The following is a 56,210-nucleotide window of genomic DNA, read 5'->3' as shown; positions in this document are numbered from 1 at the left end:
CTGAATGTCCACGGCTGCCTTGGCGTAGTGGGCCAGCTCATCGGGGCCGTGTTCGTGTAGGCGCAGCCGTTCGGATCGGATGCCCAGGCTGAGGTGCCATCGGTAGCGCTCTTCGATCCAGTAGCGGAACCAGGCCTCATCGGTACCCGGCCGCACGAAGAACTGCATCTCCATCTGTTCGAATTCCCGCATGCGAAAGATGAACTGCCGGGCCACGATCTCGTTGCGGAAGGCCTTTCCGATCTGCGCGATGCCGAAGGGGATCTTTTGGCGGGTCGTATCCTTGACGTTGTGGAAGTTCACGTAGATCCCTTGGGCCGTTTCGGGGCGCAGGTAGAGCAGGCTGGCCGAATCCTCCACGGGGCCCAAGAAGGTCTTGAACATGAGGTTGAACTGCCGCACATCGGTCCAATCGCGCGCCCCGCAGGTGGGGCAGGGCACGGCGTACCGGGCGATAAGCGCGCCCAACGGGGCGTCTTTCTGGTGCAGCTCATGTAGCAGGGCCTCGGCCTCCCGGCGTTTGTGTTTGCGCTCCAAGCGCTCGGCGAACTCCTCCAGAAGCTTATCGGCCCGAAAGCGGCCCTTGCACTGTCGGCAGTCCACAAGGGGGTCGTGAAAGCCCTCTACGTGCCCGGAGGCTTCCCAGACGCGCGGGTGCATGAGAATGGCCGCATCCAGGCCCTCGATATCGTCCCGCAGCTGGGTCATGGCCGTCCACCAAGCATCGCGGATGTGACGCTTAAGCTCCACGCCCAGGGGGCCGTAATCGTAGACCCCGCCTACGCCACCGTAGATCTCGCTGGATTGGAACACGAAGCCCCGGCGCTTACAGAGGGAGACGAGCTTTTCGAACAGGTCGGTTGCCATAGGCCGTTTACGTGCGTTTTGAGACGGGCAAAGCTACGGAGTGAGTTTGCACAATCGCCATGGCTATCTTCGCAACCGAAACGCCGTGCAGAACGTAAAAGCGCCCAGTGCGCACAGGAGGCCTTCTGCGGATGCCTGTTTTGGAGCTCGTCGAGGTCTGCAAAAGCTTTGGCCGCACGCGGGCTGTGGATCGGGTGACGTTCGCTGTTGAACCCGGCCGCGTCTTCGGCCTCTTGGGCCCCAACGGGGCGGGCAAGACGACCACAATTCGCATGATCACCTACATCCTGATTCCTGATTCGGGTCGGATCAGCCTGCTGGGCCAACCCGTGGGCCCCGAACAGCAGCGGCGCATCGGATATATGCCCGAAGAGCGCGGACTATACAAAAAGATGCGCGTACTGGAGCAGCTCATTTACTTCGGCCGCCTCAAGGGGCTCAGCCGACAAGAGGCCGAGGGCGCCGCACGCCGCTGGCTGGAGCGGTTACAAGCGCGGGGCTGGGAGCAGAAGCGCATCGAGGAGCTCTCCAAAGGCATGCAGCAAAAGGTGCAGTTTATCGCGAGCGTGCTCCATGAGCCGGAGCTGTTGATTCTGGATGAGCCCTACACGGGACTAGATCCCGTCAACACGGAGCTGCTGACCCAGGTTATTCTGGAACTTAAAAGCCAGGGACGCACGATTCTGTTCTCCACGCACCGCATGGAGCAGGTCGAGGCCCTTTGCGACGACATCGTGTTGATCCATCAGGGACGGGTTGTGCTTCAGGGATCGATGCGGGCGATAAAAGCACGCTATCGCAAGGATACTATCCGTGTGGCCTTCTCCGGTCCGGATGGAATTTTGGATCGCCTGCCCGGGGTGCAGATCCTCAGCCGCAGCCAGCATGCGGCGCAGCTGCGCCTGCTTGACGGGCGTCTGCGCCCCCAGGATGTGCTCATGGCCATAGCCGCGGAGGCGGAAATCGAGCGTTTCGAGGTGTTCGAGCCCAGCCTGCAGCAGATCTTTATCGAGGTCGTAACGGGCTCTATGCCGGAGGCTGCCTCATGAACTGGAATAAAGTCGGCATCATCCTGCTGCGCGAGTATACCGTGCGGGTGCGCTCTCGTGGCTTTCTGGTGGGCACCTTGCTGGGGCCGCTGGGGCTGCTGCTTATCCTCGTGGTGCCCGTGCTCGTGACCCTATGGACGCAGGATACCAGCCGACGTCGGCTCGCCGTCCTGGACGCTACAGGTAGACTGGGCCCGGAGCTTGTATCACGAGATACGGCCCGTTACTATGTGAGCCACGAGCCCGAATCCGCTCTGCGCGAAGCGGTCCGATCGGGGCGCGTGGACGGATATCTGCTTTTGCCCCCCGATGTACTGCAAGGCGGACGAGCGCACCTCTACACCCGCGGCGGTGGGGGGCTAGCGTTTCGGGAGAGGCTAGAGGCGGACGTAAGCGAGGTCGTGCGCTTGGAGCGGTTGCGCCAGGCGGGGCTGGATACGAGCGTGATCCGGCTGGCGCGTGAGCGCGTACCGCTGGAAACACACCGCATTACCGAAACGGGCGTGGAACGCGACCAAGGCCTCATCCTGGCGGGCCTCGGCTACGTGCTCGGATTTCTTATCTACGTGATGATGCTTATTTACGGGGCGCTCGTCATGCGTGGGGTGATCGAGGAGAAGACGAATCGCATTATCGAAGTCTTGGCCTCCTCGGCTCGGCCTTTCGAGATCATGATGGGCAAGGTGCTGGGGATCGGGGCGGTGGGGCTAACGCAGATCCTGATTTGGATCCTACTGGGGATGGGCATTCTCGTCGGGCTGGGCCCCTTTTGGGCCGCCCTAATGTCCGTGTTTGGCGCCAATACTGGTCAGGAGGCTACCGCCCTGCCCGTCGGTCTTGCTCCCTCCGGCATCCCCGCCAGCCTGCTGATGGCGTTTGTGTTCTACTTTCTAGCCGGGTATTTTCTGTACGCCACCCTCTTTGCCGCTATCGGCTCGGCCGTTGATCAGGAATCCGACGCCCAAAATCTGCAATGGCCCATCACGCTGCCCATTATCGTCCCGATTTTTTTCATCACCAATGTCATAGCCGATCCGGATGGCGTATTGGCCGTGGTGCTGTCTTTGGTGCCCTTCTTTGCTCCTATCCTGATGGTCGTGCGTCTGGCCGCTACGACCGTGCCCCTCTGGCAAGTGGGGCTTTCGGTCTTGCTGCTTGCGCTTGCTTTCTGGGCCGGGGTTTGGATATCCGCTCGAATCTACCGGGTCGGCATCCTGATTTATGGAAAGAAGCCTACCTTAAGGGAAATCTTACGCTGGGCCCGGCAAGGCTAGCCATGCGACCGGAGGCGTTTAGTCGGCCCATCGTGCTGGTAGGCGACGAATGGATTGCGGGGCTAGATGTGGTGCGCTATCTGCCCGCATGGCCCGTGCTGAATAAAGGTCTGCCCGGGGCGGATCTGGGCGCGCTTTCGGCCCGCTTGTTTCAAGACGCGCTGCGGCTTTTTCCGGATTTGGTCGTGCTTTGCGCCGGCGCCCACGATTTGCGCAAGGGCAGAACCGAAGAGGCCATCACGGGGGATCTGGAGGCGATCATAGGGCGCCTCTTAGGCGCGAGCCGGCCGATTCGAACCTGGCTTTGCGCGGTGCCCCCGCTTCCGGCCTCTTGGAGTCCTCCGGAACGCGTAAGGGCGCTCAACCGCCGCCTGCAAGGGCTTGCGGAGGCCTACGGGCTCGTTTTCTTGGATCTCCACAAGCTTTGGGCCGATCCGAAGGGCGCCCTCCGGGAGGCTTACAGGGGAGATCCCATAAGCCCGGCCGCCTACCGGGTGTGGGGCGAGCTATTGGAGGCCCATCTGCGCGCCCTGTAAAGCTTGTCTTGCGCCCTCGGCCGCCCCTATCTTGACCCGCAAGGATCGACCGCGCCTATGTGGGAGCGACTACAGGCGATTCGCGAACGCTTCGAGACCCTAACCCAACAGCTCTACGATCCGGCCACGGCGGCCAATCCGGCCGCGCTAGCTCGGATCGCGCGCGAGCACCGCGAGCTAGAACCCATCGTGCGCGCTCTGACCGAGTATGAGCGCATCAGAGGCGATCTAGAGGAATACCGTAAGCTACTTCGAGAAGGCGGCGACGCCGAGCTCGTCGAATGGGCCAAAAGCGAGATCCGAGTCCTCGAGCCCGAGCTTGAGGCGCACGAGGAGCGCCTTAGGCAGCTGCTTATCCCTAAAGACCCCGCAGACCGACGAAACGCCATCGTGGAGATCCGGGCCGGGACCGGGGGCGAGGAGGCGGCCCTGTTCGCTCGAGATCTGTTCCGCATGTACACCCGGTATGCGGAGCGCAAGGGCTGGACCTGGGAGCTCCTGGATGCCCATCCCTCGGATCTGGGGGGGTTTAAAGAGGTCGTCCTCCTGGTTAACGGCCCAGACGCCTATGGGCATCTGAAGTATGAGTCCGGCGTACATCGGGTGCAGCGCGTGCCCGAGACGGAATCCAGCGGCCGCATTCATACCTCGGCTGCCACGGTGGCGGTCTTGCCGGAGGCCGAAGAGGTGGATGTCGAGATCCGGCCCGAAGAGCTGCGTATCGACGTCTTTCGCGCGGGAGGTCCGGGCGGACAAAACGTAAACAAGGTCGAAACGGCCGTGCGCATCACGCATCTGCCGACGGGCCTTGTGGTGAGCTGCCAAGATGAGCGCTCTCAGCACCAGAATCGAGAGAAGGCCATGCGCCTGCTGCGCGCTAAGCTCTATGAAATAGAGCGCCAGCGCCAAGAACAGGAGCGGGCGCAGATGCGGCGTTCAATGGTCTCAACAGGTGATCGGAGCGCAAAGGTCCGCACCTACAACTTTCCCCAAAGCCGGGTTACGGATCACCGGGTGGGTCTTACGCTTTACCAACTGTCCGAGGTGCTCGACGGAGCGCTGGATCCCCTGATCGAAGCTCTGCGCATCGCAGACGTGGCCGAAAAAATCAAAACTGGCTCCTTATGAGGCGCCCCTGGGTGCTGCTGTTGGGCCCGCATCAGGCCGGGGATCGGATCTTCATAAGCACGCTGGCCCGGAGCCTACGGGCGTTCTCCGGGCCCCTGGTGTTCGTGCACGGGCCAAGCGAGCAGGCCGATGTGCTTTTTGCGCAAACGCAGATCGCGGCGCAGCGCACAGGAAGCCTGTACCAAACCGCGACCAGGGAGGCCGAAGAGGCCGTCCTGCGCAGCGTGCGGGAATGGAATCGGCGCCTGGTGGCCCTGATGACGGAAAGCGGGCTTCCGGCCGTGGGTATTCAGGGAACCGACCGGCGCTTGCTTGTGCGCGAGCGCGAGCTACAGGTCCGCGACGCGAGCTGGTTTTGGCAAATCGCCGCTTCGGGGGCCAGGCCGGTCCTCTCCTCGCTGGCCTGGCAAGGGGAGGCGGTCTACCTGGAGCACCCCCTTGAGGCCGCGCTGGCTATAGCGGAGGCGCATCCGGAGGCCGAGGTTGTGCTCTGCGATCAGGTGCTTGCCCACAAGCTGGAACAGGAGCCCGATTGGGCCCACTTGCGGGAGCTCGCATACCTGCGCGACTGGCGGCCTGTGCGCTTCCGAGCCCCGTTGCGCGTCGTGGCCAATTGGCAAAGCGGAATCGACGCCAGCGGGGTCGTGCTCCGATGGTGAGCGTGGCGGCCTTGTGGGGGGATCGGGCCCGACGCATTGCAGGGCTCATGAGCGGCACCTCCTTAGACGGCGTGGACGTGGCCATAGCCGATTTCTCGGGATCCGGATCCAACCTGCGCATGCGGCTTTTGGCTTTTCACAGCGAGCCGTATCCGGAGTCCCTGCGCAGGGCCCTGTTTGTCGTACAAGATCCTAGACGCGGCCGCCTGCGCGAACTGGCGCAGCTGCACATGGAGTTGGCCGTTTTCTACGCCGAGGCCGTGCGCCGAGGCGCCGAGCGGGCCGCCATCCCGGTCGAATCGCTAGACGCCGTCGGCTGTCACGGCCAGACGGTCTACCACATCGGCTTTCCAGACCCGGCCCTAAAGCACCGAGTTCCGGCCACCTGCCAGATCGGTTCCGGTCCCGTGCTGGCGCAGCTATTAGGCCGGCCGGTTGTTTACGACTTCCGCTCAGCCGACATCGCCGCAGGCGGGCAGGGAGCCCCGCTTGTGCCGTATTTCGACTGGGTGATGTTTCGCCATGAGCGCGAAAACCGCCTGTTGCTCAATATCGGCGGGATCGCCAACGTGACCGTCTTGCCCGCCGGTGGGGCGCTTGAGGAGGTCTGGGGCTTTGACACGGGCCCGGGCAACATGCTCATCGATGCGCTCGCCCGTCGGCTCTTCGGGCTCGACTACGATCCAGACGGAAGGGGGGCTTTGGCCGGTCGCGTCGATGAGGAGCTCCTAAAGCGCTGGCTAGGCCAGAGGAGGTTTCGCCGCCCCCCGCCGCGCTCTTTTGGGCGGGAGCAATTTGGGGCGCGTTACCTAGAGGGCCTGCTGCGGACGATGCGCCGCCGAGGCCTCAGCCCGGAGGATATGATGGCCACCGTATCAGCCCTCACGGTCGAGGCCATATGGCGCGCTTATGGCGATTTTGTCGCTTCCGAGTGCCCGGCGCATCGTGTGCTTGTGGGCGGCGGCGGGGCCCACAACCGTTTCCTGATGCAGCGGCTCAAGTGGCGTTTTGCGCCCGTTCCGGTGGAGACGACCTGGATCTGTGGCGTTGACCCCGATGCGCGCGAGGCCCTCTGCTTTGCCCTGCTGGCTCACGAGTTCTTCCAGCGCACCCCCACGAACCTGCCTCGCGTAACCGGCGCGCGCCGTCGAGTCGTGTTGGGAGCCTTGGCGCTGCCTTAGAGTGCGGAGGGGATATGATCGACCTGTCCGGCAAGGTTGTGCTGGTCACAGGGGCCTCCCGCGGCATAGGAGCGGGCATTGCGCGCGTGCTGGCGCGCGCCGGAGCCGAACTTGTGCTGCATTACGGACGGTCGCATGATCAGGCCCAAGCCCTGGCCCGCGAGATCGGCCCGGAGCGCGTCCGCCTGGTCTCGGCCGACCTGGCTCAGCCAAAGGCCGCGCTTCGGCTATGGCGGCGGGCCTTAAGCTGGCGCGGGCGCATAGACGTGCTCGTCAACAACGCCGGCGTGGCGCTGGCCGCCAGCCCGCAGGCGGACTGGGAGCGTTGGAGGCGCGTCTGGGAGGAGACGCTGCGCGTAAACCTGCTCGCCTCGGCCCATCTGTGCCGGGAAGCGATCGCACATTTTCGAACCCGCGGCGGGGGCGTGATCATCAACATCGCCAGCCGGGCCGCTTTCCGAGGAGACACCCCAGAGTATCTGGCCTACGCCGCCTCCAAGGCCGGCTTGGTCGCGCTTACGCGCTCGATCGCCCGAGGGTACGGCCGCGACAACATCACGGCCTTCGTCGTGGCCCCGGGCTTCGTACGCACGGACATGGCCGAGGCCTTCATCCAGCGCTACGGCATGGACTACGTCACCCACGACATCCCCCTGGGGCAGATGGCCGAACCCGAGGACATCGGCTACGTGGTGGCGTTTCTGGCCTCTGGGCTGGCCCGGCACGCCACCGGGGCCACGATCGACGTAAACGGCGCCTCCTACGTGCGCTGAGACCCCACCCGATCTGATCTTGACGGCACCGTTCAGGGCCGCGCACGCAAAGCCCCAAGGGCCTCCTCGGGAGCCTATTCCTATGGGAAAAGCGGCCCCTCTCTTTGCGGAGCCTGCCTGCGAAATAGCCAAAAAAGCCGGGGCACGGGGCCTGACCCCTGCGGCTGAACTCTGGGATGCGCCGCACCGCAGGCGCCCTCGCTCGAAAAGGGAGGGTACGTTTCTGGATCACGTAGAGGGCATTTTCGTAGCCCGACTAGGTAAAATCGTGTTGGCAGGAAAGGGATATATCCCGAAAACGCGCTTGTGCATCCGTCGGCAATTTTTTTGCGTGCCCGCCTTAGGCAACAGCCGAGCAGAGGGCGGCTATGGAGAAGATACAGCCGAACGGCGCAGGCCATGGGGGGCGCGCTCCGGTCTCTGGACTGCTCTGGGAGGAGGCGGCGCCCTTCGTGCTAGAGGGGCTTCCGGATGCTCTGCTGGTGCTGAGCCCTCAAGGGGACCTAGCCTACGAAAATCCCGCTCTGAGAAGCCTGCTTGGGGGGCTTTCCGCAGACGAAATCTGGGTCCGAATGTCCCCTTTGGAGCGCACGCGTCTGCTGCGCGCCTTTGTGCGGGCCCGTCGGGGGGAGCGCGTTGAGCTTACGCTTGCAGGCCTCGGCCGAGGCTGGGCGGTGACCGTCTTCCCCTGGGGGCTTTCCGGGCAAAGGCTAGGGGTGGCTATCTGCGCTCGGCCTAAATCGGAGGTCCCGTCGCATCACTTCTATGAGGTCATTGCCAGCCTCAGCGCGGCCATCTATAGCGCCCTTCCGGATCCCGATGTTCGGGCGCGCTACCTTCTGCTTTCTCCGGCCATCGCGCGTATCACCGGCTACGAACCAGAGCGTTTTCAGCGCGGGAGCTCCCTTTGGTTGGAGATCACGCATCCAGAAGATCGGCCCAGCGTGCGCAAGGCCTGGGAGGACTTTTTGCATCACCCTCAGCCGGGCCGGATATTGCGCCTGGAGCATCGGATCTTGCATGCGGACGGCGGGATTCGTTGGGTGCTGGATGAGGCCCGTTGGGTGGCCACCTCTGAAGATGGACTGCGGATCGATGGGATGGTGGTAGATATAACGGAGCGCAAGCTATCGGAGCAGGTGCTCATACGCGCCCGAGAACAGGCCGAAGAGGCCAGCCGGATGAAGTCCGCCTTTTTGGCGAACATGAGTCATGAGATCCGCACGCCTCTAGCCTCCATTTTGGGCTTTGCGGAGCTACTGCGAGACGAGCTGCGCGCCATGCCGGAGGTGCCGGCGCATTTCCTTGAGTTCTTGGAGGCCATCCGCTCCAACGGCCGGCGCTTGCTCAACTTGCTCAACGACATTCTGGATTTCTCCAAGATCGAGGCCGGGCGCATGGAGCTGCGCTACGAGCCCGTCGAAGTGCCCGCGCTCATCGATGAGGTTGTCGCCGGATTGCGCGCGCTGGCCGACGAAAAAAGCCTCTACTTGACCAGCGAACACGCCGATCCGGCTCTTACCGTCATGGCCGACCCCGTGCGCTTGTCTCAGGTGCTTGTCAACCTGATCGGCAACGGCATCCGCTTTACCGAGCGCGGGGGGGTTCGGGTGCGCTCCTATCGGGCTGAGCAGCAGGCTGTTATCGAGGTGCAGGATACGGGAATCGGGATCTCGGAGCAGGCGCTGCCTAAGCTCTTTAGGGAGTTTTTCCAGGAGCACGCCGACCCCAATCGGCCCCGCGAGGGCACAGGGCTGGGGCTGGCCATCTCTATGCGGCTGGTGCGCATGATGGGGGGTACGATCACCGTACAGAGCAAAAAGGGGGAGGGCTCCACCTTCACGGTCCTCATCCCCCTTCGAGAGCGCACCGCAGCCGCAAGACATGAGCGCCGGCCCCGGGTGCTTGTCGTGGAAGATGCGCCGGAAAACGGGCAGATCCTGGCCTACTATCTGCGGGAGGAATTCGACGTGCAGGTGCTCGGCTCGGCTGAGGAGGCTCTGGATTGGCTGGAAGAGCACCACGTCGATGCGCTACTGGTGGACATCTACCTAGGGCAGGGAATGGATGGCGTGGAGTTGGTGCGCCGGCTGCGGCAGCGGCCGGGCTGGGCGGAGATCCCCATCATCGCGCAAACGGCCTACGCGGCTGCGGCCGAAGAGATCAAGTTTTTACAGAGCGGCTTCAACGCCCTGCTCATCAAGCCCATCTCCAAAGAGGAGTTGCTGGCCTGCCTGCGCCGACACGTAGGGCCTCGGCATCGGTTCCCTGAGGAGCTGGTATAATGGCCGTCGGCCGTTGTACCTTGGGCCGCCGCTCGTTCTTAGCGAGGGCGTTGGTCCGCATCAAATCGGCCTTTAGCTGAGCGACCCATGGCGGTGGAGTCCATTCGTTGTATTGGGGTTTTTACCAGCGGAGGCGATGCCCCTGGCATGAACGCCTGCATCCGGGCTGTTGTCCGAACCGCGCTGCAACACGGCCTGGAGGTCATCGGCATCCGGCGCGGCTACGCCGGCATGATCGAGGGCGATTTTGTGGAGATGGACGGCACAAGTGTCTCGAACATTATCCAGCTTGGGGGCACTATTCTGAAGTCCGCTCGCAGCGAGGAATTCAAAACCCCCGAAGGTCGGGCTCGGGCGGCCGAACAGCTCAGGCGCGCCCAGATCGATGCTTTGGTCGCCATAGGCGGAGATGGCACTTTCCGAGGGGCCTCGATCTTTCATGAGGAGTACGGATTCCCCATCGTCGGCTGTCCCGGCACGATCGACAACGATCTTTTTGGCACCGACGAGACGATCGGCTACGACACGGCCGTCAATACGGCCCTACAGGCCATCGACAAGATCCGCGACACGGCCGACGCGCACGATCGGCTCTTTTTTATCGAGGTTATGGGTCGGGATTCGGGCTTCATCGCTTTGGCCTGCGCCATCGGGGGCGGGGCGGAGCTTGTGCTGGTGCCGGAGGCCTTCGTGGACCTGGAGGAGATCAAGGAGTCCCTGCATCGGGTCCTGGCGCACCAACGCCGCAGCAGCATCGTGGTTGTGGCCGAGGGTGACGAGTTGGGCGGCGCGCCGGAGCTGGCGGAGAAGTTGCGCTCGGTCTTTCCCCATTACGAGCTCCGCGTGACCGTTTTGGGCCACATCCAGCGCGGGGGCAGTCCCACGGCCCGAGACCGAGTACTGGCCACCCGGCTCGGCGTAGCCGCTGTTGAGGCCCTCCTCGATGGCCATACGAACGTCATGGTGGGCGTGGTCAACAACGAGATCCATCTGACGCCCTTGCGCAACACCTGGTCTAAGAAGAAGACGATCGACTACGACCTGCTCCGCCTGGTGCAGCTGCTGTCCTAATATGGGTCTCAATATGAGACGAAGACCCCGTCGGAGGACGCCTCAGATGGGTTTTTTGCGGCGACTCCGGGATCGGAACAGGGCTTGAGCGGTGCCGGAAATTGGGACGTTGGGCACACGTCCCGGGGTGATGGAGTCTCTTCCCAAGTTCGGTGGAGGGTATGGTGCGGATTTACATGTTATCTGGGCAGCCGGCTCAGCCAAGACGCACGACCGATGGGCTGCCCCCCCAGAGGGCCAACTGGCCTAGAAGCGGTCGGATAAATCGACCGAGAGCTTCTGGTCTGGTCCTGGGGCTTAAGGAGCAGATCCTGCTTATGCTGGCCTTCGGGATCGCCTCTTTCTTACTGGGCGTGGCCTCTACGCTGTAGGGCCAAAGCCTAGCCAATCGCGGTGTGCGATCAGCCGGTTGCGCAGGCCATCTGAGCGGGTCTGTCCCGGATAGCCGGCCGCTTGATAGGCGGCCAGGACTTGCTCTTTTGTGGGGCGTCGCAGCGTATCCAGAGCGCGGCCGACTTCCCGGTAGGCGGTTCGGAACGGCACTCCAGCGCGTACCCGCTCCAACGCGGCGGCTGTGGCGAAGAGCTCCGGAGTGCAGGCCGCCTCAAGCCGGTCGCGACGGAAACGAGCCCCCTCGAGCGTGCGGCGCACGGCCTCCAGCAGCTCCGGCGCAAGAAGCAGGGCGCGCAGGAGCGCCTCTTTCGTCAGCTGCAAGTCCCGATGGTAGCCGGAGGGCAGATTCGCGGGCAGGCTGAGCAGCAGGCTGAGCTCGGCCGTAAGACGATGATAGGAGGCGCGCACCAGTTCCAGGACGTCGGGGTTGCGTTTCTGCGGCATGAGGCTTGAGCCCGTCGTATAGGCGGCCGGCAGCTCCACGAAACCGAACTCCTGGCTGGAGAAAAGCACAAGGTCCGAGGCGAGCCGATTGAGCGTGGCCCCGAGCTGCACCAAGGCGTGCACGACCCAAGCCTCCAGCTTGCCCCGGCTCAGCTGAACGCTGGTGACGGCCTCGGGCACACGCCGAAATCCCAGCCGCTCGGCCACGGCGTCTCGGGGCATCGCCAGATACGGCACGCCATAACCTGCTGCGCTGCCCCACGGGGAGCTGTTGATTCGGTCGTGGGCTTGCCGAAGCCCCTCTAGGTCGTCGAGCAAAAGCTCAGCATACCCCAGCGCCCACAGCCCTAACGTGGAGGGCATGGCCCGCTGCAGGTGCGTGTAGCCGGGCATGAGCCAGTCGGCGTGCTTGTCGCCTAACTCGAGGAGCGGTTCGATAAGCGAGACCAGAAGCCGGCCGATCCGGACTAGGTGTTCGCGCGCGAAGAGCCGAATCGCCACCAGCACCTGATCGTTTCGGGATCGGCCCGCCTGGATTTTCTCCCCCACCGGCCCGAGGGCCTTTACCAGAGCCCGTTCGATGACGGTGTGCGCATCCTCGTCTTCAGGACGCACCACCAGCGCCCCCGATATGGCCTGTTGGGCCAGCTCCTCAAGCACGCGCTCTATGGAGGCCCGCTCCTCGGCGCTGAGCACCCCCATCTGTTCAAGGGCCCAGGCGTGGGCCCGGGTGCCCTCGATGTCGTAGGGCAACAGCCAAGTATCCCACCGGTGGTCTTCGCCCACCGTAAAGCGCTGCACCCACTCGGCGGGCGGCACGTCCTTTTCCCAGAGAAGCTTCATGGCAGCTCAAAGTAGCTTCGGATGATGGCCTTGTAGACGGCGACGGCGCGCCGCAGCTCCGCGATCGGCACATGCTCCTGGGCTGTGTGCGAAAGCTCGCTGGAACCCGGGCCGAGCTTCACCACGGGCAGATCGCGCAGAAAAACCCAATCCGAGGCCGTAGGGGACCCGAAGGGCTTCGCCCCGGGCAGCGCCCGCAGACAGGCCCGCACGATGCGCGCCTCAAGGGGAGTGCGCACGGGCACGATGCGCTGGCTATATACGGAGACCTCCGAGGAGACCTGCTCCTGAATCAGCGCCACCAGCTCCTCGTGCTCGTAGGCGGGGGTGGAGCGGATGTCGACCGTAAAGACGCATTGCTCGGGGATCACGTTGCGAGCCGTGCCGCCCGAGATGGTCGTAACCGCTACGGTCGGATAGCCCAAAAAAGGATCCTCTCGGTCAAAGCGCAGCGCCTGCAGCCGCAGGATGTCTTGCGCGGCCTTCAGGATGGCGTTTTCGCCCAGATGCCCGCGCGCCGCGTGCGCGCTTCGGCCCCGCGCCGTAAGCGTAAGAATCAGCACGCCTTTTTGCGCCACGCACGGCTGTAGGCTTGTGGGCTCTCCGATTATGGCGGCGTGTAGAGGTTCCAGCGCCGGACGGATCTGCTCCAGGCCGTTATAGCCGCCGCCCAGTTCTTCGCAAGCCGTCAGCGCCACGATAACGCGTCCGGGCGGGCGATAGCCCTCTGAGGCCAATTCGGCCAAGGCGACGATCATGGCCGCCACGCTGGCCTTGGCGTCCACGGCGCCGCGGCCGTAAACGGCCCCATTTTGCACAACGGCTGCAAAAGGAGGAAAGGGATGTCCCTCGCTGGGGGGCACGACGTCCAGGTGGGAGTTTAAGAGCAGCGTGTCTGAGGGATCCTCCCCAAGCCAGGCGTAGACGTTGTCGGCGATACGCCCTGTCGGCAAGCCCTGTCGGCGCAAGAAATCCTCCACCCAGTCCGCTATCGGCCCCTCCTCATGGCTTAAAGAGGGGATCTGTACCAAGGCCTGATGCACAGCCAACACATCGTACATGGCAGGAGCAAAGGTACGTCATCTGGCCGCAGGGGAAAAGCCTCAGCACGCCTTGCGCCTCAGGAGCGGGGAACCGTATGTTCCTGACGCTGGCTTATCGGCAAGGAGGCCCAAGGTATGAAACCCACAAGACAGGCCCCCGATCGAGACGCTCCGGATGAACTAGCCGTTCTGGAGGAGGACTTGCGTCTGCTCAAGGAGCGTCTTACAGATCTAGGCCGGGAAGCCCTCCGGACTGCGCGCGAGGCCCTGAACGCACCCGTAAAGCATTTAGAGGCCTCGGAGGCCTATCGGCATGCTCAACAATGGGTCGAGCAGGGCCGTATGTGGGTGCGTCGGCACCCCGAGCGCGCCCTGCTGGGGGCGCTGTTGGTGGGCTTTCTGGTGGGACTTCTTTGGCCACGTCGATGATGGAAACCCCGGTGACCCTGCTCGAGCGGGTCCTGCTGCGTCTGCAGGAGCTGGTGCGCGATCTTGTGGATCTGATGGAGGCCCGCCTTGAGCTCTTTCGGTTGGACCTGGCCGAGCAACTGGCCGAGCTCATCGGACGCCTATTGGCTTGGCTGCTGCTGCTTGGGCTCCTGGCCTTGGGGCTTAGCTTTGGGCTTTTGGCTTTGGCCTTGTGGCTGGGGGGACTACTGGGGCACGCCGCTTGGGGGTTTGCGCTCGTCGGAGCTGGGCTGCTTTTGCTAGGAGGGCTAGGGGGTCGGTTGGCCTTTTCCGTGATCGGCCGGGCGGTTCGCCGGGGCATCCTGCGCGCCCTGCTTGCGGAGACGATAGGAGAGGACTCTCGTGGACCCCATCGAAGCGCAGCTGATGCTGCGCCGCCAGGCGCTGCAACAAGAACTAACGCGCGCCCGTGAGGACGTATCCGCCTCCCTGGAGGCGCTAAGCGAGGAGCTGCGCTACAGCCTCGATTGGCGCCGGTGGGCCCGTCGCTGGCCTATCGCCAGCCTGTTGCTTTTGGGCGCGGTGGGCTTCGGGCTAGCCCGCCGTCTAGGCGGCCGCGCCGGACCCAGAGCAGAGGGCTGGGGGCGCGCCCTGGGTAGGGGGTTTCTGAACAGCTTCGCCGGGGCCCTGGCCTCCGCCCTCATACGGGGGATCCTATCCCGCTGGGGCTCCTCAAGCAAGTCCGAACCGCGGTAGGCTGTTTCCGTATACTTGATTTGCCCTCGAGTTGGGCGTATTTTCCTTTCCACCATCCGCATCGCTTTCACCTCGCGCGGCGCCGGAAAGGGGGAGAACTTAAGCGTATGTCCCATCGTATTCGCAAGGCAGCCGTTATTGGGGCGGGCACCATGGGGGCCCAGATCGCGGCGCATCTGGCCAACGCCGGGGTGCCCACGCTGCTGCTCGATCTTCCGGCATCAGAGGGGTCCGATCGCAACGCCGTCGCACGGGCCGGCTTGCAACGCGCTCTGCAGCTTAAGCCCGCCGCGTTCATGCATGCGGATCGGCAGCGTCTTGTCGCGATCGGCAACACCGAGGATGACCTTGAGCGCATCCGAGAGGCCGACTGGATCGTGGAGGCGATCGTGGAGGATCTGGAGGCCAAGCGCGCGTTGTGGGCGCGCCTGGAGCCTTTTGTGGGATCCCAAGCGATCGTCTCCAGCAACTCCAGCGGTATCCCCATGCATCGGCAGCTGGAGGGGCGCTCCGAAGCGTTTCGGAGGCGCTTTCTGGGCACGCATTTCTTCAATCCGCCTCGGTACCTGTACCTGCTTGAGCTGATCCCAACCCCGGATACGGATCCGGAGGCGCTGCGACGCATGCGTCTTTTCGGGGAGCGTATCCTGGGCAAAGGGGTCGTGATCGCCAAGGACGTACCCGGTTTCATCGCCAACCGCATCGGGGTCTACGGCCTAGCGCAGGCTATGCGCGCGATGTTGGAGCTGGGCTTAAGCCCGGATGTGGTGGATTTCCTGACGGGGCCTCTTATCGGGCGCCCGAAAAGCGCCACCTTCCGCACGGCGGATCTTACGGGGCTGGATGTGCTTTACCGGGTGGCCCGGGATCTTGAGCAGGCTACGGGCGATCCAGGCTTTGCCCTGCCGGAGGTGGTGCAAAGGCTTCTGGAGCGCGGCTGGCTGGGAGAGAAGACGACTCAGGGCTTCTACAAGCGCGTGCAAGATGAGTCTGGCAAGCGGCGCATCCTGACGCTCAACCTCCAGACCCTGGAGTACGAGGACCGCGGCAAGGTTCGGCTTCCGGAGCTGGAGCCGATTCAGCAGCTTGCGGATACCGCCGCGCGCATTCGGGCCCTGCTTCGCCTAGAAGGCCCTTTAGGGGAGTTCATGCGCCGCACCACGTACGGGCTTCTGCATTACGCGGCTCGGCAATACGGGGTGGTCTCCGACGCGATAGAGGACATCGACAACGCCCTCAAATGGGGCTTCGGATGGGAGTATGGACCCTTTGAGCTATACGATCTGCTGGGCCTTGATGCCGTAGCGGAGGTCTTCGCCGCCTTGGGCTGGGAGGTTCCGCCGATCGTGCAAGAGCACCTGCGCGCCTCTCGGCCCTTCTATGCCCCCGCAGGCCCTTCGCCAAGGCCGCGGGAGCTGATCCTGCTTGGTGCGCTTAAGCGCAACGGTGCGGCCATAGTGCGCCAATCCGCCGGGGCCAGTCTGCTGGACATCGGCGATGGGGTGGCGCTTTTGGAGTTCCACTCCAAGGCCAACGCCATCGGCGAAGACGCCCTGCGCATGGTGCAGGTTGCCTTGGAGGTGGTGCCGCAGCACTTTCTGGGCCTTGTGATCGGCAATCAGGGAGAGCACTTCTCCGCGGGCGCGAATTTGGCCCTGATCCTCATGATGGCGCAGGAGGGAGACTGGGACGAGCTGGAGCTGGCCGTGCGCCAGTTTCAACGCGCCTCCATGAGTCTGCGTTACGCGCCCTTTCCCGTGGTGGCTGCGCCTTTTGGGCTTACGCTCGGAGGTGGAGCAGAAGTTGTGCTGCACGCCGATCGCGTACAGGCCCACGCGGAGCTCTACATGGGGCTTGTGGAGACCGGTGTGGGGCTTATCCCGGCTGGTGGCGGCACAAAGGAGCTGCTTTTCCGGTTCTCTGAGGAGCTAGCCGCCTATCCGGAGGCGGATCCCTTTGAGGCCGTTCGACGCGCGTTTCAGTTGATCGCCCTGGCGCAAACCTCCGGTAGCGCCCTAGAGGCGCGCGCGATGGGGTTTTTGCGCGACGGCGATCGGATCACGATGAACCGATACCGGCTTATAACTGACGCCAAAGCGCGCGTGCTCGAGTTGGCTCCGGATTACATGCCCCCCGCGCCCAATCGAACGATCCGCGCCCTGGGCGCGGAGGCCCTGGGCAACCTGTACTACGGCGCCTGGCAGCTGCGGCAGGCGGGTCGCATCACGGAACACGAGCTGTTGCTTGCGCGCACGCTCGCCTATGTGCTCTGCGGCGGCGACGGGTCCCCGCGCACGGTCACGGAACAGGACATCTTGGATCTGGAGCGCGAGGCATTCCTGAAGCTTTTGGGCACGCGCAAAACCCAGGAGCGGATCGCGTATACGCTTAAGACAGGCAAGCCGTTGCGCAATTAAGGGGATGAAGACATGCGAGAAGCCGTTATCGTGAGCGCCGTGCGCACCCCTGTTGGGCGCGGCAAGCCCGATGGGGCGCTGGTCGCGGTGCATCCGGTGACGCTGTCGGCCCTTGTGATGCGCGCGGCCGTAGAGCGCGTAGGGCTTGAACCGGCCCATCTTGACGACGTGCTCTGGGGCTGTGCCATGCCGGAGGCCGCTCAGGGGCTCAACATCGCGCGGTTGGCCTTGATCAAGGCCGGTTTTCCCGTGGAGGTGCCCGGGGCCACGGTGAACCGCTTCTGCTCTTCGGGTCTGGAGGTGATCGCCCGTGGGGCGCAGGCCATTATGACGGGCATGGCCGATGTGGTCCTGGCCGGTGGGGTGGAGATGATGAGCCAGGTGCCCATGTCGGGCTATCACACCCGCCTGCATCCGGAGCTCACGGAGGCCTACATCAGCATGGGGCTTACGGCTGAGCGCGTGGCCGAACGCTACGGAATCTCGCGCCAGGATCAGGACGCCTGGGCCCTGCGCAGCCACCGCCGAGCCGCCGAGGCCTGGGCCGCCTGTCGGTTTGAGGGGCAGATCGTTCCGGTGCCCGTGCGCACCTACAAGTGGCGCGGAGCGCGTAAAGAGCTCGAGGAACGTTTGGTTGAGCGCGACGAGACGATTCGGCCCGATACGAGCTTGGAGAAGCTGGCCCAGCTTAAGCCCGCCTTTAAGGAGGGGGGGACCGTAACGGCCGGCAACGCGAGCCCGTACTCCGATGGCGCGGCCGCTGTGTTGCTCATGAGCGCCGATAGGGCGCGCGAGCTCGGGATCCGGCCTTTGGCCCGCTTCATCACGTACGCGGTGGCCGGCGTAGAGCCGGAGGTCATGGGCATCGGACCGGTAAAGGCCGTGCCCAAGGCCTTGCAACGAGCCGGAATCCGGCTTGAGGACGTCGCGCTGATCGAGCTCAACGAGGCCTTCGCCTCTCAGGTGCTGGCCGTAATGCGGCTTTTAGAGCTGCCCGAAGAGCGCACGAACGTAAACGGTGGGGCCATCGCCCTGGGCCATCCCCTGGGGGCTTCGGGGGCTAAGCTTACGGCGCAGCTTGTGCACGAACTGCGCCGCCGGGGCGGAGGGATCGGTCTTGTGACCATGTGCGTCGGAGGCGGCATGGGGGCCGCTGGACTTTTCGAAGTTTACGGCGACTAAGGCAAGGGAGCGCTCCGCTATGTCCGTCGAGACCCCAATCCAACAGCTTAAGGGCGGGGAGTTTCTGATTCGCAAAAGCGAGCCGGAGGCGGTTTTCTCGCCCGAGGACTTCTCCGAAGAGCTCCGCATGATCGGTCAGATGACCGAGGATTTCGTGCAGCAGGAGGTGTTGCCGCTCATGGAGCGGCTTGAGCGCCTTGAGGAGGGGCTAAACGTCAAGTTATTGCGCAGAGCCGGGGAGCTGGGGCTGCTCGCCATCGAGATACCCGAGGCCTATGGGGGCACAGACCTGCCCAAGACGGCCGCCATGTTAGTGGCCGAAAAGCTCGCCCCGGCGGGCGGCTTCAGCGTCACCTACGGGGCCCATCAGTCCATCGGCACGCTGCCCATCGTGTACTTCGGCAATGAAGAGCAGAGGCGCCGCTACTTGCCCCGGCTGGCGACCGGGGAGCTGATCGGCGCCTATGCGCTTACGGAGCCCAACGCGGGCTCCGACGCTCTAGGAGGTCGGGCGCACGCCGTGCGCAGCGCCGATGGCCGACACTGGGTGCTCAACGGCACCAAGATGTGGATCACAAACGCCGGCTTTGCCGATCTGTTTACGGTCTTCGCCAAAGTCGACGGGGAGCGCGAAAAGTTCAGCGCTTTCCTGGTGGAGCGCTCCTTTGCCGGTCTCTCCACGGGGGCCGAGGAGCGCAAAATGGGCATCCACTCCTCCTCAACGCGTCAGCTCATCCTGGAAAACGTGCACGTGCCCGAGGAGAACCTACTGGGCGAGGTCGGTCAGGGGGCTAAGATCGCCTTCAACATCCTCAACACGGGTCGCTTTAAGCTCGGCGCCGGCTGCGTGGGCGGGGCCAAACAGGTGCTGGGGCTTACGGCCCGCTACGCCCTGGAGCGCGTGCAGTTCGGCCGCCCCATCGCGCAGTTTGGGCTCATACAGGAGAAGCTGGCCGAAATGGCCCTGCGCACCTACGCCGTCGAGTCCATGGTCTACCGCACAGCCGGCCTCATCGATCAGGCCATCGGCTCCTCCAAGGACCCCCGGCACCGGCTCAAAAGCATCGAGGAGTACGCCATCGAATGCTCGGTGATCAAGGTCATGGGGAGCGAACTGCTGGACTACGTCGTCGATGAGGCCGTACAGATCCACGGCGGATACGGCTATTCGCAGGAGTTCGCCGTCGAGCGGGCCTATCGGGACAGCCGCATCAACCGCATCTTCGAGGGCACCAACGAGATCAACCGGCTGCTTATTGTGGACATGCTGTTCCGGCGCGCACTGCGGGGACATTTGCCCCTTATGGCCGCGGCCGAACGGGTGGCGCAGGAGGTGCTGGAGCCCCAGTTTGAGGAGGCGCCGCTGACCTCCCCGCTAGAGTACGCGCTGCACGTGGTGGAGAACCTCAAGAAGGCTACTTTGGCCGTGGCCGGCGCGGCCGCGCTGCATTATCGAGAGGCGCTCGAAGAGGAACAGGAGATCGTCGCCCGCATAGCCGATATGCTCATGCACACGTATGCGGCCGAGTCGGCCCTGCTGCGCACCCGCAAGCTTCAGGCAAGCGGGCTACAGGCGCAGGTGCAGGAGGCCATGGCGCGCCTGTACGTATACGAGGCCGCCGAAACCGTGGCCGCTCGGGGGAAGGAGGCGCTTGCCCGCTTTCTGGAGGGCGATGAGCTGCGCCTGCACATGAGCGCCCTGCGGCGCTTTACGCGCCACGATCCCTTAAACGCGATCGCCCTGCGTCGGCAGATCGCGCAGGCCGTACTGGAGGCCGGGGGGTATCCGGTTCGTGCTTAAATCGCAAGGGGGAGGGCCAAACCATGGAAGCGCCGGTTCTGGATCGGCCCTGGTATCGGTTTTACGAGCCCGGGGTGCCGCGCACGCTCGCGTATCCGGAGGTTCCCCTATGGAAGTTTCTTGAGGAGAGCGCCCGAAAATATCCTGCACACACGGCGCTTCTGTTCTTCGGTCGGCGCCTCTCCTACGGGGAGCTGTGGGAGGCCGTGCTGCGCTTTGCCAACGCCCTGGAGCAGTTGGGGGTGCGCAAAGGGGATCGGGTGGCGCTCATGCTGCCCAACTGTCCTCAGTTTGTGATCGCCTTTTATGGGGCGTTGCGGATCGGCGCCGTCGTAGTAGGGCTTAACCCCCTTTATACGGCCCGCGAACTGGAGCTTATGCTCAACGATTCGGGCTCCAGCACGCTGATTTTGCTCAGATCCCTGTTTCCGCGCTACCGGGAGGTGGCCGGCTCTACGGCTGTGCGCCGCGTAATCGTAACGGGCATCGAGGACTACTTGCCCTGGCCCAAAAGCTGGCTCTATCCCCTTAAGGCCCGGCGCGAGGGGACCTGGGTGGAGCTAAGGCCGGATCCCAATCTTTACTGGTTCAGGCGGCTGCTCAAGAAGTACAGCCCGCAGCCCGCGCGCGTGTCCATAGACCCCAAAGAGGACGTGGCGCTTTTGCTTTACACGGGCGGCACCACGGGCCTGCCCAAGGCGGCTATGCTGACGCATTTTAACTTGGTGGCCAACTGCCTGCAGGTCAAATCTTGGATGCCCTCGCTGCAGGAGGCCACAGAGGTCATCCAGGGCGTGCTGCCCTTCTTTCACAGCTACGGGCTTACGACCGTATTGAATCTGGGCGTGGCCATCGCGGCCACGATCGTGTTGCAGCCGCGCTTTGTGCTCGAGGAGGTGCTCAGAAGCACCGCCCGTTACGGGGTCACGCTCTTTCCGGGCGTGCCCACGATGTACGTGGCCATCAATACGTCGGCCCACGTGAAGCGCTATAACCTGCATAGCATTCGGCTCTGCATCTCGGGGGCCGCCCCGCTTCCGGTGGAGGTGGCCCAGGCTTTCGAGCGTCTTACGGGGGCTCGGCTGGTAGAAGGCTATGGGCTTTCAGAGGCCTCTCCCGTTACGCATACGAATCCGCTCTTCGGCCAGCGCAAATTCGGCTCCATTGGGCTTCCTTTGCCGGATGTGGATGCGCAGATCGTAGACGAATCGGGTCGACCTCTGCCCCCTGGGGAGATCGGCGAGCTGATCGTGCACGGCCCCAACGTCATGAAGGGCTATTGGAACCGGCCCGAGGAGACGGCCCAGGCGCTTCGGGATGGCTGGCTCTACACAGGCGACATGGCGAAGATGGACGAAGAGGGCTACTTCTACATCGTCGACCGCAAAAAGGACCTGATTATCGTAGGAGGCTTCAACGTCTTTCCCCGAGAGGTCGAGGAGGTGCTCTTCGAGCACCCCAAGGTCAAGGAGGCCGTTGTAGCCGGGGTGCCCGACCCCTATCACGGCGAGATCGTCAAGGCCTACGTCGTGTTGCGCGAGGGCGAGCGGGCATCGGAGCAGGAGCTTATCGAGTTCTGCAAGGAGCGCCTGGCGCCCTACAAGGTCCCTAAGCGCGTTGAGTTTCGCTCAGAACTGCCCAAATCCATGGTGGGCAAGGTCCTGCGCCGGATGCTCCTGGAAGAGGAGCGTCGCCGCCAGGCGGGTTCTTAGAGGGGGCGCTTGCCCGAGGTTCGGGGGCCGCAAGATATTCGGCCTGTGCGCCTTCTTGGGTGGGGCATAGCGCTCGGGCTGCTCGCGTATGTTTCTCCGGCCGCCTCCCAGCGCCTAGTTCGCTACGGGGCCGAGTTTCTGCGGCTGGGGGCGGGGGCCGAGGCAGCCGGCATGGGGCAGGCGGGGCTTACCTTGCGGGCCGACGTCACGGCCGGTTACTGGAATCCGGCGGGGCTAGTGGGCCTAGAGGAACCCCAAATCGGCTACATGCACGTGGAGCAGTTCGGAGGACTGCTTCAGTACGATTACGCCGCGGTCGCCTTGCGGCTTGACGCCCGAAGCGCCATGGCCCTTAGCCTGCTGCGCCTAGGGGCGGATGAAATCCGGAACACCCTTGCGGCATGGGACTCTGAGCGCGGGGTTCCGCTTCCGGAGCGTGTTACGACGTTTAGCGTCGTCGACTATGCGCTGCTTTTCGCCTACGGCCGCAGCTTGGGCTCAACAAGGTGGACGGGGGGTCTTCTTTTTAAGGTCCTCTATGGGCGCATCGGGCCCTTCGCCTCTGCCTGGGGGGCGAGCTTGGACCTGGGGGTGCAGCACAGCGGGGGGCCCTGGCGGGCCGCCGTGGTGATCGCGGATCTGACCACCCTGGCGCGGATCTGGCATGTGCGGGCCGAGGCGCTTGAGGGGCTGAGCTCCGCCTACCGAGACAGCCTGCCGCAGAGCCTAACAGAGCTCAGCTTGCCCACGCTCCGGCTGGGGTTGCGCTATGAGCGCCCTCTGGGCTCCGGGATCGGAGGCGCTTCGGTAGAGCTTGATCTGCAAGCGGCTGCGGCCCGCGCCTACGTCCCCTCCCTAGGGCCGATTGGCCTAGAGCCTCGGCTGGGGATGTTTTACAATTATCGGCAAGCTCTTATTCTGCGCGCAGGCCTTGAACAGATTGCGCGACGGCCTCGGAGCTGGGTCCTCACCCCGACCGTGGGCCTAGGCGTGCGCATACGGGCCTTTCGATTCGATTACGCCCTAGGTCACTTTGCTGGGCTGCGGGAGCTGGGCCCGAGCCACCGGCTCTCTTTAGTGCTGCAATGGCCCCCTTGGTGAGGCGCAACGATCTTGTTCGCCCTCGAGCGGGTCTTGCTCGTGCAAGGGGCTTTTTGTTATATATCGGCGCCTTTTGCCGAAAGTCCAAGGGGCGGGCCCGTCACCGAAGGCGTGCTCGTCGAAGGTGGGCCCGGGTGGTCATCGCGGTTCGGAAGCTCGCTCGCATTGGGCTGGATTCCGACCCCTTTGAGCCCCGTCAAGCCGCATCGGGGCGCGTCCGAACGTAAGACGAGGAGGCTGTGCGCGATGGCATTGCAGGAACGGGAGCGCTGGGGAACGCGCATCGGGCTTATCCTGGCCGCGGCCGGCAACGCCGTGGGGCTGGGAAATTTCCTGCGCTTTCCCGTGCAGGCCGCCCAAAACGGGGGCGGAGCCTTCATGATCCCCTACTTTATCGCTTTCCTGCTATTGGGGATCCCCCTCATGTGGATCGAATGGACGATCGGTCGACACGGGGGCAAGTACGGCCATTCCAGCGCTCCGGGCATGTTTCAGGTGCTCTGGCGGCACCCTGTGGCGAAGTACCTCGGGGCGCTGGGGCTGTTCATTTCCCTGACCGTGATGATGTACTACACGTACGTCGAGTCCTGGACGCTGGCCTATAGCTTCTTTTCGGCCCTGGGCTATTACTTCGATGTCGAGGACTTCGCGGGGATGCGCCTGTTTTTGCAAAGCTATCAGGGCTTGCATCCCGAGGGGCATTTTCAAGGCATCGGGACGGCCTACGCGTTTCTGCTCATTACATTTGCGATCAACCTGTACATCCTCTACCGAGGCATCTCGCGCGGCATCGAGGCGCTGGCTAAGATCGCGATGCCGCTTCTGTTTCTCTTCGCCATTGTGCTCGTGGTGCGCGTTTTCACTCTGGGCACCCCTGATCCAACGCAGCCAGACAGGAGCGTCTGGAGCGGGTTTGCCTTTCTGTGGAACCCGGACCTTTCGGCTCTGACCGACGCCAGGGTGTGGCTTGCGGCAGCCGGGCAGATCTTTTTCACCTTGAGCGTCGGCATGGGTACGCTGCATGCGTACGCCAGCTACCTGCGCGAAAACGACGACATCGCGCTATCGGGCCTGGCCACGGCCACCACGAACGAATTCGTGGAGGTCATCCTCGGGGCCAGCATCGCGATCCCGATCGCGGTGGCTTTCTTCGGAGTGAGCGAAACGCAGGAGATCGCCAAGGGCGGGGCTTTTAATTTGGGCTTCGTCTCGATGCCCATCATTTTCACCAAAATCCCGCTAGGGCAGCTGCTGGGCACGCTCTGGTTTGCCCTGCTCTTTTTCGCCGGCATCACAAGTTCCGTGGCCATGGGTCAGCCCGTGGTGGCCTTTCTCCAGGACGAATTCAAGCTCACCCGCGCTCAGGCCGTGGCCTTGCTGGGGGTTTTCGCTTTCATCGGTACCAATTGCGTGGTCTTCTTCCTGGGACATGGATTTCTGGATGAACTCGATTTCTGGGCCGGCACTTTCGGATTGGCCGCCTTCGCTCTGATCGAGACCATCCTGCTTTGCTGGGTTTTCGGGATCGACAAGGCCTGGGAGGAGCTCAACCGCGGGGCCGACATTCGGATCCCGGCCGTCTTCAAGTTCATCATGAAATACATCACGCCCCTGTATTTGATCGCCATCTTCACGGTCTGGACCATTCAAGACGCCATCCCCACTCTGCAGTTGGCTAACGTAGCCCCGGAGGATGTGCCGTATCGGTGGGGGGCTCGGCTGCTTATGATTTTGACTTTCGCCACCGTGGCCGTGATGGTGGGGCTAGCCTGGCGCCGCCGCCGCCAAAACGGGCTTGAGACCTTTGACAGGCGCAGTCCCGTTCGATAGAGGATCATGTAGCATGCAGCTCACGGTAGCAGGTGTGATCTTTTGGGCGCTAGCCTGGGTGGGCATCGGCCTGTTGACCGTCTCGGTGATGGCCAAAGTCCTGCGCTCCAGCCGCCACCAGCGCCCTTGAGAGCAGAGGCCGGCCCCTCTTCGAGGCCGATAAAGTCTCTGGGGCGAGCTTGCGTTTGCGACGTGCAATTCCCTGGCAAAACGTCCTCAGGGGGTCTTATCTTTTTACCTGAGCCGTTGGGAGTCTTAAGGTTCAACGTGCATATCGCACCGGAAGGGTATCGCATCATCGCCCTCGCCGCCCTCATAGCGCTTCTGCTGTTGGGGTGGGGACATTATCTGGGGGGATGGGCTCGCTATGCGCTATACGCCATGGCGCTCGGGGGGGTCTCGTTTGCGTTGTACTTTTTTCGCGACCCTCCGCGACATCCTCCCCAGGATCCCAAGGCGATCCTGGCTCCGGCCGATGGGCGTGTGATCCGGATTGAACGGTTTCAGGAGCCGGAGTTTCTGGGCGGAACAGCCCTGCGGGTGAGCATTTTTATGTCTCCCTTTGATGTGCACGTAAACCGCATTCCCTACTCCGGTCGCATCGCCTATGTGCGCTATGTGCCGGGCACCTACTTAGTGGCTTGGGAGGATAAGGCCTCGGAGCGGAATGAGCGGGCCCTGATAGGCGTTGAAAACGGTTCGGTGCGCGTGCTTTTCGTGCAAATCGCCGGCTTTTTGGCCAGGCGTATCGTTTATCATGTGCGCCCCGGCGACAGCGTCCGGGCCGGGGATCGCTATGGGATGATCAAGTTCGGCTCGCGGCTCGACGTGTACATGCCGCCAGAGGTCGCCTTGCGCGTGCGCGTAGGAGATCGCACACGCGCCGGGGAGACAATTCTAGGGGTGCTGCCGTGATGGTGCATGCCCTTCCTGTGCGACGAATTCGAGGGCGGCGCGCGCCGCGCCGTCGGCTCACGCGCACAGCCGTGCCGTCGTTTTTTACCCTGTTAAACCTGCTGAGTGGGTTCTTCGCTATCTTGCAGGTGCATCAGGGCCAGCTCGTGGCGGCCGCCTGGTTGATCGCCCTGGCCGGATTGTTCGACGCGCTCGACGGGATGATGGCCCGCCTGATGCGCAGCGCAAGCGACTTCGGAGTGCAGCTCGATTCCCTCTGCGATGTGGTCTCCTTCGGCGTAGCACCCGCGTTTTTGGTCTATGAGTTCGCTCTGTATCAGATGCGCGAGCTGGGTATGTTGTTGGCCTCTCTGCCCGCCGTGACCGGGGCCGTACGCCTGGCCCGTTTCAACGTGCAATTGGTTGGATACGAGAAGGACTACTTCCGCGGCCTGCCGATCCCCGCGCAGGCCCTGTTTTTGGCGGCCTTCGTGGTAACGTTTCACGATTCGACGCTCTTCGATAGCTTGCCCATGGGGGCCGGCTCCATGTTGGCTCCGGGGGTGGTTCTGCTCTCCCTGCTTATGATTTCCCCGATCCGCTATGAGGCCCTCCCTCGGCCTACTCGGCAAGCGTTGCGTCAGCATCCGGTGCGGGTTACGCTTTTCATGCTCGGGGCTGCATGGGTGGCCGTCTTCCACGCGCGAGGGCTGCTTATGGTTCTGGGTGCCTATATCCTCTTTGGGTTTGGGCGCGCGCTGTGGAGGCTCCTGCATACCGCCTGGCTGGAGGAGCCCTCCGAGCGCTCTTGGTCTAGGCAACCCCCAAAGGAGCGTCAGCGGCATGATCTATAACGTGTATCTACGCGTATCGTTACGCCCCTCGATCCTAGACCCCCAAGGTAAGGCCACGTGCCAGGCCTTACAGCAGCTGGGCTACGAGGCGATCCGGGGCGTCCGAATTGGCAAATGGATCGAACTACACCTGGAGGCCCCCAGCGCGGCCGAGGCCGAGCGTCTGGCCCTGGAAGCAGCTCGCAAGCTCTTGGCCAACCCCGTTATGGAGGACTTCGCAATAGTCGGCATAGAAGCGCTGCAGGCGGAGTGCGCATGATGGCTGCGGTGAGACGCGAAAAACCCACTCGACAAGCCGAAGTCGCCGTACAGGAGCTGGAGCAGAGCCCCTGGAAGGTGATCCTCTATAACGACGATATCCACACCTTCGATGAGGTCATCTTACAGCTCCAGAAGGCCACGGGCTGTTCGCTACAACGCGCAGAGCAGATAGCCTGGACGGCTCACCGGCAGGGCAAGGCCGTAGCTTATGAGGGGGATCTGGAGGACTGCCTGCGCGTGCAAGGCGTACTGGGTGAGATCGGACTTATCACGGAGATCCAGGGCTGATGCAGCCGATGCGGGTTGGGGTGATCATCTTTCCGGGCTCGAATTGCGATCACGACGCATACTACGTCTGCAAACACCGCATGGGTTGGCAGACGCGCTTTATTTGGCACAAAGAAACGGAGCTGGGGCCCCTGGATCTGGTCATCTTGCCCGGGGGTTTTTCTTACGGGGACTACCTGCGCAGCGGGGCCATTGCGCGTTTCTCGCCTGTTATGCGGGAGGTAGTGCGCTTTGCGCAACGGGGAGGCTATGTGCTCGGCATTTGCAACGGCTTTCAGATTCTGACCGAGGCCGGACTGCTACCGGGAGCGCTTTTGCGCAACAGCTCGCTTCGTTTTGTGTGTCGGGACGTTTACGTGCGTGTTGAACGCACCGATACGGCCTTCACGCGCGCCTATGCTCCGGGGGCCATACTGCAGCTGCCCATCGCGCACGGGGAGGGCAACTACACAGTAGATCCTGAGACGCTGCGCCGGCTTGAGGAAGAGGGCCGCATCGCATTTCGCTATGTCACAGCCGATGGCCGGCTCGATCCTGAGGCCAATCCCAATGGCTCCTTGGGCAACATCGCCGGCGTGCTCAATGAGCGTGGCAACGTTCTCGGCATGATGCCCCATCCGGAGCGGGCCGCCGACCCTGAGCTGGGCCGCACCGATGGTCTGGGGCTTTTTGTCTCCTTGGCCGAAAGCCTGGTGGGGGTCGCGTGGGGTCCATGAGGGCTTTGTGGGCAAAAGCAAGCGCGTTGTGGGTATGTGGCTTGATGTTGTCATGAGTCCGCTTGCGGTCGGTGAGGAGGAGTTGCACGGCCGCACCGTGGTGGTGATCGACGTGCTGCGGGCCAGCACGACGATCCTGGCCGCCCTGGCCAACGGGGCCCGTGAGGTCGTACCCGTAGCCGACATGGCCGCGGCGAGCAAAGTGGCCTCCAGCCTTGATCCAGAGACGATTCTGCTCGGTGGGGAGCGCAACGGTTCCCCGATCGAGGGCTATCATCTCGGCAACTCCCCTTTAGAGTACCGTCCCGAGGTGGTCCAGGGCAAGATCATCATCCTCAACACCACCAACGGTACCGGCGCGATCATACGCGCTCGCTTAGCCGAAGAGGTGCTCATCGGCGCTTTTGTTAACCTATCGCGCCTAGCTCAATACCTGCGCGAGCGGGCCCCGCAAGAGGTGGTGTTGCTGTGTGCGGGGTGGCGCAACCGGGTGAGCCTGGAAGATGTGCTCTGCGCGGGCATGCTGCTGGATCGGCTAGCAGTGGGGGAGCAACCGGAGGAGGCGCCCGATGGAGTGCGCATCGCGCATATGCTGTATCGGATCTACGCCGACCGGCTTCGAGAGGTTGTGGCCTCAAGCGCGCATGCGACCCGGTTGCGCAGCTTGGGCTACGAGGCCGATCTTGCCCTCGCCACCCAAGTGGATCATATCCCCATTTTAGCCCGGTATCACGAGGGGGTCATTCGAAAGCTGGATGGCTGAAGGGAACGGAAAACGGCGCGCCGCCCCTCGCAGGCGGCCCGCAGAGGCCCGAAAGCGAGAGGTATTGGGGGTGCTGCTCGTGGCCGTGTCCCTGCTTCTGCTTCTAGGCGTCCTGAGCTACCAAGCTGAGGACGACGCCCTGGTGCAAAGTAGCTCCCTATGGACGGCGTTCGATCAGGCTGCCGCTCCCACGCAGCGGGCCCGCAACGCGTTGGGCCTGTTGGGTGCGTTTTGGGCCTATTATGCGGTGCGTAGCGGGCTGGGGTATCCCGTCGGCATATACCCGCTTGTGGCGCTCATCTGGGGCTGGCGTCTGTTCCGCGGTCGACCTGTGCGGATCTGGAGCGGCTGGACGCTCTACTGGGGCCTGCTGCCCCTATGGGCGGCCACGAGCCTGGGCTGGCTTGCCCTGCAGCAGGGCGCTTCATGGACGGCTTGGCATGGACTCCTGGGCATGGCCCTAGCAGGGGGGGTGCGCCGCCTACTTGGGGTTCTGGGTAGCTTCCTATTCTTGTTGACGGGTTTGCTGATCTGGGCGCTGCTGCTGGCTGAGCGGGACGTACAGCGCCTGGTAGATCGCCTAAGCGGATGGGGGTATCGTCTGCTGGATGAGGCACAAGCGTGGGGCCAACGGATGCGCTTGCGTCTGCGCCGCTCCCGGAAGGGGCTCAGGCGTGGACGAGCGGCGCCCGCACCGCCTTCCGCAGAGCCCGCCCCGAAGATCCCAGAACCTCCGCCCCTCCCCGTAACGACCCCGCTGGAGCCCTCTCCTTCCCCGGAAGGATCAGGCGGGTGGCAACGCCCCTCTTTCGAAGCCGAGAGCCCGGCTTCCCCCCCAGAGCCGCATCCAAGGCCGTCCCGACAAGCCGAAGGTGTACACGCGGAGGAGATCGCCTATCGATTCCCCCCGCTAGAGCTGCTCGATAAACCACCGGAGGGCCAAAGCGGGCCCGATGAGCGAGAGATCGAGCTCAACAAACAGGCGATCCGGGAGAAGCTGGCCACCTACGGTATCGAGATCGTTCGCATCGAGGCCGTCTGCGGGCCCACGGTCACGCTCTATGAGCTCACTCCCGCTCCGGATGTGAAGATCAGCCGCATTACAAGCTTGGCCGACGATCTGGCCCTGGCCATGGCCGCCCCCGGCATCCGGATCATCGCCCCCATACCGGGAAAAAGCGCCATCGGGATCGAAATCCCCAACCGGAGGCGGCAAATCGTGCACATCCGCAGCCTGCTCGCCAGCGCGCAGTTTCGCCACAGCGGCATGGAGCTGCCTTTGGCCTTGGGCAAGACTGTCGAAAACGAGGTTTTCATTCAAGACCTCGCCCGCATGCCGCATTTGCTCATGGCCGGCGCCACGGGATCAGGCAAATCCGTGGGCATCAACAGTATCCTGACGAGCTTGCTTTATTGCTGCCATCCGGCGGATCTGAAGCTGGTGCTGATCGACCCCAAGAAGATCGAGCTGTCGCTTTATCAGCACATCGGCCGGCACTTCATCGCCACCTTGCCCGAGGCGCGGGATCCGATCGTGACCGAGCCTGAGGACGCCGTACGGGTCCTGAAGAGCCTTCTTGTGGAGATGGAGCTGCGCTACGACCTGCTGGCCGATGCCATGGTGCGACACATCAAGGACTACAACCAAAAGCTGGCCCGGGGAGCGCTCGACGTCCAAAAAGGACACCGAAAGCTGCCCTACATCGTGGTCATAATCGATGAGCTGGCCGATCTCATGATGGTGGCGGGTCGAGAGGTCGAGGCTCCGATCGCGCGCCTGGCTCAGATGGCCCGCGCTGTGGGCATTCACCTCGTGCTGGCCACTCAGCGGCCCTCGGTGGACGTGATCACGGGGCTGATCAAGGCTAATTTTCCGGCCCGAATCGCCTTTCAGGTGCCCTCGCGCATCGATTCGCGCACGATCATCGACACGGTCGGGGCCGAGCAGCTCATGGGCTATGGCGACATGCTCTTCATGTACGGCAGCCGCTTGGTCCGCCTGCAGGGGGCGTACGTCTCGGTAGAGGAGGTGGAGCGCGTGACCACCTTTATCGGCCGGCAGAAGGGCTACAAGCAGCCGTATCTGCTGCCCTCGGCTGAAGGGCCCTCTCGAAGCGACTCGCAGGAGTTGGAGGGAAGCGAGATCGACCCCCTGTTTGAAGAGGCCGCCCGCCTAGTCGTGCAGTATCAGCAGGGTTCGGTATCGTTGTTGCAGCGCAGGCTAAAGATCGGCTACAGCCGGGCCGGTCGGCTCATCGATCAGCTGGAGGAAGCCGGTATCGTGGGGCCCTTTGAGGGCAGCAAGGCGCGTGAGGTGCTTTTGCGCACACAAGAGGAGTTGGAGGCGCTGTTGGCCCGACGGGCCCAGGGGGCGACCGAGTGAGTCTCGTTTGGGGTTTCTGGCTATCGCTGTGGCTTCATCAGGCGCCCGCGGATCCCGAGGCGCGCCTTGAGGAGTTCGTTCGTCGCTGGGAGGGACTGCCTGCCGCGGCGGGCCGCTTCGAGCAGGTCTTTCGCGCTCCCGGGGTGTCCGAGAGGACCCGGATCTCAGGCCGCTTCTTCGTATCAGGGGAGCGCTTCCGCATTGAGGCGGGCGAGCAGCTCTTTGTGGGAGACGGACAGGCGATCTGGATCTACGACCGGCGCGCCCGGCGCGCGCTCGTGCTCGACTACGGCTCCGGATCCGACCTCGACTGGTCGGTGCCGGCTCTGCTGCGGGGTCGCTGGCGGGATCGGTTTCGGGTCCGCGAATACGCCGTCGCATCCTCCCCCGAGGGGAAGCCCGCGTTGCGGTTCCGCCTGGAGGCCCGCACGCCGGGGACTTCACCGGCAGAGCTTTGGCTTTGGGTTGAGCGGGCAAGCGGCCTGCCGGTGCGGCTTGAGCTGCGGGACCCGGCCGGGGAGCCCGTTCAAATCCGACTGTGGGCCTGGCAGCTTGACCTCGCCCTGGGCCCGGACCGGTTTCGCTTCGTCCCTCCGCCCGGAACGGAATTGCTCGACAGACGCAGGCGATGAGCTCCTGAGGACCGGTAATGCGGCGGCGATACGCGATCAATCTTGCGCTTGGGTTCCTGGTGGGGGGACTGTTTTTGTGGCTGGCCCTGCGCGAGGTCCATTGGGGGGCGCTGCTTGAGGGGATCAAGCGGGCCGACTATCGCTGGCTGCCCCCGCTTGTGCTGGTGGCCCTCTTTAGCCACCTGCTTCGGGCCTGGCGTTGGCAAATGCTCCTGAAGCCTCTGGGTTTGCGTCCCCACGTAGGGCGCGCCTTTGCCAGCATTATGATCGGCTACATGTGCAGCTATGCTATTCCGCGCATCGGGGAGGTGGTCCGCGCCGCTCACCTGGCGCGTTTGGAGCGGGCCTCCTTTTCGGCCGTCTTGGGCACGGTCGCGATGGAGCGTCTGCTGGACGTGCTGGTGCTCCTTTTGGCCCTGGGTTCTGTTCTAGGCCTTTACGTAGGCCGATGGCCTCTTCTGGGGGGGCTGTGGCGGGAGCCCACGGTTTGGCTGAGGGCCCATTGGCCGCTACTGCTCGCCATCGCCTGCGGTTTTGCGCTGGGGGTCCTTCTTGTCTGGCGCTGGTACCGAAGCGGGCTTCGGGTAGGACCGCTTCGGCGTTTTCTAGGAGCCTTCGGCGAAGGGCTGCGCAGCGTGCGCGCCTTGTCGAATCCGGCTGCCTTCTGGGCAAGCACGGCTCTGATGTGGGCCTGCTATGCGCTGATGACTTATCTGCCCTTTCACATGTTCGGATTGGGGCGCCTCGATCTACTGGATGCCTGGGTGCTTATGACCCTGGCTTCCGTTGGGGTGGTGCTGCCCTCTCCGGGGGGAACGGGGACGTACCACTTTTTCGCCCAGCAGACGCTCATGCTGCTCTTCTCCGTGGATCGCAACACGGCCACTTTGTATGCCGTCATTACGCACGGGGCGCAGCTTGTCGCCTATGTGCTCATCGGGTGGGCGGCTTTGCTCTGGACGGGCCTGCCGATCTTGCCTAAATCTCCGGCCGCGTTGGCCGTGCGGGAGGCTAACCCATGAAGCTTGCTATTGTCGGGACCGGCTATGTAGGGCTTGTGACCGGCGTCTGTTTCGCGGACTCCGGCCATGAGGTGATCTGCGTTGACGTGGACGCCGAAAAAATCCGCCGCCTTACGGCGGGTCAGATTCCGATCTTCGAACCGGGGCTAGAGGTGCTCTTTGAGCGCAGCCGTCGGGAGGGGCGCCTGCACTTTACCACGGACCTGGCCGAGGCCGTTAGCCGAAGCGACGTGGTGTTTTTGGCCTTGCCCACCCCGCCGGACGCAGACGGAGCCGCGGATCTGCGTTATGTATTGGAGGTGGCCGATCAGATTGGCCCCCTTGTGGATCGCTACAAACTCATTGTCACCAAAAGCACTGTGCCGGTGGGCACAGCCGAGCTTGTGCGCGAGCGCATCGGCCGAAAGGCCCGCGCGGAGTTTGATGTGGCCTCCAATCCCGAGTTCTTGCGCGAGGGGGCGGCCGTGGAGGACTTCCTGAAGCCCGAGCGCGTTATCGTCGGCGCCTCAAGCCCGCGGGCCATCGAGATCCTGCGTCAGCTCTATGAGCCCTTTGTGCGCCAGGGAAACCCCATTTTGGTCATGGACGAGCGTTCGGCGGAGCTGACCAAGTACGCGGCCAACGCCTTTCTGGCCATGCGCATCTCCTTTATGAACGAAATCGCTCTTATATGCGAACGCGTGGGGGCCAACGTCGACTGGGTTCGCCGCGGCATCGGCACCGATAGCCGCATCGGCCCGCGTTTTCTATTCCCCGGTGTGGGTTACGGCGGCAGCTGTTTCCCCAAGGACGTCAAGGCGCTCATCCAGATGGCGCGCGCGCACGGCTATGAGTTTCGCATCCTCAAAGCCGTAGATGAGGTCAACCGCAGACAACGCGAGCACTTCCTGCAGCGCATTCTGGACTATCTGGGCGCCGATCTTAAGGGGCGCACGTTGGCCATTTGGGGGCTTGCGTTTAAGCCCAATACGGACGACATCCGAGAGGCCCCGGCCCTGTACTTTCTAGACCGGCTCCTAGAAGCCGGGGCCAGCCTGCGCGTCTACGATCCAGAGGCTATGCGCAATGTGCGCGCCCTCTACGGGGATCGGCTCTACTATGCGCGGCATCTTTATGATGCCGTCGAGGGGGCTGAGGCGCTCTTGATCCTAACGGAGTGGAACGAATTTCGGCGCCCGGATCTAGAGCGAGTTCGCGCCCTCTTGAGCCGACCGGTTATTTTCGACGGCCGAAACGTATACGATCCGGAGGCGATGCGCGCGCTGGGTTTTACGTACTTTAGCATCGGTCGCCCGACTGTGCTGCAACAGACGCCCGTCTCGGAGTCCTGAGAAACGCGCCATGCGACGGTACTCAAGGCCGCGCACCCTGATTACGGGCGGAGCGGGGTTTTTGGGTTCGCACCTCTGCGATCGGCTCTTAGCCGAAGGGCATGAGGTGATCTGCATGGACAACTTTATTACAGGCACTCCGGACAACATCGCTCACCTTTTTGGCCATTCTCGATTTTTCTTCGTTCAGCACGACGTCACAACCTTCATGTACGTGGAGGGTCCGCTGGACTTCGTCCTGCACTTCGCCTCACCGGCCAGTCCCGCGGACTACCTGCGCTATCCCATCCAGACCCTCAAAGTCGGAGCGCTGGGCACGCATAAGGCTTTGGGGCTCGCCAAAGCCAAAGGCGCCCGTTTCCTACTCGCCTCCACAAGCGAAGTCTACGGCGATCCGCTTGTGCACCCGCAGCCGGAAACGTACTGGGGCAACGTCAACCCCATCGGATTGCGCGGAGTTTATGATGAAGCCAAGCGCTTCGCCGAGGCCATGACGATGGCTTATCATCGCTATCATGGGCTGGATACGCGCATTGCGCGCATCTTCAATACCTACGGACCGCGCATGCGGCTCGATGACGGACGGGCCCTACCCAACTTCATGCGCCAGGCCCTTACGGGAGAGCCTATTACCGTCTACGGAGACGGCCTGCAGACCCGCTCTTTCTGTTACGTCGACGATATGGTGGAGGGCATCTACCGGTTGCTGCTCTCTACGGAGGTGGAGCCCGTTAATTTGGGCAACCCGGATGAGGTTTCCTTGCTGGAATTGGCCTACGAGATCAAGTCCCTCACCCAAAGCCCGAGTCCCATCGTCTTTAAGCCGCTTCCGGCTGATGATCCCAAAGTACGGCGGCCCGATATCGCAAAGGCCCGTCGGCTGTTGGGCTGGGAGCCCCGTGTAAGCCGGCGCGAGGGGCTGGAACGAACCCTACGGTACTTTAAAGAGCGACTCGGCCTGCCGGTTTGACGGATCGACTGCCGGAGACGACCGCTCGGATGTGTTTTTTTGCTGTTGAGCCCAAAAGTCTTGACGCCCCGCCGAAGCAGCCTTCTAGTTTTTCACGCGGTTACGGGACAGGAAGAGATCTCCATGCGGAACCCCTTGTGGCCCCTCATTTCGGATGAGGCCTTTTGGCATCTGCAGCAGCATAACCTGCTCAATGAACGAGAGCTGCGCAATTACGTGATCCGGCGCCAGTTCTTGGAGATGCGGGCGCAGAAGATCTCCGCTAGCGAGGCCATTGATCGGCTGCAGCAGCAATACCCGCAGTTGGAGTATGATACGATCCGAAAGATTGTTTATCGGACGCGCCCCAAGGCGCCTCACGATGCTTCGTTATAGGTGTAGGTCGCACATTTCTCGATAAGCGGGCGCTATGTGTATGAAAAAGTACGGGTCGTCGGCGTGCGAACGTGCTTTCCGATCTGTGCCTTTTTGCAGGAGCTTAGGTCTTGACTTTCTGCGAATTTTTGCGTAATAACGCACTTGGGCGTGGTAAACCACAGTCCCGTGTCATCTGTGTTGAGGGAGGGGGCCACAGCCCGTGGCGCCCTTCCGGTTGCAAATTATCCGCCGTTTTTCTAGACCGCAGTAGCGGGGTGTAGGTCAGGTTCATCAGCAAGAGGAGGTACTATATGACGCGCGCGCTACGTCGCTTCATGGGCGCCTTTTTGGGGTTCTGGTTGCTGCCCCTGTCGCTATGGGCTCAGCAGACCGGTTCCATCCAAGGGCGCGTAACGGACTCCCGCACAGGCGAACCTATCCCCGGCGCAAACGTGGTTATCCGCGGCACGCAGCTGGGCGCCGCAACGGACTTGAACGGGCGCTATACGATCCCTCGCGTGCCGGCGGGCACGCATGTGCTCGAGGCCCGGTTCGTAGGCTATCGCCTGGCCACGCGCCAGGTAACCGTGCGGGCTGGTGAGACCGCCACGGCCGATTTTGTGCTCGAAGAGACCGCGCTCCAACTCAACGAGGTCGTGGTCACGGGGGCCGGCGGTCCAGTGGAGAAGCGTAAACTCGGCAACACAATCGCCACAATCAACACGGCGCAATTGGAGACCGTGCCGGCCCTGAATATCTCGGAGATCCTGGCCGGCCGTGAGCCGGGTGTGGTGAGCCTGCCCTCTGGCGGTATTACGGGAGAAGGGGCGCGCATCCGCATCCGAGGCTCGGCGAGCCTAACCCAGCTTAATGAGCCCATTGTCTACATAGACGGCGTGCGCGTAGATCGAGGAGGGGGATTTAGCGGCTTTGTGGGCACTGGCGGCGGTGGATCTCCCTCTCGGCTTGATGATATCAATCCGGATGCCATCGAGCGCGTTGAGATCCTAAAGGGCGCCGCGGCCGCCACACTTTACGGAACTGAGGCCTCCAATGGCGTGATCCAGATCTTCACCCGAAAGGGTGCTGTTGGGGCTCCGCGCTTTGATTTTCAAGTCCAGCAGGCCTTCAGCAACTACCCCAAGGTCTTCAAACCCATGACGAGCTGGTTCCGTACTCAGGCGCAGGCCGACACGGTCAGCAAGTACCTGGGGGGTAGGTATCGGCAGTACGACCTGGTCAGCTACAACTTCGTGCATGATCTCTATGAAACCGGGCGTGGTCAGACCTACTCAGCCTCCATTAGCGGTGGGGCCACCGGGGTAACGTACTTCATCAACGGTCGCTGGCAGTACGAGGATGGGCCTTTTGGAGGCAAGAAGATCCCTATGCCCCCCGGCTATAGCGTGCGCGCTCGCGACATCCTGAGCCGCATCCAGACTTCGGCTAACGTCAACGTGTTTCCGTCGGATAAGTTGCAGCTGCGCGTCACGACCGGGTACACGGACTTCCATCTGGAGACCTTCCAGAACAACAACAACATTTATGGGGTTGAGTCCCTGACGATGTTTGCGCGGGTCCATCTGATCCGCTTCAACAACCCGACGGGAAGCCCCTCCTTTGCCTCCGTGCCGGAGGTGCTGCAGCAGACCGTCACGCAAGATACGCGGCATTTCAACGGTTCCTTCGGGATGAACTGGCGCCCCCTAGGAAGCCTCACGATCGACGGTACCTTCGGGGTGGACTATACGAACCAACAGGATATCTCGGAGCGTCCCTTTGGATGGAACATCAACAATTTTACCTCGGCAGAGGTGGAGGGGGCGCGTCGTACGGGGGATCTGAATCGGCTGCATCTGACTCTAGATCTAAAGGCCACCTTGATCAATCGGATCGGGGAGAATCTAGAGTCCACCTTCCTGGCCGGCCTACAGGGCTTTGCCATTCGCTCTGTTGAGCGCGGAGCTCTGGGTCGGCGCTTCCCGGGCCCGGGCATCAACGTGGCCGGCGGCGCCTCGGAGAAAGACGTCTCCGAGTTTTTCCTGGAGAACAAAAACTTGGGTGTCTTCGCCCAAGAACAGATTGGCTTTCAGAACTTCGTCTTCTTGACCTTGGGCGCCCGCTATGACGCCAACAGCGCCTTTGGCTCGGAGTTCAAGGGCGTTCTGTACCCGAAGATCTCGCTTTCGGTTGTGCCTTCGGATGCCGCCTTCTGGCGGCCTCTGGGCCCGGTCTCCTCGCTGCGCCTGCGCGCAGCCTTAGGCCAGTCGGGTCTGCAGCCGGGCGCCTTTGATGCGCTCACCACCTATGTACCTCTGGCCTCGATTACAGGTCCCGGTCTTGCCCCCGGCAACCTGGGCAATCCTAAGCTCAAACCCGAGGTGTCGACCGAGTGGGAGGTGGGCCTGGAGCTAGGGCTTTTGAATGACCGCTACGCCCTACAGGCCACGTACTGGGATCGGACTGTGCGGGATGCGCTCGTAGCGCGCCAGTTTCCCTTCACCGGCGGCTTCCGGGCCCGGCAGCTCGACAACATCGGCAAGCTCAAGGGCAAAGGAGTAGAGCTGGGGCTCAACGCCTTCGTGGTCAATCAGCAAAACCTCTCCATAAACCTCTTTGCCAACGCTTCCTACCTGTGGGAGCGGGTGATCTCGCTCGGCGGCGCTCCGCCCATCTTTATTGCGGGCACGTATCCGCGTTATCGGAACTTTATCCGCGAAGGGTATGCGCCGGGCGCCACCTTTGGGCCCAAGCTCCGAGCAGTCGAACCCGGTCGTTATCCGATCGATACCAACCGAGACGGCAGACCTGATACCCGGGATGAGCTGCTCAGTTACTTCCGTGGCCTGAGCGCCACCGCCCTCGTAAGCCGCGCCAACGTGCTCGGGGCTAGCCCCTTGGCGGACCTGAACGGCTTCTTGCTGTGGCAGGCTAACGAGCAGGGTAATGTGCTGGAGAATTACCTCGGCAAGCCGCAGCCGGACTGGATGGGCTCCTTTGGGTTCACGATCAACTTCCTCAGGAGCTTCTCGCTGTACGCGCTCTTCGAGTACAAGTTCGGCAACTACACCGTCACGAACCTAACCGATGCCTTCCGGCGCGCCAATCCGCTCATCGGGATGAACACCCCTGAGGCGGCGCAGGCCGAGCGCGACTTCGCCACAGGCGGCTTGGACGCGAACAACCAGCCCAAGAATGATCCCGAAGTGCGGCTAAAAGCCTTTGAACAATACCTCAAGCTCGTAGACCTCTATCCAGGCGGTGCGGCCGGCGCCAATTCCCATGAGCCCGGTGACTTCCTGCGTTGGCGCGAGCTGAGCCTAACCTACACGGTATCGCCGCAGTTCATCCGGCAGTACGGACTCCGAAACATGTCCCTTACGATTTCGGGCCGTAACCTGGCGATTTGGACGAAGTTCTCGGGCATCGACCCGGAGGTGAATGCCGTTGGGCGCGGTTCAGGTGGCACACTATACCAGAACTTCCTCGACAGCGTGGAGGCTTTCGGCCTACCGATTCCGCGCCGAATCCAGTTTAGCTTGCGTTTCGGGTTCTAAGGATGCTCTCTCGCCTCTCCGGGCCCTCCCCCATATCGCGGGGGATGGGCCCGGGGGGCGGGAGCGGAGGGTAGCAGGAGCCAACAAGGAGGGTTGCGCATGCGCACCTACATTCTATTGGCCGCGGGGTTATTGGGGGCCGGATGCGACCTGCTGAGCCTCAAGGCCAACAATCCTAACAACGTGCTAGAAGAAGATCTCGCCAGCCCAGCTGCGGCTACGGCGATCGCCAACGGAGCTGAGGCCACCGTGACAAGAGCTTTGGGGGCGATCCTAGCTCCCTATTCGACGGCCTCTGATGAGCTCAAATGGGTCGGCTCGCGCGACTCCTGGCGCGACCTGGATTGGGGCAAGGTAAACGACATCTATAACGAGTTTACCGACAACGCCTTCACGTACGTGGCCGAAGCACGCTGGACGGCCGATAAGGCCATTGAGCGCCTAGAGGCCTTTCGCAGCCAGGGCGCGCTCCGCACTCCGGTGGATTTAGCTCGGGTTTACGCCTACGCGGCGATCATCTATATCACGATCGCCGATATGTTCGATGACTTCGCCTTCTCCGATCGTACCCAGCCCGGTCCCAACATCGGGCGCGATCGGATCCCGGAGCTCTATGATAGAGCGGTCGACTACTGCACCAAGGGGATCGCCGTAGCGCAAGCGGCCGGGAATGCGCTCTGGGAGACGCGCTTGCTTGCGCTGCGCGCGCGCGCCCGCTACTCCAAGGCCCTCAGGGCCAAGCTGCGGCCCGGACAGGTCGATACGGCCAATCCCTTGGTCAACGACGCGGGGGCCAATGCCGATGCGCAGGCGGCGCTAACCCGTATGGGAACAGCCGACTTCGTCTTTCGGCTCGAGACCTCACCCGCCACGCCCGACCTCATCGTGGGCGATATGAGCATGGCCCTGCAGGTCAACTTCCGTCTTGAGATGCGTATCGGGGACGACTACATCGTGCCCACGGCCGACGATAAGAAGGTGGCCTCGGTGAGGCTGCGGGATCCAATAGACAACGTCGTAGACCCGAAGCTGGCCCGCGAGATCGAGGAATTCACCCGAGCGGAGCGTTACGCGCCCATGACCGTGGTATCTCGCCGCGAGATGCACCTGATCTTGGCCGAAGCTGCCTTGGCCCGAGGCGATGTGGCGGAGTTTCGCAATCAGATCAACGCCATCCGCACGCTAGATCGGCTCTCGGCGTATACGGGTCAGATTCCAGCTCGCGACATGCTCATTCACGCCCGACGGGTGAACCTCTTCCTACAAGGCCGTCGTCTGGCCGACCACTATCGGTTCGCCCAATACCCGCGCGAGTGGGTCTCGGGCTATTTCAGGCCTGGGGAGTTCTTCCCCATCACGATCTCCGAGCGGCGGGCCAACCCGCTGGTGAAGTAGGGGAAACGAGGCTAAGGTTTTGCTTCCCTCCGGGTGTCGCCTTCCCTGGCGACACCCGGAGGCTTTTTGCAACGCCAAGGGGAGTATGTAGGTATGCGAAGGTGGATGGGGCTTGTGCTCGTTGTGATGGGCTGGGGGCTTGGGGGATGCAGCCTGCTGGAACATGAGGGTCCCAAGACGGTTCGGCTACGTTTAGAAGGAGATGGCGCGGCGCGGCTGCAACTGGTGACCTCGCTTAAGTTTCTGGCTCAACGCCAGCCCGTATACGGCCCTGGCGGGGTGATCGTACGCGACACGCTCCTGGTGCTCCTTCTGGAGGCCGACACCACCCGGCCCACCATCCCCCTAGAGCGCCAGTTCGATATTAGCCAGACCCGGCAGATTTTCATCCGTGTTGAACGTCAGAACCCCGAGCTGGACAACCTGCGTATGCGGGTCTGGATCGACGATCGGCTCGATTATGACGCCACCCCGCCAGCCCGTCAGCGGGTGCTGCAGTTTGTGTACTTCTATAGGAGCAGTCAGGATACGGGGCCGATCGTGTTCTAAGAGTTCGAGCCAGATGGCTACGCTTTCTCGGCTTGCGACAAGAGCGGGTTTGCTCTGTGTGCTGATTCTGGTGGGCTGTGCCTCATCGCGCAGCCCCAACACGGCCAAGGCTGGGGCGGGGGCAGAGATATATCGAGCCATCGTGGGGCGCGCTCCAGAACCCCGTCTGCTTGTGGACGTGCTCCTGGAGGTCCTCCCCCGATACGGGTACTATCCGGAGCGGCCCAATCTGAACCAACTCGCCACCGAATGGCGTCTGTACGCTCCCGATCCAGCGGAAGCGCAACACGGGATCCGGCAGCTGCGGGATCGCCTGGTGATCGCGATCCGTCCACGCGGTCGAGCGATGTACTTGGCGGACCTGCGCTTAGAATATCAGGTGCAAAACGCCCAGGGTGAGTGGGTATCCGTGCCTCCCCCGGCGCAGTTAGTGGAGGCGCTGAAGGCCTTTGAGCGCGAGGTGAAGGGGCTCTTAGAACGTTACATGAGCCAGTATTAGGGACGGTTTAGGTTTGCCCGCTTCCCCTGAGCCTCCTCCAGAGCCCAAAACAGCTGCTCCGCCCACACTATTCCAACCGGACAGATTGGAATCCCAGCCTGAGCCAAGGCTTCCGCCGCCCAAGTGTTGCAGGTGCGCAGGCCATGATAGCGGCCGCGTGCGCTATAGAAGCGTACGCGCCCTTGTGGGACGAGCAGCAGTTGGGGGCGTCCGTTTGCATCCAAAACGAGCGCGCTGCGCAGAAACCGCGTAAGTCGGGCAAGGCCTGAGTCGCTCACCTGTACCTTAGCCCAACGATCGTAGCGTTCTATTGAGAGATCGGCGAGCGCCTCGATGCGCAGTGCGCTCGGCGTGGGCCACAGCACGGCGCGCAGGGCCATGCCGAGCGTAGGGCGCTCAGCTGGATAATACGCCGCATCCCCCCAGCCCCAGTCCAGCCATCTCCCCCCGGAGGGTAGCCAAGCCTCTAGGTCCGGAGCAAAACGCCTGAAGGTTTCGACCGGCACCAAGATCCCGGTGTGCCAGGCGATCTGCACCACATAGAGCGCCTGTAGGCGGGAATCCGGGGGAGGCTCTTCAGGACGAGAAGAGCAACAGCCGCTGTACAACGCCCACCCAAGCGGGACGCTAGCCAGGATCACTTGACGGACGGGCCAAACGCGCGGCCGCTTGCTGAGCAAAAGATCGCGCAAAGGCGCGGATCTGATCAGCCAGCTCGGCATCGTGTACGGCCCGTTCCAGGGTATCAGCTAGCCGGAGGAAGGTTTGATAATATAGCGCGTGCATATCAGGCACCTCCATCTCCGGCGTCCACAGATCCAGGCCCAGTGACTGCCGTTGCCGTTTATCCCAAAGCGAGAGCAACACGGCGGTGCACGACTGGAACTCCTCGGCCTCCTCTGTGGCCTGCCAGCGGAGGCGCATAGGAATCCGCTGCGCGTTGAGCTCCACCTCGAGCACTATCCGGGCTGTACCCGAGGCCGACACCTATGCCTCCTCGGGACCGCCGCTTAGGCGTTCATAGATCCGGCGCACGACCGTGGAGATCAGCACAGGCAGGCCTAAGACGAAGAAAAAGAACAGAAGCGTGTGCCAAAGAGGTTTTAGGATGTAGTCCATGGCCCTCTTGTTCCGTTCTGCACGGCATCAATATGCGGGCTTAGCGTCAAACTAGACAAGTCGGGTTTGCGTTTTCCAGAGGGCGCGCTTTCTTTGTTCGCGTCCTTCGAGGAGGGAGGGGCAGAAGATGAGGATGCGCAAGTGGGCAGCAGGGCTTGCGCTGCTATGCCTGGTCACGGAGCCTCTTGCGGCTCAGGACCTGAAGGAGGTGCGCGTAAACGGCGCCCGGCTGTGGGAGCACCTCATGCGCCTGGGGCAGATCGGACGGACCCCGGCTGGCGGGGTGAGCCGTTTGGCCTACACGGAGGCCGATCGCCAGGGCCGCGCCTTTGTAGCGGAGCTCATGCGCCAGGCGGGCATGACGGTGCGCATAGATGCGGCCGGGAACATAATCGGCCGCTATCCGGGTCGCCACGACGACCGTCCGCCGATCGCGATGGGCTCGCACATCGACTCCGTTCCCGAGGGCGGGGCCTTCGACGGCTGCCTGGGGGTATTGGCGGCGATCGAGGTGGTGCGCACGCTTGCGGAGCGGGGTATACGGCTTGCGCACCCCTTGGAGGTGTTGGTTTTTGCCAACGAGGAAGGGGGGCTCGTGGGCAGCCGGGCCCTGGTGGGCGCCCTTACGCCTGAGATCTTGGCCCAGCGCAGCCAAAGCGGCGTGCTCGTCTCCGAAGGCATTCGGGCTATCGGCGGGGATCCGGATCGGCTGCCGGAGGCCCGGCGCCGTCCAGGCGATTACACGGCCTACCTGGAGCTGCACATCGAACAAGGGGGGCTTTTGGAGCGCGAAGGCGCCTCGATCGGTATCGTGGAGGGCATCGTGGGGATTCGCTGGTGGGACGTCCTCGTAGAGGGCTTCGCCAATCACGCCGGTACCACACCCATGCGAGAGCGCCGAGATGCCCTGGTGGCCGCCGCGGAGTTCGTGCTCGCCGTCCATCGGCTTATGCTCCAGACTCCGGGCCGACAGGTGGGCACGGTTGGCAGGCTGGAGGTAGAGCCGGGGGCGCGCAACGTGATCCCGGCTCGGGTGCGCATGAGCCTGGAGATTCGGGACCTGGAGATGGCCAAAATCGACTCGCTCTTCGTCGTCCTGCAGGCCGAGGCTGAGGCGATCGCACGGCGAACGGGTACGCGCTTCTTTTTCCGCCCGGCGCCCACGGTATCGGTTGCCGTGCCCACGCATCCGGAGTTGCGTCTGCGCATCCGCGAGGCGGCCGAGCGGCTGGGGCTTTCTTACCGCTTTATGCCCAGCGGGGCCGGTCATGATGCGCAAAATATGGCCCAGCTGGCCCCGATGGGGATGATCTTCATTCCCAGCGTGGGGGGCATTAGCCACGCCCCGCAAGAGTACTCCAGGCCCGAGGACGTGGCACGCGGGGCGAACGTGCTGTTGCAGACGATTCTGCTGCTAGATCAGAGGCCCCCCGGGCGCTAGCGGTTCCGATACTTATCCAGGAACGGGGCCAAGAGGTCGATCGGCACCGGGAAGATCGTAGTCGAGTTCTTCTCCGAGGCCACGTCCGAGAGCGTCTGCAGAAAGCGCAGCTGCAAGGCCGTGGGATGTTGTTCGATGATGCGCGCCGCCTCCGCCAGCCGCTGCGCGGCCTGATACTCGCCCTCGGCGTGGATGACTTTGGAGCGACGCTCGCGTTCCGCCTCGGCCTGCTTAGCCATGGCCCGTTGCATCTCTAGGGGCAGATCGACCTGCTTGACCTCTACAGCCGTCACCTTCACCCCCCATGGGGCGGTGTGGCTGTCGATGATCTTCTGTAACTCCTTGTTGATTTTCTCGCGCTCCGCCAACAGCTCGTCCAGTTCGGACTGCCCCAGGATGCTCCGGAGCGTGGTCTGCGCGATCTGGCTTGTGGCGAACAGGTAGTTTTCCACCTCCACGACCGCCCGAGCCGGGTCGATCACGCGAAAATACACCACGGCGCTGACCTTGATGGAGACGTTATCGCGCGTGATCACATCCTGGGGGGGCACATCGAGCGTCACGATGCGCAGGCTTACGCGCACCATGCGGTCGATAAGGGGGATCAGCAGGACCAAACCCGGACCCTTGGCACCAATCAGGCGCCCCAGCCGAAAGACCACGGCGCGCTCGTATTCGCGCAGGATCCGAACGGCGCTGGCTAGAAGCGCGACGGCTAAAAACGCAAGCAAAGACAAGGACAATTCCATAGGCATGCTCCCCGCTAATTCGTTTCCCGTGGCGGTATCGCCTCTACCCACAGGGTCAGATCCTGGATGGCACGCACACGCACCGATGTGCCCGCCTCAAGCGGCGCTTCGGAGGCCGCCTCCCAGATCTCCCCGTGCACGCGCACCTGCCCCACATCCGGGGGGCGAATCGGGCTGATGACGATCCCCTCTGCTCCGAGCAGAGCCTCGGAGCCCGTCTGCGGCGGACGCCGCTGCGCCCGCAGCCCCATGGCGAGCACGAACAGGAAAAAGCCGGCCGTCGCCCCCAGCCCCACTAAGAGGGTGGGCAGGGAGATGGCGATCTCGCCTGCGGGGCTAGAGCGAAACAGCATAAGCGAGCCTAGGGCCAGCGAGACGAGTCCGCCGAGGGTAAGCAGCCCGTAGCTGGCGACCTTGATCTCCGCGATAAACAGTCCGATGGCTAAGGCGATAAGGGCTAGGCCCGCATAATTGACGGGCAGCATCTGCAAGGCGTATCCGGCTACGATCAGCGCGATCGCGCCCAAGATCCCGGGTAGGAGCGCCCCTGGGTTGTAAAGCTCAAATAAGATCCCGTAAAAGCCCACCAGCAGCAGCAAATAGGCCACGTTGGGGTCGCTAAGCACAGCCAGCACGCGTTCTCGAAGGTTCATGGGCCGGCTTTCGATCTCGGCCCCGCTCGTGCGCAGGCGCACGGCTCCCTGCGGGAGCTGCACCAGGCGGCCGTGCAACTGCTCGAGCAGCTCTTTGGCCGATGAGGCCACCAGATCTATGGCGCCCGCCTCAAGGGCCTCGGTCTCCGAGCTCGATAGGCTGCGGCGCACCGCCTCTTCAGCCCAGGCGACGTTGCGGCCCCGGCGCGCGGCCACAGCCCGGGCGAAAGCCGCAGCGTCGTTTGTGGCTTTCTCCATCATCACCGAGGCCGTGTCCGCCGCTCCTCCCAACCCGACAGGATGCGCGGCGCCGATGTTGGTGCCGGGCGCCATGGCGGCCACGTGAGCGGCGAGCGTGATGAAGACGCCGGCCGATCCAGCCCGCGCCCCGCTGGGGTGGACGAAGACGACCACGGGCGCGCGCGCATTAAGCAGCCGCTGCACGATCGCCCGCGTGGACTCCAACAGCCCCCCTGGCGTGTCGAGGGCGATCACAAGCAGCGCGGAATCGGCTTCGGCCTCCTTCAGACCACGCTCTATGTACTCGACCACAGCGGGCCCGATCGCACCCCGCACCTCAAGCCAGTAGACGCGCTGCGGACGCGGCGCCTCCGCTGCAAGTGCGATCCCCAGGATGAGCGGCCAGAACATGCTCATAACGGGCCTGTTCAGGGGGGTTTGGGGTGAAAATAATCATCTGCACACCAAAAGCAAGCTCGCAGTGGGTTTGCGTCCACAAGGCAAATTGCGTATCCTCAGAGCGAAGATGAGCGCTACAGGGCAAAGCCCAGCTGCTTTGGCTCGAGAGCAACTTCCGGGGGGAACGCCGGCCGACAGGCTAGCGGCCCTTCGGCGGACTTTCGAATCCGGCCAGAGCCTCCCCCTTAAGGCGCGCCTAGGGGCCCTTGGGGCGCTGCTGGATGCCTTAAAGCGCCATGAGCCGCTTCTACTGGAGGCGCTGCATCGGGATCTGGGCAAAAGCCCGGTTGAGGCCTACTTTACGGAGATCGGACTTGTGCGCCAGGAGATCCGCTACCTGCGGCATTGGCTGCCGTTTTGGATGCGCCCCCGCTGGCGACTGGGTTCCTTGGTGCAACAGCCCGGCTGGATACGGATTAGGCGCGCACCCTATGGCGTGGTGCTCGTAATCGCTCCGTGGAACTTTCCCGTGCTGCTTTCCTTGCTTCCCCTTGCGGGCGCCCTGGCGGCGGGCAATGCGGTGGCGCTTAAACCCTCGGAGCTGGCCCCCAATAGCGCCGGTGTGCTGCGCCTGATGTTGGAGTCGGCTTTTTCGCCAGATTATGTGGCCGTTTTCGAGGGCGGGCCGGAGCTGGCGCGGGCACTACTTGAGCTGCGCTGGGATTATGTTTTCTTCACCGGAGGCCCTGCGACGGGCCGGTTCGTCTACGAGGCCGCAGCCCGGCATCTTACCCCGTGCACGCTCGAATTGGGGGGCAAAAGTCCTTGTGTGGTAGATGCTCAGGTTGAGCTTCAGACCGCCGCTCGGCGTATCGCCTGGGGTAAGTTTCTCAACGCCGGCCAGGTGTGCTTGGCCCCGGATTATGTGCTGGTCGATCGCCGCCTATACGAGGCCTTTCTGGAGGCCCTTGTGAAGGCCATCCGAGCCCTCTACGGGGATGCGCCTCAGCGGCATCCGGATTACGGCAGGATCGTAAACGAGCAGCATTTCGCTCGTCTAGTGGCCTATCTCAGGCAGGGTCGGGTCTACTATGGCGGCCAGCTTGATGCTTCGGAGCGCTACATAGCCCCCACCGTGCTCGTGGAGGTGCCTCCGGAGGCGCCCGTGATGCAAGAGGAGATTTTCGGGCCCATTTTGCCCGTGTTGCCGTATGAGAACCCGGAAGAGGCCGTAAGTTTTCTGCGAAGCCGGCCCGATCCGCTGGCCCTATACGTTTTTAGCCGAAACCCCGGATTTGCGCAGCGCCTGCAAGAGTCGGTGCGCTTCGGGGGCGGCTGCGTAAACGATGTGGTGCTGCAGCTCGCCTCTCCGCGTTTTCCTTTTGGCGGGATCGGCCAAAGCGGGTTGGGCCGCTACCGAGGCAAGGCCTCTTGGGAGTGCTTCACTTACGAACAGGCGGTGCTCCTGCGCCCCTTTGCGGGGGACGTAAGGCTGCGCTATCCTCCGTATGAGGCAGCCAAGAGGCCCCTTTTTCGGAGGCTTCTCCGTTAGAAGTACTCGTAATCGCCGCTTGAGCTTTCCTTTTCGGAGCCGCCCTCACGCTCCGAGAACTCCCGCTCGATCGTCTCGGGATCCTCGCCCGCCTCGAGCCGGTCCAGCATCTCGTGAAACTCTTCTCCCAGGTCCTCGCCCAGCATGCCCTCCATGCGCCGCATCCAGCGGGCGACGGATCGGGGGTCGTTTTCGTCCACGTCTCCGAGCGCGCCGGGATCGGCCAGTTTATCCAGGTGCGCCTCTTCGCTGTGTACGATGGCCACGCGCGAGATGAGCCGTCGCACGTCTTGGGCGCCGCATTGCGGACAGGCGGGGTGCACCTCTTCGGTGATGCGGCGCACGAAGATCGCAAAACGCCGTTGGCAGGCCTGGCAGCGGTATTCGTAGATGGGCATTGGCGGTGCTTCCTCCGCGTTGGCGCTGGGGAAAAATACACATCAGCTCCGAGGCAAGCCAAACGCATTACGAAACGAAAACCGACCCGGCAAGAACCAGCTGGACGATTTAAGCCGAAGCCGGCGTAGGCCGATAACCGATATGCGGACGCGTCTGTCCGTTACGTTTTGTAACCCAGTGGTGAGGGTGATCGGGAGGCACGCATGAAAGCCACGATTTTCGTCGTTGACGACGAACCCAAAATCGGCGAGCTGTTCACCGCCGTATTGCGGCGCGACGGCTATCGGGCGGAGAGTTTTCTGAGCCCCCTACACATGTTCGAGGTCATCGAACGCGGCCAGATGCCCGATCTCATCTTGGCCGACCTGTTGATGCCGGACATGAACGGGCTGGAGCTCATCCAGCGCATGCGCCAGCTCAACGAGTCCGTGCCCGTGATCATCATGACGGCGCACAGTTCGGTGCAGACGGCCGTAGAGGCCATGCGGCTTGGGGCCTTCCATTACTTGCCTAAGCCGGTAAATCTAGAGGAGATGCGCGCGCTCGTGGGGCGGGCCCTGGAGGTATACGCCTTCCGCAAGGAGCTCGTGGAGGTACGCCGGGAGCAGGAGGTACGCTACGGGTTTGAGGCGCTGATCGGCTCCAGCCCTCCGATTCGCCAAGTCCGCGCTGTTCTAGAGCAGCTGCGTCATGTGCCCAACTCCACGGTTCTGCTGAGGGGCGAAACGGGCACGGGCAAAAACCTCGTGGCCCGGATCATCCACTATACCAGCCCGCGTCGTCAGGGTCGGTTTTTGGAGATCAACTGCGCGGCCGTTCCGGATAACCTCCTGGAGGCCGAGCTTTTCGGCTACGAAAAAGGGGCTTTCACGGACGCCCGGCAGGCCAAGCCCGGTCTTTTGGAGCAGGCCGACGGAGGCACGGTCTTTTTGGATGAGATCGATTCCATGAGCCCGGCCCTGCAGGCCAAGCTCTTGGCGTTTTTGGAGACGCGCACCTTCCGACGTCTGGGCGGGCTGGAGGAAATCGAAGTCGATACGCGCGTGATCGCGGCCACCAACGCCGATCTGGAGCAGCGGGTCTCCGAAAAGGCCTTCCGCAAGGACCTCTATTATCGGCTCAACGTGATCTCGATCTCCCTGCCGCCCTTGCGAAGCATGGGCCGCGACGTCTTGAGCATCGCCCAGGCTTTTATTGCACACTACAACCGCGAGTTGGGCAAACAGGTGCGCGGCATGACGGAGGCGGCCGAAGACCGCCTGCTGGCCCATAGCTGGCCCGGCAACGTGCGGGAGCTGCGCAACGTAATCGAGCGGGCTATGATCTTCGCCCAAGGCGCGTATCTGGATGCAGAGGATCTCATGATCAGCAGCCCCGAAGCCTTACGGCCCCCCATGGATACGGAGCAGCTCTTCTGTTTTCCCTCTGGAGGCACCCTAGAGGAGCTCGAAAAAGCCTACATCAAGCATATCCTTGCGACTTTCCGAGGCAACTACTCCGAAGTGGCCGAGCTACTGGGCATCAGCAAAAAGACGCTTTGGGAGAAGCGTAAGCGATACGGCCTAGATGAGGTGGGAAACCTGGCGCGGGCCTAGAGCGTTCACGGGTAGGTCTGCTTGAGCCCGGGGATGCCATCCTGCGGGGAGAGAACGGTACTTAGCTAGGAGGTGCAACCATGGCCTTTACCCTGCCCCCGTTGCCGTATCCGTATGATGCCCTTGAGCCCTACATTGATGCGCGCACGATGGAGATCCACCACACGAAACATCATCAGGGCTACATCGACAACCTGAACAAGGCACTGGAAAAGCATCCGGACTTCCGATACGAATCCATCGAGGATCTACTGCGCCGCATCGGAGAGGTGCCCGAGGACATCCGCCCGGCTGTGCGCAACCACGGCGGCGGGCATGCGAATCACAGCCTCTTCTGGACCATCATGAAGCCCAACGGTGGGGGTGAACCCACGGGGGCTTTGGCGGAGGCGATCGCGAGCCGCTTCGGCTCGTTTGCGGCCTTTCGTGATCTCTTCACCCAAACCGCTCTGGGGCGCTTTGGAAGCGGTTGGGCTTGGCTGGTGCTGGATGCAAACGGCCAGCTGCAAGTCTATTCCACGGCCAATCAGGATAGCCCCCTCATGGAAGGCCATATGCCTATTTTGGGGCTAGACGTTTGGGAGCACGCCTATTACCTGAAGTATCAGAACCGTCGCGCCGAATACGTTGAAAACTGGTGGCACGTGGTCAATTGGGAAGAGGTCGCACGACGCTTCGCGGAGGCCATGCGGCGCTGATCTAGAAGAGCCCGCTTAAGCGGGCTTTTTCGTTATTGCGTTTGCCCGCATCCGCACGCAACCTTTGATGTTGAGTCCTCCCGGCGTTTGGGACAAGCCTGCAATCCCGTCTTGAGATCCCCGAGGGGGGGGCGGTAACCCAAAAACACAAGGAGTCAGGCCCATGCGCCCCATATGGAAGGCGTGTTTGTTCGTACTAGCAGGAATCGGCGCCGCTCAGGCCCAAAACCCGCTCTCCCCCCGAGGGGTGGTGGAGGCTTTCTTGGAAGCCACCGGCGGCAGCGCCTGGGAGCAGATCACCTCGTTACGTCAGGAGGTGGAGCTCCAAATGATGACCCAGGGGATGCCCATTTCGGGGAAAATGACCATGGTTCTGCTCTACCCCGGATACATGCGCAACGACCTCGTGCTCGGCACCCCAATGGGACCTATGGAGCTTAGCCAAGTCGTGACCCCCGAAAAGGCCTGGATGCAGACCCCGCACGGGCGCCAAGAGATGCCCGTGATCAACTTTGCTCACCAGGTCCGGGGCCCGCGCCCGGAGCTCTGGATGCTCCGGGATACTAGCTACCGCTTCGTAAAGCTTGAGCGGGGGGAGCTCAACGGGACCCCCGTGCACATTGTGCATGTAGAACATGAAGGCAGCACCTCCAAGTTGTATTTTGAGGTACATTCCAAACTGCTTGTGGCCTCCGAGAGCACAACCCCCCAAGGTGTGGTATGGAACTACCTGCGCCATTACCGCAAAGTAGGTTCGGTGCTGCTGCCTCACGAGTTAGAGATCACCGTAGACGGGCAGAGCGTGCAGAAGCTGACCTTTACGAAAATCGAGCTGAACATTCCGGTCGATAAGAGGCTCTTTCAGTAGCGCGGGCGTGCGTCCTACCGAGCAGCGAGCCGCCGGTGGAGGTCTTGCAGGTAGGGAAAGGCCTCACGCATCCGGGCTCCGTACCAGCTGAAAAGCTCTCCGTTGACGCGCACGATGGGCGTTTCCGGTAGCAGCGTGCGCAACTCGGCCTCATGCTCCGGCTTGAACCGATACGGCTCGGAGGGCAGTAGTACGTAGTCCGGGCGTAGCTCCCGGATCGCCTCCGCCTCCAAAACGGGATAGCGGCTCTGGTCCGCGCAGGCGTTCTCCAGGCCGGCCGCCTCCAGCATGGCGTGGATAAACGTATCGCGCCCCACGCTCATGTAGGGCTCGCGCCAAATCAAGTACAAGGCTCGCCCCAGGCGAGGCAGTCGCCCGATGGCCGATTGAGCGGCTTCGACGGCACACACTAGCTCCTCGGCGCGCGCCTGGGCCCCCGTGACGATCCCCAGGGCTCGAATCATGTCGATGGCCTCCGGGATCGTACGCACGACCGTTACGTAGACGGCAAAGTCTCGCTCTAAGGTTTCGATGTCTTCGCGTCGGTTCTCTTCTTGATTGGCCACAATAAGGTCGGGTCTTAGCTCCCGAATGCGCTCCAGGTGGAGCGCCTTGGTGCCGCCCACGATCGGTTTTGCGCGACGCGCCTCCGGCGGGTGTACGCAGAAGCGCGTAACCCCTACGATGCGCTCCCCTAGCCCAAGAGCATAGAGCGTCTCCGTTAAGCTCGGCACCAGGCTGACGATGCGCTGCGGAGGAGCCGCCACATAAACCGTGCGACCTAGCGCGTCCGTGTGCTGGGTCATCGCAAGGATCGGCCTTCGTCCGTTTATGGAGAGCGTAGTGGGCCCGGCAGGACTCGAACCTGCAACCAACGGATTATGAGTCCGCTGCTCTGACCGATTGAGCTACGGGCCCTGCTATAGAGAGGCAAGTAAAGATAGCCCAAGGCCCGTATCTTCGCAATGGCTCTTTAGGCAGAGAGGGGAGCATGTCGGAGCAGCCGGATTTGTCCATCGTCGTTCCCTTGTTCAACGAGGCGCCTTCGCTGCCGGAGCTGGCTCATTTGATCCAGGAGGTCTGCGAACAGGCCGGTTATGCCTATGAGGTCTGGTTTGTCGATGACGGCTCCACGGACGAATCGTGGTCCGTTATCGAGCGGCTGCACCGGCAGAACCCCGCCTTTAAGGGCGTGCGTTTGCGGCGCAACTACGGCAAGTCCGCCGCCTTGGCCGCCGGTTTTAGCCGCGCTCAAGGTCGATACGTGGTCACGATGGATGCGGACTTGCAGGACGACCCCCGCGAAATCCCGGGCCTTATCGCGCTCCTGGAGCGGGGCTATGATCTTGTCAGCGGCTGGAAGCAGAATCGTCGGGATCCGCCCTCGAAGACGGTTCCTTCGCGGTTTTTCAACTGGGTTACGCGCATCGTATCCGGCATCCCGCTGCACGATTTCAACTGCGGCCTTAAGGCGTATCGGCTCGAGGTCGTGCGCCAGATCCGGCTTTATGGGGAGATGCACCGCTATATCCCCGTGCTGGCCAAATGGGAGGGCTTTGAGCGGATCACGGAAAAACCCGTCCGACATCATCCCCGCAAATACGGCCGGACGAAATTCGGGCCGAGCCGTTTCATCAACGGCTTCTTGGATCTCATCGCCGTCACGTTTCTGACCCGCTACGTGCGCCGGCCCATGCACTTCTTCGGCACCCTGGGCACGGGTTTTATGCTACTTGGGCTGCTGATCAGCGGCTATCTGACGTTGGAGTGGTTGCGGGGAAGACCTTTGAGCAACCGCCCCCTGCTGTTTTTGGGCATCTTGCTTCTCATCTTGGGGGTGCAGTTTTTCGCCACGGGCCTGCTGGGGGAGATGATCATTCGGCCCGAAATGGAGCGCAGGGCCTACGAAGTGCGGGAGGAGCTGGTGTGAGGATCGCCCTTATCGGTCCGGCCTATCCGTATCGGGGGGGGCTTGTGCACTTTCAGGAGGCGCTCTACCGGGCCCTGCAGGCTCGGGGGCATGAGCCCCTGCTGGTGAGTTTTCGCCGGCAGTATCCGGATTTTCTGTTTCCGGGCCGCACCCAGTATGACCGGCCGCGGTCGGATGCCCTGCCGGGCGTGCGTCTTATCGATACGCTTGCCCCCTGGACGTGGTTTGAGGCGTCGCGATGGATCTGCGCCCAGGGGGCGCAGGTCGCGGTGTTTCGGTACTGGATGCCTTTTTTTGCCCCCGCCTTCGGCGTCATGGCCCGCTTGCTTCGTCGCCATAAGCTGCGCGTACTGGCGATCGTGGACAACGCCTTGCCTCATGAGCGTCACCCGGGGGATCGCCAGCTTAGCCGCTTTTTTCTGCGTTCCTGTGAGGCCTTTGTGTTCATGTCCCGGACCGTGGCCGAGGACGTGCGTCGGCTCGGCCTGGAGCGCCCCTCTTGCCTGGTGCCTCATCCCGCCTACACGCTCTTCGGGGATCCCATAGCCCAAGAGGAGGCTCGAAGCCGCCTCGGGCTTCCCGAATCGGCCCCCCTGTGGCTTTTCTTCGGCTACGTGCGTCCGTACAAGGGCCTGGGGGTGCTGCTTGAGGCCGCCTCCCGAGCTCGAAGACACATACCGGAGTTGATGGGGCTTGTGGTGGGGGAGTTCTACGAAGATCCCCGTCCGTACAAGGAGCTTGCGCGCCGTCTGGGCCTGCAGGAGGCCGTTCGTTTCTACCCCGAATACGTGCCCAACGAGCAGGTGGGACTTTTCTTTTCCGCGGCCGATCTGGTGGTCTTGCCGTACCTGGAGGCGACCCAAAGCGGGGTGGGGCTCATTGCGCTGCATTTTGAGCGCCCCCTGCTGGCCACGGCCGTAGGCGGGCTTCCTGAGCTGGTCGAACCCGATAAGGGAATGCTCGTGCCCCCCGCCGATGCGGAGGCCATGGCCGCGGCGATGGTGCGTTTTTTCCGGGAACTTGGGCCCGCGTATTTTGGACAAGCCCTGCGCGAGGCCAAGCGCCGTCACAGCTGGGAGCAACTGGCGCAGGCGATTGAAGCCTTAAGCCAACCATGCGCGATGAGCTGTCCGCCATCGTACTAGCCGGCGGTCTGGGAACCCGGCTGAGGTCGGTTCTGGGGGGGCGGCCTAAGGTGCTGGCCCCTATCGCGGGGAGGCCCTTTTTGGATTATCTGTTGCGCCATCTGCGTGCTCAGGGCGTTCGGCGTGTGTTCTTGAGCACGGGCTTCGGGGCCGAACAACTGGAGGCCTTCGTTGGGGATGGGTCGGCCTGGGGCCTTTCGTTGACTTCGATCCGGGACCCGGAGCCGTTAGGCACGGGGGGCGCTATCGCGCATGTCTTCTCTCGGATCCCAGACCTTAGGCGGAGCTTCGTACTCAACGGGGATACCTTCTTTACGGGATCCTTGCGCAGGCTTCTGGAGGAGCACCTTGACAGACCCGACGCTCAAGCCACGATCGCGCTGGTGCGCTCCGAACAGACAGATCGTTACGGGAGCGTGCGCATAAACGCGCAAGACCACCGCGTGGAAGCTTTTATCGAGAAAGCCTCCGCAATCGGGCCCGCATGGATCAACGCCGGTGTGTACGTTCTGGAGCGCTCCTTTGCGGCGAGGATAGCCGAATCCGGCCCTTGCTCTCTAGAGTGGGACGTCTTCCCCCGTTGGGTGGGTCGCGGTCTATACGGGGTGCCCTTTCCGGAGGCGGCCTTTCTGGACATCGGGACCCCGGAGGACTACGCCCGCGCCGAGGCTTTTTTGAAGAGCTGGTCGGTGGACGCGCACGGTATTTGAAGAAACACAACGGGAAGGCCGAGGTTGCGGGCCTATGTTGAGTTCGCATGGCCTTCTGTGGCCTCGAACGGAACCTGAATCCTGAAGGTGATATTCGAAGTGTATTAAGCGTCTCATTGTGATACGAGCCCCCGATCTTCCGCTTTAGGCAAACTGGGGAGGTGAGCGCATGAGTCCAGGGATTCAGGCCAAAATCGACAGAGGCCTGCGCATGCTGCAGCGCGCCCAAGGCGGCGTCGAAGGGAGGGAGATCACGGCCACGGACCGGATCATCCGAGCCCGAGCCCCGCTTCGGATCAGCTTCGGGGGCGGGGGGACAGACGTATCCCCGTATGCGGATGAGCGCGGGGGACTGGTGCTTAATGCCACGATCAACCGATACGCCTACGTCACGATCGTGCCCCAGGAGACAGGGCGCATTACGCTGCGTTCGCTCGATTACGATCAGGTCGTCAGCTACACCGTTGAGCAAGGCCCTCCTCCGTTTAACTACGAGATGGACTTAGCCAAAGGCGTTATCCGACGCTTAGGGCTGGATCAGCTTCGGCTCAGTTTCGATCTCTACACGCACACCGACTGTCCGCCGGGTTCGGGTCTAGGCGCCTCCTCAACCATGGTCGTAGCCCTAATAGGGGCCTTTGATACTTGGCTGCAGCTTGGGCTGGATCGCTACGAGATCGCGCAGCTGGCCTACGAGATCGAGCGCAAAGACCTGGACATCAAGGGCGGCAAGCAGGATCAGTATGCGGCCGCCTTTGGCGGCTTTAACTTCATGGAGTTTTACGGCGAGCTTGTGCTGGTTAACCCCTTGCGGCTACCTCCGGAGTGGGTCAATGAACTGGAGTACTCACTTGTGCTCGCCTACACGGGCAAAAGCCGCTACTCGGCGCAAATCATCGAAAGCCAAATCGAAAATTACCGACACGGCGACCCGGAGGCCGTTGAGGCCATGGACCGCACCAAGCAATATGCCCTTGAACTTAAGCGCGCCCTCTTGATGGGCCAATTTCGCGAGTTTGGCTGCCTGCTGCATGAGGCCTGGATGGAGAAAAAGCGCATGTCCAAGCAGATCTCCAATCCCTACATCGACCAGCTCTACGAGGCCGCGCGCGAGGCCGGAGCGCTCGGAGGCAAGATCTCCGGCGCCGGTGGGGGCGGGTTCATGTTCTTCTTTACGGAGTTTCACCGACGGCATGATGTGATCCGAGCCCTGGAGTATCACGGGGCTCAGGTGGTGCACTTCGGCTTTACGGATGCAGGCGTGCAGACATGGACGCGACAGGGATAGCCCATTACGTGGACTGGATCGAAGGACAGCTGCTTGAGGCGCGTCGGGTGCAGGAGGCGATTCGGGAGCTTACGCCCACCTTGGTCGAGATCGCCCTGCGCATGGTGCGTGTTTTCCGGGAAGGAGGGCGCGTCTATCTGTTCGGCAACGGGGGCAGCGCAGCCGACGCCCAACATTGGGCCGCTGAGCTATCGGGTCGT

Annotated in this window: 55 protein-coding genes and 1 tRNA gene (2 of these 56 cut by a window edge); 45 read left to right on the top strand and 11 right to left on the bottom strand. The window is 62.9% G+C overall.

What is annotated here, in order from left to right:
- Positions 1-867 carry the 5' portion of a glycine--tRNA ligase gene (locus NZ993_01695; GenBank protein MCS7154510.1) on the bottom strand. 570 nt of this gene lie to the left of the window's left edge, so 867 of the gene's 1,437 nt are visible here — the first part of the coding sequence; the start codon lies at positions 865-867; the stop codon falls past the left edge of the window.
- A 131-nt stretch (positions 868-998) separates the two neighbouring features.
- Between NZ993_01695 and NZ993_01690 the strand changes: the two genes are divergently transcribed.
- From NZ993_01690 to NZ993_01645, 10 genes are all read left to right on the top strand, one after another.
- Entirely contained in the window at positions 999-1,916 is a 918-nt protein-coding gene (locus NZ993_01690; protein MCS7154509.1) for an ATP-binding cassette domain-containing protein, read from the top strand.
- Positions 1,913-3,190, top strand: a complete 1,278-nt coding sequence (locus tag NZ993_01685) for an ABC transporter permease (GenBank protein ID MCS7154508.1) — start codon at positions 1,913-1,915, stop codon at positions 3,188-3,190. The genes NZ993_01690 and NZ993_01685 overlap by 4 nt, the downstream gene beginning before the upstream one ends.
- A 2-nt stretch (positions 3,191-3,192) precedes the next feature.
- Positions 3,193-3,726, top strand: a complete 534-nt coding sequence (locus NZ993_01680; GenBank protein MCS7154507.1) for a GDSL-type esterase/lipase family protein — start codon at positions 3,193-3,195, stop codon at positions 3,724-3,726.
- Positions 3,727-3,783: 57 nt separating this feature from the next.
- Positions 3,784-4,854, top strand: a complete 1,071-nt coding sequence (gene prfA / locus NZ993_01675; GenBank protein MCS7154506.1) for a peptide chain release factor 1 — start codon at positions 3,784-3,786, stop codon at positions 4,852-4,854.
- On the top strand, positions 4,851-5,513 hold the full coding sequence (locus NZ993_01670) for a hypothetical protein (GenBank protein ID MCS7154505.1): 663 nt from the start codon (positions 4,851-4,853) through the stop codon (positions 5,511-5,513). Before prfA ends, NZ993_01670 begins: the two co-directional genes overlap by 4 nt.
- The gene (locus tag NZ993_01665; GenBank protein MCS7154504.1) at positions 5,507-6,694 is read left to right on the top strand and encodes an anhydro-N-acetylmuramic acid kinase; all 1,188 of its coding nucleotides are present in this window, start codon (positions 5,507-5,509) and stop codon (positions 6,692-6,694) included. The genes NZ993_01670 and NZ993_01665 overlap by 7 nt, the downstream gene beginning before the upstream one ends.
- Positions 6,695-6,708: 14 nt before the next feature.
- Complete coding sequence (locus NZ993_01660; GenBank protein ID MCS7154503.1) at positions 6,709-7,467, top strand: SDR family oxidoreductase; 759 nt, start codon at positions 6,709-6,711, stop codon at positions 7,465-7,467.
- 368 nt (positions 7,468-7,835) lie between these two features.
- Positions 7,836-9,752, top strand: a complete 1,917-nt coding sequence (locus NZ993_01655) for an ATP-binding protein (protein ID MCS7154502.1) — start codon at positions 7,836-7,838, stop codon at positions 9,750-9,752.
- 102 nt (positions 9,753-9,854) lie between these two features.
- A complete protein-coding gene (gene pfkA, locus NZ993_01650) occupies positions 9,855-10,823 on the top strand; it encodes a 6-phosphofructokinase (protein MCS7154501.1) in 969 nt (322 codons plus the stop codon).
- 161 nt (positions 10,824-10,984) lie between these two features.
- Complete coding sequence (locus NZ993_01645; protein ID MCS7154500.1) at positions 10,985-11,194, top strand: hypothetical protein; 210 nt, start codon at positions 10,985-10,987, stop codon at positions 11,192-11,194.
- On the opposite strand, the gene argH is transcribed toward NZ993_01645, so the two are convergent.
- Both argH and NZ993_01635 read right to left on the bottom strand, forming a co-directional pair.
- Positions 11,184-12,503 (bottom strand): argininosuccinate lyase, encoded by a 1,320-nt coding sequence (argH, locus tag NZ993_01640; GenBank protein MCS7154499.1) that lies wholly within the window; start codon positions 12,501-12,503, stop codon positions 11,184-11,186. The genes NZ993_01645 and argH overlap by 11 nt on opposite strands.
- On the bottom strand, positions 12,500-13,564 hold the full coding sequence (locus NZ993_01635) for a M20/M25/M40 family metallo-hydrolase (protein MCS7154498.1): 1,065 nt from the start codon (positions 13,562-13,564) through the stop codon (positions 12,500-12,502). The genes argH and NZ993_01635 overlap by 4 nt, the downstream gene beginning before the upstream one ends.
- 117 nt (positions 13,565-13,681) lie before the next feature.
- On the opposite strand from NZ993_01635, the gene NZ993_01630 reads away from it, so the two are divergent.
- The 25 genes from NZ993_01630 to NZ993_01510 all read left to right on the top strand — a co-directional run bounded on the left by NZ993_01630 (position 13,682) and on the right by NZ993_01510 (position 41,224).
- Entirely contained in the window at positions 13,682-13,975 is a 294-nt protein-coding gene (locus NZ993_01630; protein ID MCS7154497.1) for a hypothetical protein, read from the top strand.
- Positions 13,972-14,427 carry a phage holin family protein gene (locus tag NZ993_01625; GenBank protein ID MCS7154496.1) on the top strand — a complete coding sequence of 152 codons (456 nt, stop codon included), beginning with the start codon at positions 13,972-13,974 and terminating at the stop codon, positions 14,425-14,427. Before NZ993_01630 ends, NZ993_01625 begins: the two co-directional genes overlap by 4 nt.
- Positions 14,381-14,710, top strand: a complete 330-nt coding sequence (locus tag NZ993_01620; protein MCS7154495.1) for a hypothetical protein — start codon at positions 14,381-14,383, stop codon at positions 14,708-14,710. The genes NZ993_01625 and NZ993_01620 overlap by 47 nt, the downstream gene beginning before the upstream one ends.
- A 107-nt stretch (positions 14,711-14,817) precedes the next feature.
- Positions 14,818-17,127 (top strand): 3-hydroxyacyl-CoA dehydrogenase NAD-binding domain-containing protein, encoded by a 2,310-nt coding sequence (locus NZ993_01615; protein MCS7154494.1) that lies wholly within the window; start codon positions 14,818-14,820, stop codon positions 17,125-17,127.
- A 12-nt stretch (positions 17,128-17,139) separates the two neighbouring features.
- A complete protein-coding gene (locus tag NZ993_01610; GenBank protein MCS7154493.1) occupies positions 17,140-18,309 on the top strand; it encodes a thiolase family protein in 1,170 nt (389 codons plus the stop codon).
- Positions 18,310-18,328: 19 nt separating this feature from the next.
- Positions 18,329-20,110, top strand: coding sequence for an acyl-CoA dehydrogenase family protein (locus tag NZ993_01605; protein MCS7154492.1), 1,782 nt, complete (start codon positions 18,329-18,331; stop codon positions 20,108-20,110).
- A 23-nt stretch (positions 20,111-20,133) separates the two neighbouring features.
- On the top strand, positions 20,134-21,822 hold the full coding sequence (locus NZ993_01600) for a long-chain fatty acid--CoA ligase (protein ID MCS7154491.1): 1,689 nt from the start codon (positions 20,134-20,136) through the stop codon (positions 21,820-21,822).
- A 45-nt stretch (positions 21,823-21,867) separates the two neighbouring features.
- Positions 21,868-22,923 carry a hypothetical protein gene (locus NZ993_01595; GenBank protein ID MCS7154490.1) on the top strand — a complete coding sequence of 352 codons (1,056 nt, stop codon included), beginning with the start codon at positions 21,868-21,870 and terminating at the stop codon, positions 22,921-22,923.
- A gap of 246 nt (positions 22,924-23,169) precedes the next feature.
- A complete protein-coding gene (locus NZ993_01590) occupies positions 23,170-24,753 on the top strand; it encodes a sodium-dependent transporter (protein ID MCS7154489.1) in 1,584 nt (527 codons plus the stop codon).
- 267 nt (positions 24,754-25,020) lie between these two features.
- Positions 25,021-25,668, top strand: coding sequence for a phosphatidylserine decarboxylase family protein (locus tag NZ993_01585; protein MCS7154488.1), 648 nt, complete (start codon positions 25,021-25,023; stop codon positions 25,666-25,668).
- The gene (gene pssA, locus NZ993_01580) at positions 25,668-26,501 is read left to right on the top strand and encodes a CDP-diacylglycerol--serine O-phosphatidyltransferase (protein MCS7154487.1); all 834 of its coding nucleotides are present in this window, start codon (positions 25,668-25,670) and stop codon (positions 26,499-26,501) included. The genes NZ993_01585 and pssA overlap by 1 nt, the downstream gene beginning before the upstream one ends.
- Positions 26,494-26,760 (top strand): phosphoribosylformylglycinamidine synthase subunit PurS, encoded by a 267-nt coding sequence (gene purS, locus NZ993_01575; protein ID MCS7154486.1) that lies wholly within the window; start codon positions 26,494-26,496, stop codon positions 26,758-26,760. Before pssA ends, purS begins: the two co-directional genes overlap by 8 nt.
- Positions 26,757-27,050 (top strand): ATP-dependent Clp protease adaptor ClpS, encoded by a 294-nt coding sequence (locus tag NZ993_01570; protein MCS7154485.1) that lies wholly within the window; start codon positions 26,757-26,759, stop codon positions 27,048-27,050. The genes purS and NZ993_01570 overlap by 4 nt, the downstream gene beginning before the upstream one ends.
- 8 nt (positions 27,051-27,058) lie before the next feature.
- Positions 27,059-27,766, top strand: coding sequence for a phosphoribosylformylglycinamidine synthase subunit PurQ (purQ, locus tag NZ993_01565; protein MCS7154484.1), 708 nt, complete (start codon positions 27,059-27,061; stop codon positions 27,764-27,766).
- 34 nt (positions 27,767-27,800) lie between these two features.
- Positions 27,801-28,529 (top strand): 2-phosphosulfolactate phosphatase, encoded by a 729-nt coding sequence (locus NZ993_01560; GenBank protein ID MCS7154483.1) that lies wholly within the window; start codon positions 27,801-27,803, stop codon positions 28,527-28,529.
- A complete protein-coding gene (locus NZ993_01555) occupies positions 28,522-30,912 on the top strand; it encodes a DNA translocase FtsK (protein ID MCS7154482.1) in 2,391 nt (796 codons plus the stop codon). Before NZ993_01560 ends, NZ993_01555 begins: the two co-directional genes overlap by 8 nt.
- Positions 30,909-31,544, top strand: coding sequence for an outer membrane lipoprotein carrier protein LolA (locus NZ993_01550; protein MCS7154481.1), 636 nt, complete (start codon positions 30,909-30,911; stop codon positions 31,542-31,544). The genes NZ993_01555 and NZ993_01550 overlap by 4 nt, the downstream gene beginning before the upstream one ends.
- Positions 31,545-31,561: 17 nt before the next feature.
- Positions 31,562-32,566: a flippase-like domain-containing protein gene (locus NZ993_01545; protein ID MCS7154480.1), complete on the top strand. Its 1,005-nt coding sequence runs from the start codon at positions 31,562-31,564 to the stop codon at positions 32,564-32,566.
- Positions 32,563-33,897 carry a UDP-glucose/GDP-mannose dehydrogenase family protein gene (locus NZ993_01540; GenBank protein MCS7154479.1) on the top strand — a complete coding sequence of 445 codons (1,335 nt, stop codon included), beginning with the start codon at positions 32,563-32,565 and terminating at the stop codon, positions 33,895-33,897. Before NZ993_01545 ends, NZ993_01540 begins: the two co-directional genes overlap by 4 nt.
- 10 nt (positions 33,898-33,907) lie before the next feature.
- Positions 33,908-34,867 (top strand): SDR family oxidoreductase, encoded by a 960-nt coding sequence (locus tag NZ993_01535; protein MCS7154478.1) that lies wholly within the window; start codon positions 33,908-33,910, stop codon positions 34,865-34,867.
- 123 nt (positions 34,868-34,990) lie between these two features.
- Positions 34,991-35,242 (top strand): hypothetical protein, encoded by a 252-nt coding sequence (locus NZ993_01530; protein MCS7154477.1) that lies wholly within the window; start codon positions 34,991-34,993, stop codon positions 35,240-35,242.
- A 293-nt stretch (positions 35,243-35,535) separates the two neighbouring features.
- A complete protein-coding gene (locus tag NZ993_01525; GenBank protein MCS7154476.1) occupies positions 35,536-38,781 on the top strand; it encodes a SusC/RagA family TonB-linked outer membrane protein in 3,246 nt (1,081 codons plus the stop codon).
- A 99-nt stretch (positions 38,782-38,880) separates the two neighbouring features.
- On the top strand, positions 38,881-40,176 hold the full coding sequence (locus NZ993_01520; protein MCS7154475.1) for a RagB/SusD family nutrient uptake outer membrane protein: 1,296 nt from the start codon (positions 38,881-38,883) through the stop codon (positions 40,174-40,176).
- A gap of 93 nt (positions 40,177-40,269) precedes the next feature.
- Complete coding sequence (locus tag NZ993_01515; GenBank protein MCS7154474.1) at positions 40,270-40,725, top strand: hypothetical protein; 456 nt, start codon at positions 40,270-40,272, stop codon at positions 40,723-40,725.
- 13 nt (positions 40,726-40,738) lie between these two features.
- Positions 40,739-41,224 (top strand): hypothetical protein, encoded by a 486-nt coding sequence (locus NZ993_01510; GenBank protein MCS7154473.1) that lies wholly within the window; start codon positions 40,739-40,741, stop codon positions 41,222-41,224.
- Here NZ993_01510 and NZ993_01505 read toward each other — a convergent pair.
- The 3 genes from NZ993_01505 to NZ993_01495 all read right to left on the bottom strand — a co-directional run bounded on the left by NZ993_01505 (position 41,221) and on the right by NZ993_01495 (position 42,343).
- Entirely contained in the window at positions 41,221-41,763 is a 543-nt protein-coding gene (locus tag NZ993_01505) for a DUF2459 domain-containing protein (GenBank protein ID MCS7154472.1), read from the bottom strand. The genes NZ993_01510 and NZ993_01505 overlap by 4 nt on opposite strands.
- Before the next feature lie 88 nt (positions 41,764-41,851).
- Positions 41,852-42,211, bottom strand: a complete 360-nt coding sequence (locus NZ993_01500) for a gliding motility protein GldC (GenBank protein ID MCS7154471.1) — start codon at positions 42,209-42,211, stop codon at positions 41,852-41,854.
- Complete coding sequence (locus NZ993_01495; GenBank protein ID MCS7154470.1) at positions 42,212-42,343, bottom strand: hypothetical protein; 132 nt, start codon at positions 42,341-42,343, stop codon at positions 42,212-42,214.
- 127 nt (positions 42,344-42,470) lie between these two features.
- Here NZ993_01495 and NZ993_01490 point away from each other — a divergent pair, with 127 nt between their 5' ends.
- Positions 42,471-43,784: a Zn-dependent hydrolase gene (locus tag NZ993_01490; protein ID MCS7154469.1), complete on the top strand. Its 1,314-nt coding sequence runs from the start codon at positions 42,471-42,473 to the stop codon at positions 43,782-43,784.
- On the opposite strand, the gene NZ993_01485 is transcribed toward NZ993_01490, so the two are convergent.
- Positions 43,781-44,533 carry a slipin family protein gene (locus tag NZ993_01485; GenBank protein ID MCS7154468.1) on the bottom strand — a complete coding sequence of 251 codons (753 nt, stop codon included), beginning with the start codon at positions 44,531-44,533 and terminating at the stop codon, positions 43,781-43,783. The two genes, NZ993_01490 and NZ993_01485, sit on opposite strands and share 4 nt — an antisense overlap.
- 14 nt (positions 44,534-44,547) lie before the next feature.
- A complete protein-coding gene (locus tag NZ993_01480; GenBank protein ID MCS7154467.1) occupies positions 44,548-45,843 on the bottom strand; it encodes a nodulation protein NfeD in 1,296 nt (431 codons plus the stop codon).
- 109 nt (positions 45,844-45,952) lie between these two features.
- On the opposite strand from NZ993_01480, the gene NZ993_01475 reads away from it, so the two are divergent.
- Positions 45,953-47,377: an aldehyde dehydrogenase family protein gene (locus NZ993_01475; protein MCS7154466.1), complete on the top strand. Its 1,425-nt coding sequence runs from the start codon at positions 45,953-45,955 to the stop codon at positions 47,375-47,377.
- Here the strand turns inward: NZ993_01475 and NZ993_01470 are convergent.
- A complete protein-coding gene (locus tag NZ993_01470) occupies positions 47,374-47,775 on the bottom strand; it encodes a zinc ribbon domain-containing protein (protein MCS7154465.1) in 402 nt (133 codons plus the stop codon). The two genes, NZ993_01475 and NZ993_01470, sit on opposite strands and share 4 nt — an antisense overlap.
- A gap of 204 nt (positions 47,776-47,979) precedes the next feature.
- Here NZ993_01470 and NZ993_01465 point away from each other — a divergent pair, with 204 nt between their 5' ends.
- The 3 genes from NZ993_01465 to NZ993_01455 all read left to right on the top strand — a co-directional run bounded on the left by NZ993_01465 (position 47,980) and on the right by NZ993_01455 (position 50,937).
- On the top strand, positions 47,980-49,371 hold the full coding sequence (locus NZ993_01465) for a sigma-54 dependent transcriptional regulator (GenBank protein MCS7154464.1): 1,392 nt from the start codon (positions 47,980-47,982) through the stop codon (positions 49,369-49,371).
- A gap of 80 nt (positions 49,372-49,451) precedes the next feature.
- Entirely contained in the window at positions 49,452-50,069 is a 618-nt protein-coding gene (locus NZ993_01460; GenBank protein ID MCS7154463.1) for a superoxide dismutase, read from the top strand.
- A 187-nt stretch (positions 50,070-50,256) separates the two neighbouring features.
- Entirely contained in the window at positions 50,257-50,937 is a 681-nt protein-coding gene (locus tag NZ993_01455) for a hypothetical protein (protein ID MCS7154462.1), read from the top strand.
- Positions 50,938-50,951: 14 nt separating this feature from the next.
- On the opposite strand, the gene NZ993_01450 is transcribed toward NZ993_01455, so the two are convergent.
- Both NZ993_01450 and NZ993_01445 read right to left on the bottom strand, forming a co-directional pair.
- Complete coding sequence (locus NZ993_01450; GenBank protein ID MCS7154461.1) at positions 50,952-51,743, bottom strand: helical backbone metal receptor; 792 nt, start codon at positions 51,741-51,743, stop codon at positions 50,952-50,954.
- Between the two features lie 38 nt (positions 51,744-51,781).
- Positions 51,782-51,855: transfer RNA gene (locus NZ993_01445), tRNA-Ile, on the bottom strand.
- A 73-nt stretch (positions 51,856-51,928) separates the two neighbouring features.
- Here NZ993_01445 and NZ993_01440 point away from each other — a divergent pair.
- From NZ993_01440 to NZ993_01420, 5 genes are all read left to right on the top strand, one after another.
- Positions 51,929-52,867, top strand: coding sequence for a glycosyltransferase family 2 protein (locus NZ993_01440; protein MCS7154460.1), 939 nt, complete (start codon positions 51,929-51,931; stop codon positions 52,865-52,867).
- Entirely contained in the window at positions 52,864-54,012 is a 1,149-nt protein-coding gene (locus NZ993_01435) for a glycosyltransferase (GenBank protein MCS7154459.1), read from the top strand. Before NZ993_01440 ends, NZ993_01435 begins: the two co-directional genes overlap by 4 nt.
- A complete protein-coding gene (locus tag NZ993_01430) occupies positions 53,982-54,722 on the top strand; it encodes a nucleotidyltransferase family protein (GenBank protein MCS7154458.1) in 741 nt (246 codons plus the stop codon). Before NZ993_01435 ends, NZ993_01430 begins: the two co-directional genes overlap by 31 nt.
- Before the next feature lie 169 nt (positions 54,723-54,891).
- A complete protein-coding gene (locus NZ993_01425; protein ID MCS7154457.1) occupies positions 54,892-56,010 on the top strand; it encodes a GHMP kinase in 1,119 nt (372 codons plus the stop codon).
- Positions 55,992-56,210: the beginning of a D-sedoheptulose 7-phosphate isomerase gene (locus NZ993_01420; GenBank protein ID MCS7154456.1), read on the top strand. Its footprint extends 384 nt past the window's final position; the window shows 219 of its 603 coding nt (coding positions 1-219); its start codon is at positions 55,992-55,994; its stop codon lies beyond the right edge, outside the window. The genes NZ993_01425 and NZ993_01420 overlap by 19 nt, the downstream gene beginning before the upstream one ends.

It is taken from the genome of Bacteroidota bacterium (genome assembly GCA_025059945.1).
Classification (GTDB): domain Bacteria; phylum Bacteroidota; class Rhodothermia; order JANXDC01; family JANXDC01; genus JANXDC01.
Note: the sequence above shows the minus strand (reverse complement) of the source record. Positions and strands in the feature narration are given on the sequence as shown.

Excerpts from the sequence above, each read along its gene's own strand:
- NZ993_01690 (MCS7154509.1), top strand. The coding sequence starts at position 999 with ATGCCTGTTTTGGAGCTCGTCGAGGTCTGCAAAAGCTTTGGCCGCACG.
- NZ993_01685 (MCS7154508.1), top strand. The coding sequence starts at position 1,913 with ATGAACTGGAATAAAGTCGGCATCATCCTGCTGCGCGAGTATACCGTG.
- NZ993_01680 (MCS7154507.1), top strand. The coding sequence starts at position 3,193 with ATGCGACCGGAGGCGTTTAGTCGGCCCATCGTGCTGGTAGGCGACGAA.
- prfA (MCS7154506.1), top strand. The coding sequence starts at position 3,784 with ATGTGGGAGCGACTACAGGCGATTCGCGAACGCTTCGAGACCCTAACC.
- NZ993_01670 (MCS7154505.1), top strand. The coding sequence starts at position 4,851 with ATGAGGCGCCCCTGGGTGCTGCTGTTGGGCCCGCATCAGGCCGGGGAT.
- NZ993_01665 (MCS7154504.1), top strand. The coding sequence starts at position 5,507 with ATGGTGAGCGTGGCGGCCTTGTGGGGGGATCGGGCCCGACGCATTGCA.
- NZ993_01660 (MCS7154503.1), top strand. The coding sequence starts at position 6,709 with ATGATCGACCTGTCCGGCAAGGTTGTGCTGGTCACAGGGGCCTCCCGC.
- NZ993_01655 (MCS7154502.1), top strand. The coding sequence starts at position 7,836 with ATGGAGAAGATACAGCCGAACGGCGCAGGCCATGGGGGGCGCGCTCCG.
- NZ993_01645 (MCS7154500.1), top strand. The coding sequence starts at position 10,985 with ATGGTGCGGATTTACATGTTATCTGGGCAGCCGGCTCAGCCAAGACGC.
- argH (MCS7154499.1), bottom strand. The coding sequence starts at position 12,503 with ATGAAGCTTCTCTGGGAAAAGGACGTGCCGCCCGCCGAGTGGGTGCAG.
- NZ993_01635 (MCS7154498.1), bottom strand. The coding sequence starts at position 13,564 with ATGTACGATGTGTTGGCTGTGCATCAGGCCTTGGTACAGATCCCCTCT.
- NZ993_01630 (MCS7154497.1), top strand. The coding sequence starts at position 13,682 with ATGAAACCCACAAGACAGGCCCCCGATCGAGACGCTCCGGATGAACTA.
- NZ993_01625 (MCS7154496.1), top strand. The coding sequence starts at position 13,972 with ATGATGGAAACCCCGGTGACCCTGCTCGAGCGGGTCCTGCTGCGTCTG.
- NZ993_01620 (MCS7154495.1), top strand. The coding sequence starts at position 14,381 with ATGCTGCGCCGCCAGGCGCTGCAACAAGAACTAACGCGCGCCCGTGAG.
- NZ993_01615 (MCS7154494.1), top strand. The coding sequence starts at position 14,818 with ATGTCCCATCGTATTCGCAAGGCAGCCGTTATTGGGGCGGGCACCATG.
- NZ993_01610 (MCS7154493.1), top strand. The coding sequence starts at position 17,140 with ATGCGAGAAGCCGTTATCGTGAGCGCCGTGCGCACCCCTGTTGGGCGC.
- NZ993_01605 (MCS7154492.1), top strand. The coding sequence starts at position 18,329 with ATGTCCGTCGAGACCCCAATCCAACAGCTTAAGGGCGGGGAGTTTCTG.
- NZ993_01600 (MCS7154491.1), top strand. The coding sequence starts at position 20,134 with ATGGAAGCGCCGGTTCTGGATCGGCCCTGGTATCGGTTTTACGAGCCC.
- NZ993_01590 (MCS7154489.1), top strand. The coding sequence starts at position 23,170 with ATGGCATTGCAGGAACGGGAGCGCTGGGGAACGCGCATCGGGCTTATC.
- pssA (MCS7154487.1), top strand. The coding sequence starts at position 25,668 with ATGGTGCATGCCCTTCCTGTGCGACGAATTCGAGGGCGGCGCGCGCCG.
- NZ993_01570 (MCS7154485.1), top strand. The coding sequence starts at position 26,757 with ATGATGGCTGCGGTGAGACGCGAAAAACCCACTCGACAAGCCGAAGTC.
- purQ (MCS7154484.1), top strand. The coding sequence starts at position 27,059 with ATGCGGGTTGGGGTGATCATCTTTCCGGGCTCGAATTGCGATCACGAC.
- NZ993_01560 (MCS7154483.1), top strand. The coding sequence starts at position 27,801 with ATGTGGCTTGATGTTGTCATGAGTCCGCTTGCGGTCGGTGAGGAGGAG.
- NZ993_01555 (MCS7154482.1), top strand. The coding sequence starts at position 28,522 with ATGGCTGAAGGGAACGGAAAACGGCGCGCCGCCCCTCGCAGGCGGCCC.
- NZ993_01545 (MCS7154480.1), top strand. The coding sequence starts at position 31,562 with ATGCGGCGGCGATACGCGATCAATCTTGCGCTTGGGTTCCTGGTGGGG.
- NZ993_01540 (MCS7154479.1), top strand. The coding sequence starts at position 32,563 with ATGAAGCTTGCTATTGTCGGGACCGGCTATGTAGGGCTTGTGACCGGC.
- NZ993_01535 (MCS7154478.1), top strand. The coding sequence starts at position 33,908 with ATGCGACGGTACTCAAGGCCGCGCACCCTGATTACGGGCGGAGCGGGG.
- NZ993_01530 (MCS7154477.1), top strand. The coding sequence starts at position 34,991 with ATGCGGAACCCCTTGTGGCCCCTCATTTCGGATGAGGCCTTTTGGCAT.
- NZ993_01525 (MCS7154476.1), top strand. The coding sequence starts at position 35,536 with ATGACGCGCGCGCTACGTCGCTTCATGGGCGCCTTTTTGGGGTTCTGG.
- NZ993_01520 (MCS7154475.1), top strand. The coding sequence starts at position 38,881 with ATGCGCACCTACATTCTATTGGCCGCGGGGTTATTGGGGGCCGGATGC.
- NZ993_01515 (MCS7154474.1), top strand. The coding sequence starts at position 40,270 with ATGCGAAGGTGGATGGGGCTTGTGCTCGTTGTGATGGGCTGGGGGCTT.
- NZ993_01510 (MCS7154473.1), top strand. The coding sequence starts at position 40,739 with ATGGCTACGCTTTCTCGGCTTGCGACAAGAGCGGGTTTGCTCTGTGTG.
- NZ993_01495 (MCS7154470.1), bottom strand. The coding sequence starts at position 42,343 with ATGGACTACATCCTAAAACCTCTTTGGCACACGCTTCTGTTCTTTTTC.
- NZ993_01490 (MCS7154469.1), top strand. The coding sequence starts at position 42,471 with ATGAGGATGCGCAAGTGGGCAGCAGGGCTTGCGCTGCTATGCCTGGTC.
- NZ993_01485 (MCS7154468.1), bottom strand. The coding sequence starts at position 44,533 with ATGGAATTGTCCTTGTCTTTGCTTGCGTTTTTAGCCGTCGCGCTTCTA.
- NZ993_01480 (MCS7154467.1), bottom strand. The coding sequence starts at position 45,843 with ATGAGCATGTTCTGGCCGCTCATCCTGGGGATCGCACTTGCAGCGGAG.
- NZ993_01475 (MCS7154466.1), top strand. The coding sequence starts at position 45,953 with ATGAGCGCTACAGGGCAAAGCCCAGCTGCTTTGGCTCGAGAGCAACTT.
- NZ993_01470 (MCS7154465.1), bottom strand. The coding sequence starts at position 47,775 with ATGCCCATCTACGAATACCGCTGCCAGGCCTGCCAACGGCGTTTTGCG.
- NZ993_01465 (MCS7154464.1), top strand. The coding sequence starts at position 47,980 with ATGAAAGCCACGATTTTCGTCGTTGACGACGAACCCAAAATCGGCGAG.
- NZ993_01460 (MCS7154463.1), top strand. The coding sequence starts at position 49,452 with ATGGCCTTTACCCTGCCCCCGTTGCCGTATCCGTATGATGCCCTTGAG.
- NZ993_01450 (MCS7154461.1), bottom strand. The coding sequence starts at position 51,743 with ATGACCCAGCACACGGACGCGCTAGGTCGCACGGTTTATGTGGCGGCT.
- NZ993_01440 (MCS7154460.1), top strand. The coding sequence starts at position 51,929 with ATGTCGGAGCAGCCGGATTTGTCCATCGTCGTTCCCTTGTTCAACGAG.
- NZ993_01430 (MCS7154458.1), top strand. The coding sequence starts at position 53,982 with ATGCGCGATGAGCTGTCCGCCATCGTACTAGCCGGCGGTCTGGGAACC.
- NZ993_01425 (MCS7154457.1), top strand. The coding sequence starts at position 54,892 with ATGAGTCCAGGGATTCAGGCCAAAATCGACAGAGGCCTGCGCATGCTG.